The 56,864-nt window shown below is 63.0% G+C and carries 51 protein-coding genes (2 of these 51 running past the window's edge); 28 read left to right on the top strand and 23 right to left on the bottom strand.

What is annotated here, in order from left to right:
* From O9Z70_RS15015 to O9Z70_RS14950, 14 genes are all read left to right on the top strand, one after another.
* A protein-coding gene (locus O9Z70_RS15015) for a FadR/GntR family transcriptional regulator (RefSeq protein ID WP_286020247.1) crosses the window boundary here: on the top strand, positions 1-77 show its final stretch. Its footprint begins 700 nt before the window's first position; the window shows 77 of its 777 coding nt (coding positions 701-777); its start codon lies off the left edge, out of view; its stop codon occupies positions 75-77.
* A gap of 250 nt (positions 78-327) precedes the next feature.
* Positions 328-1,695 (top strand): NAD-dependent succinate-semialdehyde dehydrogenase, encoded by a 1,368-nt coding sequence (locus tag O9Z70_RS15010; RefSeq protein WP_286020246.1) that lies wholly within the window; start codon positions 328-330, stop codon positions 1,693-1,695.
* A 31-nt stretch (positions 1,696-1,726) separates the two neighbouring features.
* Entirely contained in the window at positions 1,727-3,787 is a 2,061-nt protein-coding gene (locus O9Z70_RS15005) for an ABC transporter substrate-binding protein (RefSeq protein WP_286020245.1), read from the top strand.
* A 62-nt stretch (positions 3,788-3,849) separates the two neighbouring features.
* Positions 3,850-4,842: an ABC transporter permease gene (locus O9Z70_RS15000; RefSeq protein WP_286020244.1), complete on the top strand. Its 993-nt coding sequence runs from the start codon at positions 3,850-3,852 to the stop codon at positions 4,840-4,842.
* Positions 4,839-5,999, top strand: coding sequence for an ABC transporter permease (locus O9Z70_RS14995; protein ID WP_286020243.1), 1,161 nt, complete (start codon positions 4,839-4,841; stop codon positions 5,997-5,999). Before O9Z70_RS15000 ends, O9Z70_RS14995 begins: the two co-directional genes overlap by 4 nt.
* Positions 6,000-6,003: 4 nt before the next feature.
* On the top strand, positions 6,004-7,008 hold the full coding sequence (locus tag O9Z70_RS14990) for an ABC transporter ATP-binding protein (RefSeq protein WP_286020242.1): 1,005 nt from the start codon (positions 6,004-6,006) through the stop codon (positions 7,006-7,008).
* Positions 7,005-8,015 (top strand): ABC transporter ATP-binding protein, encoded by a 1,011-nt coding sequence (locus tag O9Z70_RS14985; RefSeq protein ID WP_286020241.1) that lies wholly within the window; start codon positions 7,005-7,007, stop codon positions 8,013-8,015. Before O9Z70_RS14990 ends, O9Z70_RS14985 begins: the two co-directional genes overlap by 4 nt.
* Before the next feature lie 30 nt (positions 8,016-8,045).
* The gene (locus O9Z70_RS14980; RefSeq protein ID WP_286020240.1) at positions 8,046-8,873 is read left to right on the top strand and encodes an HpcH/HpaI aldolase family protein; all 828 of its coding nucleotides are present in this window, start codon (positions 8,046-8,048) and stop codon (positions 8,871-8,873) included.
* A gap of 26 nt (positions 8,874-8,899) precedes the next feature.
* Entirely contained in the window at positions 8,900-9,904 is a 1,005-nt protein-coding gene (locus tag O9Z70_RS14975; protein ID WP_286020239.1) for a dihydroxyacetone kinase subunit DhaK, read from the top strand.
* Positions 9,901-10,512: a DAK2 domain-containing protein gene (locus O9Z70_RS14970; protein WP_286020238.1), complete on the top strand. Its 612-nt coding sequence runs from the start codon at positions 9,901-9,903 to the stop codon at positions 10,510-10,512. The genes O9Z70_RS14975 and O9Z70_RS14970 overlap by 4 nt, the downstream gene beginning before the upstream one ends.
* Positions 10,513-10,541: 29 nt before the next feature.
* Positions 10,542-11,720, top strand: coding sequence for an iron-containing alcohol dehydrogenase (locus O9Z70_RS14965; protein WP_286020237.1), 1,179 nt, complete (start codon positions 10,542-10,544; stop codon positions 11,718-11,720).
* A 5-nt stretch (positions 11,721-11,725) separates the two neighbouring features.
* Complete coding sequence (locus O9Z70_RS14960) at positions 11,726-12,520, top strand: TIM barrel protein (protein WP_286020236.1); 795 nt, start codon at positions 11,726-11,728, stop codon at positions 12,518-12,520.
* Between the two features lie 40 nt (positions 12,521-12,560).
* Positions 12,561-12,986: a cupin domain-containing protein gene (locus O9Z70_RS14955; RefSeq protein ID WP_286020235.1), complete on the top strand. Its 426-nt coding sequence runs from the start codon at positions 12,561-12,563 to the stop codon at positions 12,984-12,986.
* A gap of 266 nt (positions 12,987-13,252) precedes the next feature.
* Positions 13,253-14,008, top strand: coding sequence for an IclR family transcriptional regulator (locus O9Z70_RS14950; protein ID WP_286020234.1), 756 nt, complete (start codon positions 13,253-13,255; stop codon positions 14,006-14,008).
* Positions 14,009-14,027: 19 nt separating this feature from the next.
* On the opposite strand, the gene O9Z70_RS14945 is transcribed toward O9Z70_RS14950, so the two are convergent.
* The 5 genes from O9Z70_RS14945 to O9Z70_RS14925 form a co-directional block, all read right to left on the bottom strand.
* The gene (locus O9Z70_RS14945) at positions 14,028-14,825 is read right to left on the bottom strand and encodes an SDR family NAD(P)-dependent oxidoreductase (RefSeq protein WP_286020233.1); all 798 of its coding nucleotides are present in this window, start codon (positions 14,823-14,825) and stop codon (positions 14,028-14,030) included.
* Between the two features lie 13 nt (positions 14,826-14,838).
* Complete coding sequence (locus O9Z70_RS14940; RefSeq protein ID WP_286020232.1) at positions 14,839-16,332, bottom strand: tripartite tricarboxylate transporter permease; 1,494 nt, start codon at positions 16,330-16,332, stop codon at positions 14,839-14,841.
* Between the two features lie 15 nt (positions 16,333-16,347).
* Positions 16,348-16,812, bottom strand: a complete 465-nt coding sequence (locus tag O9Z70_RS14935) for a tripartite tricarboxylate transporter TctB family protein (protein ID WP_286020231.1) — start codon at positions 16,810-16,812, stop codon at positions 16,348-16,350.
* A gap of 72 nt (positions 16,813-16,884) precedes the next feature.
* Positions 16,885-17,856 carry a Bug family tripartite tricarboxylate transporter substrate binding protein gene (locus O9Z70_RS14930; RefSeq protein WP_286020230.1) on the bottom strand — a complete coding sequence of 324 codons (972 nt, stop codon included), beginning with the start codon at positions 17,854-17,856 and terminating at the stop codon, positions 16,885-16,887.
* An 80-nt stretch (positions 17,857-17,936) separates the two neighbouring features.
* Complete coding sequence (locus O9Z70_RS14925) at positions 17,937-18,899, bottom strand: peptidyl-alpha-hydroxyglycine alpha-amidating lyase family protein (protein WP_286020229.1); 963 nt, start codon at positions 18,897-18,899, stop codon at positions 17,937-17,939.
* A 191-nt stretch (positions 18,900-19,090) separates the two neighbouring features.
* Between O9Z70_RS14925 and O9Z70_RS14920 the strand changes: the two genes are divergently transcribed.
* Entirely contained in the window at positions 19,091-19,861 is a 771-nt protein-coding gene (locus O9Z70_RS14920) for an IclR family transcriptional regulator (protein WP_286020228.1), read from the top strand.
* Between the two features lie 183 nt (positions 19,862-20,044).
* Here the strand turns inward: O9Z70_RS14920 and O9Z70_RS14915 are convergent, their stop codons facing one another.
* The 5 genes from O9Z70_RS14915 to O9Z70_RS14895 all read right to left on the bottom strand — a co-directional run bounded on the left by O9Z70_RS14915 (position 20,045) and on the right by O9Z70_RS14895 (position 26,586).
* Entirely contained in the window at positions 20,045-20,836 is a 792-nt protein-coding gene (locus O9Z70_RS14915) for a cyclase family protein (protein WP_286020227.1), read from the bottom strand.
* Between the two features lie 195 nt (positions 20,837-21,031).
* The gene (locus O9Z70_RS14910; protein ID WP_286020226.1) at positions 21,032-21,988 is read right to left on the bottom strand and encodes an ABC transporter permease; all 957 of its coding nucleotides are present in this window, start codon (positions 21,986-21,988) and stop codon (positions 21,032-21,034) included.
* Entirely contained in the window at positions 21,985-22,923 is a 939-nt protein-coding gene (locus O9Z70_RS14905; protein WP_286020225.1) for an ABC transporter permease, read from the bottom strand. Before O9Z70_RS14905 ends, O9Z70_RS14910 begins: the two co-directional genes overlap by 4 nt.
* Positions 22,920-24,758, bottom strand: coding sequence for a dipeptide ABC transporter ATP-binding protein (locus O9Z70_RS14900; protein ID WP_286020224.1), 1,839 nt, complete (start codon positions 24,756-24,758; stop codon positions 22,920-22,922). The genes O9Z70_RS14905 and O9Z70_RS14900 overlap by 4 nt, the downstream gene beginning before the upstream one ends.
* 88 nt (positions 24,759-24,846) lie before the next feature.
* Positions 24,847-26,586, bottom strand: coding sequence for an ABC transporter substrate-binding protein (locus O9Z70_RS14895; protein WP_286020223.1), 1,740 nt, complete (start codon positions 26,584-26,586; stop codon positions 24,847-24,849).
* Positions 26,587-26,890: 304 nt separating this feature from the next.
* Here O9Z70_RS14895 and O9Z70_RS14890 point away from each other — a divergent pair, with 304 nt between their 5' ends.
* Both O9Z70_RS14890 and O9Z70_RS14885 read left to right on the top strand, forming a co-directional pair.
* The gene (locus O9Z70_RS14890) at positions 26,891-28,132 is read left to right on the top strand and encodes a metal-dependent hydrolase family protein (RefSeq protein ID WP_286020222.1); all 1,242 of its coding nucleotides are present in this window, start codon (positions 26,891-26,893) and stop codon (positions 28,130-28,132) included.
* A 54-nt stretch (positions 28,133-28,186) separates the two neighbouring features.
* Positions 28,187-30,262, top strand: coding sequence for a S9 family peptidase (locus tag O9Z70_RS14885; protein ID WP_286020221.1), 2,076 nt, complete (start codon positions 28,187-28,189; stop codon positions 30,260-30,262).
* Positions 30,263-30,340: 78 nt separating this feature from the next.
* Here O9Z70_RS14885 and O9Z70_RS14880 read toward each other — a convergent pair whose 3' ends face one another.
* The 9 genes from O9Z70_RS14880 to O9Z70_RS14840 all read right to left on the bottom strand — a co-directional run bounded on the left by O9Z70_RS14880 (position 30,341) and on the right by O9Z70_RS14840 (position 39,999).
* The gene (locus O9Z70_RS14880; RefSeq protein ID WP_286020220.1) at positions 30,341-30,727 is read right to left on the bottom strand and encodes a Rid family hydrolase; all 387 of its coding nucleotides are present in this window, start codon (positions 30,725-30,727) and stop codon (positions 30,341-30,343) included.
* A gap of 96 nt (positions 30,728-30,823) precedes the next feature.
* Positions 30,824-31,696, bottom strand: a complete 873-nt coding sequence (locus tag O9Z70_RS14875) for an alpha/beta hydrolase (RefSeq protein ID WP_286020219.1) — start codon at positions 31,694-31,696, stop codon at positions 30,824-30,826.
* Positions 31,668-32,396 carry a GntR family transcriptional regulator gene (locus O9Z70_RS14870; protein WP_286020218.1) on the bottom strand — a complete coding sequence of 243 codons (729 nt, stop codon included), beginning with the start codon at positions 32,394-32,396 and terminating at the stop codon, positions 31,668-31,670. Before O9Z70_RS14870 ends, O9Z70_RS14875 begins: the two co-directional genes overlap by 29 nt.
* Positions 32,397-32,507: 111 nt before the next feature.
* On the bottom strand, positions 32,508-33,710 hold the full coding sequence (locus tag O9Z70_RS14865; RefSeq protein ID WP_286020217.1) for a pyridoxal phosphate-dependent aminotransferase: 1,203 nt from the start codon (positions 33,708-33,710) through the stop codon (positions 32,508-32,510).
* 14 nt (positions 33,711-33,724) lie between these two features.
* Complete coding sequence (locus tag O9Z70_RS14860; protein WP_286020216.1) at positions 33,725-35,740, bottom strand: alpha/beta hydrolase domain-containing protein; 2,016 nt, start codon at positions 35,738-35,740, stop codon at positions 33,725-33,727.
* On the bottom strand, positions 35,737-36,621 hold the full coding sequence (locus O9Z70_RS14855) for an NAD(P)-binding domain-containing protein (protein ID WP_286020215.1): 885 nt from the start codon (positions 36,619-36,621) through the stop codon (positions 35,737-35,739). Before O9Z70_RS14855 ends, O9Z70_RS14860 begins: the two co-directional genes overlap by 4 nt.
* Positions 36,618-37,886, bottom strand: coding sequence for an NAD(P)/FAD-dependent oxidoreductase (locus tag O9Z70_RS14850; protein WP_286020214.1), 1,269 nt, complete (start codon positions 37,884-37,886; stop codon positions 36,618-36,620). Before O9Z70_RS14850 ends, O9Z70_RS14855 begins: the two co-directional genes overlap by 4 nt.
* 86 nt (positions 37,887-37,972) lie before the next feature.
* Entirely contained in the window at positions 37,973-38,986 is a 1,014-nt protein-coding gene (locus O9Z70_RS14845; protein WP_286020213.1) for an ABC transporter ATP-binding protein, read from the bottom strand.
* The gene (locus O9Z70_RS14840) at positions 38,983-39,999 is read right to left on the bottom strand and encodes an ABC transporter ATP-binding protein (protein ID WP_286022026.1); all 1,017 of its coding nucleotides are present in this window, start codon (positions 39,997-39,999) and stop codon (positions 38,983-38,985) included. The genes O9Z70_RS14845 and O9Z70_RS14840 overlap by 4 nt, the downstream gene beginning before the upstream one ends.
* A 168-nt stretch (positions 40,000-40,167) precedes the next feature.
* Here O9Z70_RS14840 and O9Z70_RS14835 point away from each other — a divergent pair, with 168 nt between their 5' ends.
* A complete protein-coding gene (locus O9Z70_RS14835; RefSeq protein WP_502870204.1) occupies positions 40,168-41,118 on the top strand; it encodes an ABC transporter permease in 951 nt (316 codons plus the stop codon).
* A gap of 6 nt (positions 41,119-41,124) precedes the next feature.
* Positions 41,125-42,063: an ABC transporter permease gene (locus O9Z70_RS14830; RefSeq protein WP_286020211.1), complete on the top strand. Its 939-nt coding sequence runs from the start codon at positions 41,125-41,127 to the stop codon at positions 42,061-42,063.
* A gap of 189 nt (positions 42,064-42,252) precedes the next feature.
* On the opposite strand, the gene O9Z70_RS14825 is transcribed toward O9Z70_RS14830, so the two are convergent.
* The 3 genes from O9Z70_RS14825 to O9Z70_RS14815 are packed head-to-tail and all read right to left on the bottom strand — an operon-like array spanning position 42,253 to position 45,559.
* On the bottom strand, positions 42,253-43,461 hold the full coding sequence (locus O9Z70_RS14825; protein ID WP_286020210.1) for an MFS transporter: 1,209 nt from the start codon (positions 43,459-43,461) through the stop codon (positions 42,253-42,255).
* Positions 43,461-44,720, bottom strand: a complete 1,260-nt coding sequence (locus tag O9Z70_RS14820) for a metal-dependent hydrolase family protein (RefSeq protein WP_286020209.1) — start codon at positions 44,718-44,720, stop codon at positions 43,461-43,463. The genes O9Z70_RS14825 and O9Z70_RS14820 overlap by 1 nt, the downstream gene beginning before the upstream one ends.
* Positions 44,717-45,559 carry an alpha/beta hydrolase gene (locus tag O9Z70_RS14815; protein WP_286020208.1) on the bottom strand — a complete coding sequence of 281 codons (843 nt, stop codon included), beginning with the start codon at positions 45,557-45,559 and terminating at the stop codon, positions 44,717-44,719. The genes O9Z70_RS14820 and O9Z70_RS14815 overlap by 4 nt, the downstream gene beginning before the upstream one ends.
* Positions 45,560-45,664: 105 nt before the next feature.
* On the opposite strand from O9Z70_RS14815, the gene O9Z70_RS14810 reads away from it, so the two are divergent.
* The 5 genes from O9Z70_RS14810 (at position 45,665) to O9Z70_RS14790 (ending at position 51,413) form a co-directional block, all read left to right on the top strand.
* Positions 45,665-47,260, top strand: coding sequence for an ABC transporter substrate-binding protein (locus O9Z70_RS14810; RefSeq protein WP_286020207.1), 1,596 nt, complete (start codon positions 45,665-45,667; stop codon positions 47,258-47,260).
* Between the two features lie 241 nt (positions 47,261-47,501).
* On the top strand, positions 47,502-49,808 hold the full coding sequence (locus O9Z70_RS14805) for a bifunctional salicylyl-CoA 5-hydroxylase/oxidoreductase (protein WP_286020206.1): 2,307 nt from the start codon (positions 47,502-47,504) through the stop codon (positions 49,806-49,808).
* Positions 49,805-50,593: an SDR family NAD(P)-dependent oxidoreductase gene (locus tag O9Z70_RS14800; protein ID WP_286020205.1), complete on the top strand. Its 789-nt coding sequence runs from the start codon at positions 49,805-49,807 to the stop codon at positions 50,591-50,593. The genes O9Z70_RS14805 and O9Z70_RS14800 overlap by 4 nt, the downstream gene beginning before the upstream one ends.
* A gap of 11 nt (positions 50,594-50,604) precedes the next feature.
* Positions 50,605-51,018: an acyl-CoA thioesterase gene (locus tag O9Z70_RS14795; protein WP_286020204.1), complete on the top strand. Its 414-nt coding sequence runs from the start codon at positions 50,605-50,607 to the stop codon at positions 51,016-51,018.
* Positions 51,015-51,413: a RidA family protein gene (locus O9Z70_RS14790; protein WP_286020203.1), complete on the top strand. Its 399-nt coding sequence runs from the start codon at positions 51,015-51,017 to the stop codon at positions 51,411-51,413. Before O9Z70_RS14795 ends, O9Z70_RS14790 begins: the two co-directional genes overlap by 4 nt.
* Here O9Z70_RS14790 and O9Z70_RS14785 read toward each other — a convergent pair whose 3' ends face one another.
* Positions 51,414-51,917 carry a MarR family winged helix-turn-helix transcriptional regulator gene (locus O9Z70_RS14785; RefSeq protein WP_286020202.1) on the bottom strand — a complete coding sequence of 168 codons (504 nt, stop codon included), beginning with the start codon at positions 51,915-51,917 and terminating at the stop codon, positions 51,414-51,416. It lies immediately after the preceding gene.
* Positions 51,918-52,052: 135 nt separating this feature from the next.
* Here O9Z70_RS14785 and O9Z70_RS14780 point away from each other — a divergent pair, with 135 nt between their 5' ends.
* The 4 genes from O9Z70_RS14780 to O9Z70_RS14765 all read left to right on the top strand — a co-directional run.
* Positions 52,053-52,478 (top strand): cupin domain-containing protein, encoded by a 426-nt coding sequence (locus tag O9Z70_RS14780; protein ID WP_286020201.1) that lies wholly within the window; start codon positions 52,053-52,055, stop codon positions 52,476-52,478.
* Between the two features lie 26 nt (positions 52,479-52,504).
* Positions 52,505-53,287: an SDR family NAD(P)-dependent oxidoreductase gene (locus O9Z70_RS14775; protein ID WP_286020200.1), complete on the top strand. Its 783-nt coding sequence runs from the start codon at positions 52,505-52,507 to the stop codon at positions 53,285-53,287.
* Between the two features lie 182 nt (positions 53,288-53,469).
* Entirely contained in the window at positions 53,470-55,623 is a 2,154-nt protein-coding gene (locus O9Z70_RS14770; RefSeq protein WP_286020199.1) for a ferredoxin family protein, read from the top strand.
* Positions 55,620-56,864, top strand: partial view of an indolepyruvate oxidoreductase subunit beta family protein gene (locus tag O9Z70_RS14765; protein WP_286020198.1) — the 5' portion only. 291 nt of this gene lie beyond the right edge of the window; the window shows 1,245 of its 1,536 coding nt (coding positions 1-1,245); it begins with the start codon at positions 55,620-55,622; its stop codon lies off the right edge, out of view. The genes O9Z70_RS14770 and O9Z70_RS14765 overlap by 4 nt, the downstream gene beginning before the upstream one ends.

Below are 56,864 nucleotides of genomic sequence, written 5' to 3'. Positions count from 1 at the left end.
CGGCCATGCGCGACGCCATTTCCCAGGGATTCGAACGGGCCGCCGGGCGCATGGAAGACGGCGGCTCCGCGGCCTGAAGCCCCGATAGCGGGCATTGCCTGAGGGCGATAGCAGGCGCGCCGCCATGGCTTCGCCCAGGATCGTCAAGGCACCAATCTATCCACCAAATACACGCATGATTTCGTGACCGGCGCCGGCGCGCGCCCGGCCGCGCGCAGGTCGGCGTGCGGCGTTCGGGACCAGACGAGGGCAGGTCGAATTTTGTCCGTTGACATTTTTTACGTTCGTTCCATACACTGATGTTCGTTCAAGATATGGAACCGCTGAATGTTGTTATCGATCAATCCTGCGACCGGGGCGCTACGGAATCGATTCCCCGAACACACGCAGGAAGACGTTGATGCGGCGCTGGACGCGGCGCGAAATGCCCAGCTTGCCTGGCGGGAAACAGCGCTTGCCGATCGGTCCGCGCTGTTGAGGGCAATCGCCGCGGCGCTGAGATCGCGGGCGGATGTCCTGGCGCGGGTCGTCACCGAAGAAATGGGCAAACCCTATGCGGAAGCCCTTGCCGAGGTCGAGAAATGCGCCTGGTGCTGCACGTTCTATGCGGAGAAGGGCCCGGACTTTCTGGCGCCTGAACCGATCGCCACCGAGGCCGCCTATAGCGCGGCAACCTTCGATCCGCTCGGCGTGGTCTTTGCCATCATGCCGTGGAACTATCCCCTGTGGCAGTTTTTCCGCTTCTTTGCCCCGGCGCTGATGGCGGGCAATGGCGTCGTGCTCAAACATGCCAGCAATGTTCCCGAATGTGCGCTGCTGATCGCCGATGTCCTGCGCGAGGCGCAGGTGCCCGAGGGGCTTGCCGGGGTGCTGATGATCGGTCCCGATCCCGTGGGTGCGATCATCGCCGACGACCGTATCGCCGCGATAACGCTGACGGGCTCCACCGCTGTCGGCGCGGTGGTCGCGGCGCAGGCCGGCGCGGCGCTGAAAAAGCAGGTGCTGGAACTGGGCGGATCGGATCCGTTCATCGTGCTTGCCGATGCCGATATCGCCAAGGCGGCGGCGGCGGGCGTGCGATCGCGCTTCATCAATAACGGCCAGAGCTGCGTCAACGCCAAGCGGTTCATCGTCGAAGCCTCGGTTGCCGATGCCTTTGCCGATGCGTTCTGCGCCGAGGTCGAGCGCCTCAAGGTTGGCGATCCGATGGATGACGGCGTCAGCATCGGGCCGATGGCGCGGGATAACCTGCGGGCGGAATTGCACGCCCAGGTGCAAAAAAGCGTCGAGCGCGGCGCGGTCGCCCGGCTCGGCGGACGGCCCATCGACGGCGCGGGCAGCTTCTATGCGCCGACCGTGCTCGACCAGGTCGCCCCGGGCATGCCGGCATTCGACGAGGAATTGTTCGGTCCGGTTGCCGCGATCATTCGCGCCGACGATCGCGAGCACGCGATCGCCCTGGCCAACCGCTCCGAATACGGATTGGGCGCGGCCATCTGGACCGCCGACACGGAACGGGCCCGGGCCGTGGTTCCGCGCATCGAGGCCGGAGCGGTCTTTATCAACGCCATTGTTGCGTCGCACCCGCATCTGCCGTTCGGCGGCATCAAGAAATCCGGCTATGGCCGCGAGCTGGGTAGCTACGGCCTCAGGGAATTCGTCAACGTCAAGACCGTGTGGGTCGGGGGCGAATAGTTTTCGAAACGATCGAGGGAGGACAAGTTCGATGATCGTAATAAAGCAAGGCTACGGTGCCCTGCGCCGGGCATCCATGCACAGGCTTTCGGGAGTGGCTCTAGCCGCCATGCTGGCCATGAGCGGCCAGGCCGTCTTCGCGCAGGGGGCCCTTGAAGGGTCGTCACTGATCGGCCAGCTCGAGGGCGCCGAGGTGTACGCCGAGGAAATCGCGTTCTCCAACGGTTTTGGCGAGGCGCCCGAGCTTGCGGATCTGGTGGCGGCGGGCGAGCTTCCCCCGGTGGCCGAGCGTCTCCCAAGCCAGCCGCTGGTGCTGCAGACGCTTGAGGAAATCGGTCAATATGGCGGCACCTGGCGCACGGCCTTTACCGGCCCGGGCGACAGCGAGGCGGGTAACCGCGTCATGGCATCGGACCGTGTCCTCACCTGGGATTATTCGGGATCCACGCTCAAGCCCAGCGTGGCGCGCGACTGGGAAATCAGTGAGGATGGGTTCCAGACGACGCTGCATCTGCGCGAAGGCATGAAATGGTCGAACGGCGATCCCTTTACCGCCGACGATTTCGTCTTCTGGTATGAAGACGTCTACAAGAACAGCGATATCGGCGGACCCCGCATCCAGGAATTGCAGGTCGCCGGGTCGGAAGGCCGGGTGGTCAAGGTCGACGATTATACCGTCCGCTTCGAATTCGACGGCCCCAATTTCCTTCTGGTCGAGCAGTTCGCGGCGCAGGGTAATGTGGGCGGCCAGACCTGGGGCCAGAATAGCGGCCGCAGTCTCGGCCCCTATGCCCCGGCAGCCTATCTCAAGCAGTTCCATCCCGATTACACGCCGCTCGAGGAGGTCGAACAAACCGCCCAGGCGGCGGGATACGAGAACTGGGTGCAGTATTTCCACTTCCTCAAGGATTGGCGCCTCAACACCGAATTGCCGGTGCTGGGCCCGTGGAAGACCGTGCAGCCCATCAACACGTCGAACTGGGTTCTGGAGCGCAATCCCTATTACTGGATGGTCGACACCGAGGGTAATCAATTGCCCTATATCGACCGGGTGAATTTCGGTCTCGCCGAAGACCTCGAAGTGGTCAATCTGCGAGCCATTGCCGGCGAATATGATTATCAGCAGCGGCACCTGCAATTGGCCAAGCTGCCGGTCCTGCTCGAGAACCAGGAGCGTGGCGACTACACCGTCCATATCGACCTGGCGACCTATGGCGCCGATCTCGTTCTGCACATGAATATGAGCTACACGGCGGACGAGGAAATCGGCAAGTGGCTGCGCAATGTCGATTTCCGCCGGGCGCTGTCGCTGGGCATCGATCGCGAGCAGCTCAACGAAACGTTCTGGATCGGCTTGGGCACATCCGGCTCGCCGGTGGTCGCCGACGAATCGCCGGAAAACCCCGGACCGGAATGGCGCACGAAATGGTCGACCTATCAGCCCGACGAAGCCAATCGCATGCTCGATGCGATCGGTCTCGACCAGCGCGATGACGAAGGATATCGCGTGCGCACCGATAATGGCCAGCGCCTGGTCCTGCAGGCCGCCGCCGTGCAGTCCCTGCAGCCCTATCCGCAGCAGCTCGAAATGGTGGCGCAGCAGTGGAAGGATATCGGTATTGCGCTCGACGTGCGGGAAACCGAGAGGTCCCTGGCCTTTACGCGCCTGCTCAATAATGAATTGCAGATCTTCCCGTTCAGCAATTCGGGATCCGAGAAACTGTTCCTGGTTCCGCATTATGTCGTGCCCATCGATCCCAGCCAGTCCAATAACGGGCCTGAATTCGCCCGCTGGTACGTCTCGGGCGGCGAACAGGGCGTGGCGCCCGAAGACCCTTACATGATCGAGGTTTTTGATCTGTTCCGTCAGGCGCCATCAGTGGGCGAGGAAGAGCGCAACCGGCTGGCCCAGGAAATCTGGAAGATCGTTGTCGATCAGCAATGGTCCATCGGTGCCGTGGGCGTATCGCCGGGCAGTTTCGGAACGCGTGTCGTCAGCAACAAGCTGGGCAATACGCCCGAGCGCAGCTGCGTGGCCAATCAGTGCCGCACGCCGTCGGCGGCCTATCCGCAGCAATTCTTCTTCCGCTGATCTCTTGAACTTCGGGGCGGGCGCTCGGCGCCCGTCCTGCCAGCTGCTGAGAAAGGCACGCGATGCTGCGCTACATTGCCCATAGATTGCTGATGGCAGCCGTCACGATCTTTTTTATCACCATCATCACCTTCGTGATCATCCAGCTGCCGCCCGGAGATTTCGCCGATGCCTATATCGCGCAGCTGGCGGCCAGCGGCAGCGCCGTATCGGCGGCCGAGGCCGAGAATCTGCGGCGGGAATTCGGGCTCGATGATCCGATCTTCATCCAATACGTAAAATGGATCGGCAAAATCCTCGTGGGCAATTTCGGCTATTCGATGGAATGGCGGCGCCCGGTCTGGGACATCCTGTCGGACCGCCTGTGGCTGACGCTCGCCGTTTCGGTGTCGGCGCTCCTCATCACCTGGCTGATCGCCATTCCGGTCGGCATCTATTCCGCCGTGCGGAAATATTCGGTCGGCGACTACATCTTCACCTTCCTTGGATTTATCGGGCTGGCCGTGCCCAATTTCCTGCTGGCGCTGATCATGCTCTATATCGGCTTCCGCTATTTCGGCACCAGCGTCGGCGGGCTGTTCTCGCCCGAATACGAACAGGCGCCGTGGAGCCTGGCCAAGGTCCTCGACCTGCTGGCGCATCTCGTGCTGCCGGCCTTCATCCTGGCCATGGCGGGCACGGCCCAGCTCATCCGCCTGATGCGCGCCAACCTGCTGGACGAATTGCGTCAGCCCTATGTCGTCACCGCCCGCGCCAAGGGGCTGACGGCGATGCGCGTGCTGGTCAAATATCCGGTCCGGGCCTCGCTCAATCCCTTCGTGAGTTCGATGGCCTATGTCTTTCCTCAGCTGATCTCGGGCAGCATCATCGTGGCGCTGGTGCTCGGCCTGCCCACTGTGGGCCCGGTCCTGCTCAGGGCACTGGTGGCCCAGGACATGTATCTGGCGGGCGCCATCGTGCTTCTGCTCGGCGTCCTGACCGTCATCGGCACCTTCATTTCGGACCTTTTGTTGATGTGGCTCGATCCACGCATTCGTTTCCAGGTGACACAATGAGCCAGATCGCTGTCGGTGCACCCCAGTCCACCATAATCTCGACGGATCAGAGCGATATCGAGGCGCGCGTCGCGCAAGCCGGGCAGCTCCAGCTCACCTGGTGGCGCTTTCGCAAGCACAAGCTCGCATTGGCGGGAGGCATCGTCCTCATCGTCTTTTATACGATCGCCATCTTTGCCGACTTCCTCTCGATCAACAATCCGCACGCGACGGCCTCCGCCCGGAGCTTCATCCCGCCGCAGGCGATCCATTTATTCGATGAAAGCGGCTTCAATCCCCATGTCTATGGCCTGTCGGGCAAGCGCGACTTGCGCACTTTCCGTATCGTCTACGAGCCCGACCCGGATCGGAAAATTCCCGTGAGCCTGTTTGCCGAGGGCTATAGCTATCACCTGTTCGGGCTTTTCGAGACCAATCGGCACCTGATCGGGCTGGCCGAGCCGGCCGCCGCCAACAGCGCCGACGGCATCTATCTTCTGGGGACCGACCAGCTCGGGCGTGACCTGCTGTCGCGGCTGGCCCATGCGACGCGCATATCGCTGTTCATCGGATTGGCCGGTGTCGCCGTCAGTCTCGTGCTCGGCGTCGTTCTCGGCGGCATATCGGGGCTGTTCGGCGGGATCATCGACAATTTCATCCAGCGCACTATCGAAATCCTGCATTCCATACCGACCATACCGCTGTGGATGGGGCTTGCGGCGGCGTTGCCGCCGACCTGGAGCACGATGCAGGTCTATTTCGCCATCACCGTGATCATCTCGCTGATCGGATGGACGGATCTGGCGCGGGTGGTGCGTGGACGGTTCATGTCGCTACGCGGCGAGGACTTCGTGCTGGCGGCCGAATTGGCCGGGGCCAGCCGGACGCGGATCATTTTCCGCCATCTCCTGCCATCCTTTGTCAGCCATCTCATCGCCTCGGTAACGCTGGCGCTCCCGGCCATGATCATCAGCGAGACGGCTCTGAGCTTTCTCGGGCTGGGCCTGCGTCCGCCGGCCATCAGTTGGGGCATCCTCCTGCAGGACGTGCAGAACGTCCAGTCGCTGGTGCTGGCACCCTGGCTGCTCAGTGCCGCCATCCCGGTGATCGTCGTGATCCTCGCCTTCAATTTCTTTGGCGACGGCTTGCGCGACGCCGCTGACCCCTATGGAGGCTGACGCCATGCAGACGCCGATTTTGCGGATCACCGATCTCGAGACCTCATTTCATCAGGACGAAGGTGTCATCAAGGCGCTCGATGGCGTCAATCTGGAAGTCTATGCCGGCAAGACACTCGGCATCGTCGGAGAAAGCGGCTGCGGCAAAAGCGTTACCGCCCGCTCGATCCTGCGCATCCTCGACAAATCCGCGAGCATCGATAACGGCCAGATCTGGCTCGATGACGGCGTGGACGCGGCGGCCGTGGATCTCGTCGGCCTGCCGGCGGAGGGGTCGCAGATCCGTTCGATCCGCGGTGGCCGCATCGCGCTGATCTTCCAGGAGCCGATGACCTCGCTCAGCCCCTTATATACGATCGGCAGCCAGATCATCGAGGTGATCCTCAAGCATCGCAACGTGACCAAGCGCGAGGCGCGGGAAATGGCGATCCATTACATGAACGAGGTGGGCATTCCCCAGCCGAGCAGCCGGATCGACAGCTATTCCTTCCAGCTCAGCGGCGGCCTGCGCCAGCGCGTGGTGATCGCCATGGCGCTGGCCGGGGATCCGCGGGTGCTCATCGCCGACGAGCCCACCACGGCGCTGGACGTGACGACGCAAGCGCAGATTCTCGACCTGTTGCAGCGCATCCAGCAGGAAAACAACCTGGCGCTGATCCTGATCACCCACGATATGGGGGTGGTTGCGGAAATGTGCGACGACGTGGCGGTGATGTATCTGGGGCGCGTGGTCGAACATGCGCCGGTGCGCACGATATTCCAGTCGCCCCAGCATCCCTATACACGGCTGCTGCTGCGTTCAATTCCCGATATCCGGGCCGCGCCCAAGTCGAAACTGCCAACGATCGAGGGCTCGGTTCCCCATCCCTATATGCGCCCCCAAGGCTGTCTGTTCCATCCGCGCTGCCCGATCGCCGAATCCGGCCTTTGCGACGTCGAGGTGCCGAAGGAGGTCCATCTGCCCATGGGCAGCAGGGTGAGCTGTTTTCGTACGGGTATTCCACTATGAATTTGCTCGAGGTCAAAAACCTCTCCAAGAGGTTTCCCATCCGTCGCGGGCTGCTCCAGCGCGAAGTCGGCCAGGTCCAGGCCGTCGACAATGTCAGCTTTGCCATCCGCAAGGGGGAAACCTTGTCGCTGGTTGGCGAAAGCGGCTGCGGCAAGACCACTGTGTCGCGCTGCGTCCTGCGGGCGCACACGCCTTCGGCGGGGGAGATGTTGTTCGATGCCGATGCCGGCCAGGTCGACCTCGCGCGGCTTGACCGCAATGGCCTAAAGCCGATCCGGCGACAGATCCAGATGATTTTCCAGGACCCCAATTCATCGCTCAATGCGCGCATGACCGTGGGCGACATCATCGACGAACCCATGCTGATCAACAGGTCCGGAACGCCCGAAGAGCGGCGCAAGCGGGTTCTCGAATTGCTGGACCTGGTGCGGATGCCCAAAAGCTCGGTTTCCCGCTTTCCCCATGCTTTCAGCGGCGGCCAACGCCAGCGCATCGGCATCGCGCGGGCGCTGGCGCTTAATCCCAAGCTGATCGTCGCCGACGAGCCGGTGTCGGCGCTCGACGTGTCGGTCCAGGCCCAAGTGGTCAATCTGCTGCTCGAATTGCAACAGGAACTGGGCCTGTCTTACCTGTTCGTCGCCCATGATTTGGGCGTGGTCAAGCATATGAGCGACCGCGTCGCCGTCATGTATGTCGGACGCATCGTGGAAACGGGTCCGACCGAAGACCTCTATTTGCGTCCGCTCCATCCCTATACGGCGGCGCTGCTGTCCTCGGCCCCGGTGGCCGATCCGGAAAAGCGCGGTGCGCGCACGGTGCTGCGCGGCGAGATCGCCGACCCGGCCAACCCGCCCAGCGGCTGCGCCTTCCATCCCAGATGCCCGTTCGCCATCGAGCGCTGCAAACAGGAGGTCCCCGATGAACGCACCCTATCGCCGGGCCGCACCGTGCGATGCCATCGCGCGGAAGAGCTTTCGCTTCAAGGGACGGCGACGCAAGCCGCCTGAACCCGTCATTTTAGTTACAGGAGATTTCGAATGAGCCTTGCCACAGACATCCTTCCCGAAGCCGCCGACACCAATCCCGTCCTTGAGCGGATGCGGGCCGACGAACCAGCCATGGGCATGGTCGTGCGGCTGGCGCGGTCGGGCGAAATCGCCCGCCTGGCCAAGCTGACAGGCCATGATTTCATCTTCATCGACGGCCAGCACGGCATTTTTTCGGCCGAGACCATCGCGCATATCGCCCAGACGGCGCTCGGATGCGGCATCGCGCCCATCGCCCGCGTCCGCGGCGTCGACGATCCCAATGTGCAGGTTCTGCTGGATGGCGGGGTGACGGGCATTATCTATCCCGACGTGAATACGGCCGAGGAGGCCCGGCGCTGCGTCCAGGCCTGCAAATTCGCCCCGCTCGGGCGGCGCTCCTATGCCGGCGTCTATCCCAATTTCAACTATGCGCCGCTGCCCATGACCGACATTATCGCGCGGCTCGACCGCACGACGGCGGTGATCTGCATGATCGAAACCCGCCAGGCCCTGGAAAATGTCGAGGAGATCGCGGCGGTGCCGGGCATCGACGTCCTGCATGTGGGACTTTCCGACCTGCTCATCGATATGGGCATGGCCGGCGAATTCGGCAGCGCGGCAGCCAACGATGCGATGGAGCGCGTGATCGCGGCATGCACGCGCCATGGCATATTCGCGGGCATGGGCGGGGATCGCGACCCCGACCGGCAGGCAGGCTATATCAAGCGCGGCGTCCGCTTCCTCTCCACCCATGCCGATTCCGCTTTCCTCGTCGAGGCCGCGACCGCGCGCGTAGAGGGATTGCGCAAGGCCATCGCCGCTTCCCGGAACGCGTGATTGCTCCCAGATAGCAGGCTCGATAGATGAAAAAGCTAATCAACCACCCCGAGCGCTACGTCGATGAGGTTCTCGACGGCCTGGTCATGGCGCATAAAAGCCTCGCGCGTATCGGTACGGGCGGACGGGTCATCAGGCGGTCCAAGCCCAATATCGCGGGCAAGGTGGGTATCGTCAGCGGCGGCGGTTCGGGACATCTGCCGCTGTTCTGCGGCTATGTCGGGGACGGACTGCTCGATGCCTGCTCGGTCGGCAATGTCTTTGAAGGCCCGAACATGGCATCATGCCAGGAGGCGATCGAAACGGCGAATGAAGGCGCAGGGGTCCTTTGCCTCTATGGCAATTACGGCGGCGACAGGATGAATTTCGACATGGCCTCGGAGATGGTCGAGCTCGATGGCATCTCGGTCCGCACCGTTCTGGGCACCGACGACATCGCGGGCGCCCCGCCGGCCGAAGCGCATAAGCGCCGCGGCGTGGCGGGCATCGTCTTCGCGTATAAGGCGGCGGGCGCCTGCGCGAGTGCCGGCGGCACGCTCGACGAGGTCGCCGAACTGGCCCAGCGCACGGTGGCGCGCACCAAGACGATCGGCGCGGCCACCTCGCCCTGCATCATTCCCGGTTCGAAGGCGCCGGTCTTCCAGATCGGCGACGATGAAATCGAAATGGGCATGGGCATTCACGGCGAGCCCGGTATCTGGCGCGCCGCCCGGCCGCCGGCCGATGTGCTGGTCGACGAAATGATCGAAAGGCTGCTGGCCGAAGCGCCGGACGATAGCAATGGGCGGGTGGCCGTTCTGGTCAATGGCTTCGGTTCGACCCCGCTCGAAGAATTGTTCCTCATGTATCGGCGCGCGGCGGAGCGGCTCGCACAGGAGAAGTTCGAGATCAGCAGCCAGATGGTGGGCGAATATGTGACCTCGATGGAAATGGCCGGCCTGTCGATCTCACTGTGCTTTCTCGACGAGGAGATCGAGCGCCAGCTCGCGGCGCCGGCCACTTGTCCCTTCTGGACGGTGGGTGCGAAATGAACGTCACGAGCCAATCGATCGCAGCGGCGATCGCCAGGATCAATGTCCGTATGCCGGCGATTTCGGCCGAACTGGACGCGGCCGATGCGAAACTGGGAGACGGCGATACCGGCACCATGCTGGCCAGGCTCGTCCAGGGCCTCGCCGAGGTCGATCTGTCGGGGTCGGAGAGCCTGCAATCGAGCTTCAGCCGGTTGGCGAAAGCCGCCAGCGCCACGACCGGTTCGAGCCTGGGAACCCTGGTGGTCGTCGCCTTGATGGTCATGGCAAAAGCCAGTAGCGGCAAAACGGAGCTATCGTTCGTCGAGTTCGGCGAGCTCCTGGTTCTGGTCCGCGACGGGATCATGAGCCGGGGACAGGCCAATCTGGGGGACAAGAGCGTCGTCGACGCGCTCGACTATCTGGCGCGCGCGCTGGCCACGGCCCCCGGCGGTCAGCCGCCGGCATCGACGGCGATCGCGGCCCTTGAACAGGCGATCGCGGATTTCCGGGACCGCCCCTCCAAACTCGGCCGCGCCCGCCTCTATGGGGCGGAATCGGTCGGCCTCACCGACCCGGGCATGCTGGCGCTCCATCTTATGGTTTCCGCCATTGCCGGCCAGCCCTGAACAGCATCGGATCGCCAAGGAACTATGCCATGATCTCGTTTAATCTCTCCAACCCGACCAGCATCGCCTTCGGCAAGGGCGCGATAGCGTCGCTCTCGGAACTGGTCCCGGCCCGAACCCGCGTCATGCTCGTCTATGGCGGCGGCAGCATCAAGCGCAACGGCGTCTATGAGCAGGTGATGCGGGCGCTCGCCGCATGCAGCGTGATCGAGTTCGGCGGCATCGAGGTCAATCCCCATTACGAAACGATCCAGAAGGCCGCCGCGCTCGCCAAGGTGGAAAAAGCCGAACTGATTCTGGCCGTGGGGGGCGGCTCGGTCGTCGACGCCGCCAAATTCCTCGCCAGTGTCGCCGCCGTCGAGGAAACGGACCCATGGGATGCTTTCCTAAAGGGCGAATATCCCGCCTCGCCCCTGCCGGTCGGCGTCGTACTCACGCTTCCCGCCACGGGTTCGGAAAGCAATCCGGTCTCGGTGATCACCAGCGTGACGCGTCATCTCAAATTGCCGTTCAGCTATGAGAAGGCCCGCCCCCGGTTCGCCATTCTCGACAGCGACACCATGGCGAGCCTCGACCGGCGGCAACTCAGCAATGGCGTCGTCGATGCCTTCACCCATGTGCTGGAGCAATATGCGACGGTAAAGGACAATACCCCGATCCAGCAGGGATTCAGCGAAACCTTGCTCAAGGTACTGCTGGCATGGGGGCCGGTCTTGCTCGAAGACAATTCCGACGAGGCGCGCGAAAACGTCCTCTGGGCCGCCAATCAAGCGCTTAACGGGCTGATCGGGGCCGGCGTCAGGCAGGATTGGTCGACCCATATGATCGGCCATGCGATCACCGAACTGCATGGCCTCGACCATGCGCGGACGCTGTCGCTGGTCATGGCCTCGGTCTTCAGGAGCCGGATCGCGGCCAAGCAGGACATGCTGGCCCAGTGCGCGCGCGAGGTCTGGGATTTCGGCGCGGGCAGCGACGAGGAAGCCGCCCGGTTCGCCATCGATCGCATCGAGGCTTTCTTCATGGCCATGGGGGCGCCGGTCTCGCTGGCGGATATCGCCCCGACCGAAATCGCCGTGGATGCCATTGTCGATCACATCGCGCGGGCCGGGCAACTGCCGCTTGGCGAGGGCCGCGATATCGGCGCCGAAGAGGTGCGCGCTATCCTCAACGCGATTCCGGCCACGCCTCCGATGCAGGCGGCATAAGCGCCATGACAGCAAGAAGCGGGCTCTCGGCCCATATCGGCTACATGTTCGGTGAATACCGTCTCGAAGAGCGGTTCGCAGCGGCGGCGCGGGCCGGCTTCGATGCCGTTGAGCATCCGCATCCCTTCGCGCTGGCGGCGCCGGCCGTCAAGGCGCTGCTCGAGGAGAGCGGGCTGAAATTCTCCCAGCTTGCCGTCGGCGCGGAAGTGGCCGACGGACCCGGCAAGGGGCTTGCCGCGCTGCCCGGGCAGGAACGCGCCTTCCGCGATGCCCTGCTGCACGCCCTCGATTACGCGGAGGCCATTGGCTGTCCCTATATCCATCCGATGGCGGGCATGCCGCCGGCGGCTACGCCAGAGGTCGAGCAGACATATCGCGACAATATCGCCTTTGCCGTCGAGAGCTGCCAGGGGCGCGGCCCTTCGGTGCTGATCGAGGCAATCAGCCGCAAAGTGGTGCCGGGCTATCATCTGCATAGGCTGGAGCAGGCTGCGGGCATTGCCGGAGAATTCGCGCCCGGCGCCGTCTCGATCCTTGTCGATACCTATCATGCGGCGGTGGATGGCGTGGACGGCGTTGCGGCCATCGGCACATATGCGCCGCTGCTCGGGCATATTCACATTGCCGATTGCCCGGGACGCCATGAGCCAGGCAGCGGCACGCTGGATTTCCCGGCGATCCTTGGGGCGCTTCATACCGCCGGCTATAAAGGCGCGATCGGCTTCGAATATATCCCGGCTGGCGATACCGAGCGCGGGCTTGGATGGCTTTCCGAGTGGAAACGGCAGATCGCCGCATAAGCCGCGTGTAAGCATTGAACATCGAACTGGAGCGCTTGTCATGACGGCACAAGACCTTACCGGGAAGGGCATTATCCTCTCCCCCAAGACGCTGCCCTTTCACGATCGCGGCGGCGGCGCGAGAACGACCCCCCTGGTCACGCCCAAGATCGGGGCGAAGAATTTTATCAGCGGCATCACCGCCTTCGAGCCCGGTGCCGCCATCCCGGTGCATTTTCACAATTGCGATGAAAGCGTGATGGTGCTGTCCGGCAATGCAATTGCAGAGCTTGACGGCGAAGCGCATGCGCTCTCGGTCCAGGATACGACCTTCGTTCCGGCCGGCGTGCCGCATCGCTTCATCAACGCATCGCAGACCGAGCCGATGTCGATCCTGTGGATCTATGCCTCGATCGAGGCCAACCGCACCATTGTTGCAACAGGAGATACCCGGCCCATCGCCATGGAAAGCGCCGGGCCCCGCTAACGCTTCCAGCAGGACAGGCCGCAATTCCGGCGGTTTGGAAGTGTGCTAAAACCAGGATTGCGGCGGTTCGGCCGCGCATCGGAAACGGCGGGGGCTCAAGATGGCTTGCGCCCGAAAGAGAGGACATCGATGGTGGTTTGAAATTTTGACTATGACGCCGTATGAGGCGCTGGAATAAGGCTGCCTGGCGGCCTTCTCGGCGTGTGCGGCCAAACGTAGTGGCAATCGGGGGTATCACTGCCATGCAAAAAAGCCGGCAAACGACGATGCAGGCACATGTTCCCGCGCTGAGCAGCGCCAAGAAGATCATCGACTATATCTGTGCCAGCGCCGAGCCGCGCGGCATTTCCGACATCGCTCAGCATGTGCATCTGCCCAAAAGTTCGGTGCATCGAATATGCTGGGCGCTGGTGGACCTCGATATCCTTTCCGATGCGGGCAATGCCTTTCAGCTGGGCTATACGGTGCGCGAATGGGCCAATGCCTTCGACCGGCAGACCTCGCTCACCGCCGAGTTCAACGCGCTCGACATCGACATGGCCGCGCTGGGGCATGGCACGCTCAATCTGAGCGTTCTCAACGGCGATCAGGTCGTCTACGTCGCCAGCCGGCAGGGCGCCGAATCGCTGGGCATCACGTTCAGGGTCGGCATGTCGCTGCCGGCGGTCTTTACCGCCACCGGCAAAGCCATGCTGAGCAGTTTTCCCGAGGCCGATATTGCGGCGATCGCCCGCGACTGGCCCGAGGCGCGCACACGCCGCAGCGTTGCGGATGTGGACGGGCTCAATGCGGAGCTGGCCGCCTGCCGGGAGCGCGGCTTTTCCATCGAGGACGGGCAGTTGCGGGAAGGCATGCTGTGCCTGGGGGTGCCGATATTCGGACCGGACACCCGCGCCATTGCCGGCCTGGCGCTCGGCATGCTCAGCGCCGAAGTGCGGGGCAATATCGAGCGATACGGGACCGAATTGCGCAAGATCGGCGACGCGCTGTCGCGCCGGATGGGCGGACGGCGGCAAAACTAACAACGCATTCCGGCCGGCGTCAGACGACAAGGCACGCTCCTCCGTCGATATTGATGGCGACGCCGGTGATGTAGCTGGCGCGTTCGGAGGCGAGGAAGGCGATGACGTCGCCGGCCTCGGCACCCTCGCCGACGCGCCCCAGAGGGACGCCGCGCTTGTCGGCCTCCCGGGCATAATGCTCATCGAGGGTGCGGGGAGCATCGGGACCGCTGGCGCTTTCGAAGCGCCGTTCGTGCTGGCCGCTCTTGATGAAGCCGATGCAGACGGTGTTGACGAGGATATTGTCGGCGGCCAGGTCGTGAGACAGCCCCTTGGTGAAGGCGATCCCGGCGGCCCGCGAAATGCTGGTCGGCATCTTGCCGGCGCGCGGGGTGCGGCCATCCAGATTGGTGACGTTGATGATGCGTCCGCCGCCCGCCTGGCGCATCGGCGGCAAGGCGGCCCGCACCAGATGGATCGCCGCCCAGAGCTTGAGGTCGAAATCGGCTTCCCACTCATCCTGTGAGACGGCGTCGAAAGGCTTGGCCAGCGATATTCCGGCATTGTTGACCAGGATGTCCACGCCGCCAAAGGCGCTCACCGCCGCATCGACAATGCGCCCGGCCGCGCCCTTGGCGGTGATGTCCTGGTCAAAGGCCAGCACCCGGCCCCGATGGGCGGCGGTGATCCGCTGCGCCGCCTTTTCGAGCACGTCCTTGCGCCGGCCCACGATGACGACATTGCCGCCCTCCTGGGCAATCCGCGCGGCGGCGGCAAATCCTATACCTTCGCCGCCGCCGGTGATGATTGCCGTCTTTCCGTCCAGTCCGAGTTCCATCACTTGGCTCCAATCAGATTTCGCTGTCGGCCTGAACCTTGCGGAAGACCCGCAGCGACGACAGCAGCAAGGCCGCCAGGGCAACCGAAAGCAGGGTGAGGGCGAGCGGGCGTTCGAAGAATATCCCGAAATTCCCGTTCGACATTTCGAGCGACTGGCGCAGGGCGCGTTCGATCATCGGCGTGAGCACGAGAGTGAGAACGAGCGGCGCGACGGGAATGTCGAGCTTGCGTAGCAGATAACCCGCCACGCCGAAGGCCAGGGCGACCCAGATGTCGAAGACGCTGTTATTGAGCGAATAGACCCCGATGATGCAGAAGACGACGATGATCGTCACGAGTATCGGATAGGGCACTTTGAGCAGTTGGACCCAGAGCGGGATCAGCGGCAGGTTGAGCACCAGCAGGATGGCATTGCCGACCACGAGGCTGGCGATGACCGCCCAGACGAATTCGGAATGCTCGATGAACAGGCTCGGTCCGGGGATCAGCCCGTTGATCATGAAGGCGCCCATCAGGACGGCGATGGTCGGGGAGCTGGGGATGCCGAGGGTAAAGAGCGGGATCATGGCCGCATTGGCATAGGCATTATTGGCGGTTTCCGGGCCGGCGACACCTTCGATCATCCCGGTGCCGAATTTTTCCGGGGTCTTCGAAAGGCGCTTTTCGACGGCATAGGAGAGGAATGTGGGGATCATCGAGCCGAGGCCGGGGATCAGTCCCAGCGGAAAGCCGATCAGCGTGCCGCGCGCGATCGGCGCCGCCGAAGCCTTCATGTCCTCGCGCGAGAGATAGACCGAGGAAACCTTGTGGGCGAAGACGCCGCGCGCGCGGGCCTCGGCATTGGTGAGGATTTCTCCCAGTCCGAACAGGCCCATGATCACCGCCACGATGTCGAAGCCATCGTAAAGTTCGGGCGTGCCGAAGGTATAGCGTCCGGTGCCCATGATGGGATCGATGCCCACTTGCGCGATGAGCATGCCCAGAACGGCGGCGATCATGGCCCGCACCATGGACTGGTTGGCCAGGGCGGTAACGAAAGCCAGCCCGACGATGAGCAGGGCGAAGATTTCCGGTGGGCCGAAGGTCAGTGCCAGCTTGGTGAGCGGCAAAGCGAGGACGACGAGGCCGATAGTGGCGATCATGCCACCGATGAACGAGCCGATCGCCGCGACGGCGAGGGCCGGTCCGGCCCGGCCTTGCTTGGCCATCTGGTAGCCGTCCAGGCAGGTCACCGCCGAGGCGGCTTCGCCCGGCGTATTGATCAGGACAGAGGTGATCGTGCCGCCATACATGGCGCCGTAATAGATGGCGGCGAGCATGATGATCGATCCGGTCGGATCCATCACCGCGGTGATGGGGATCAGGATGGCGGTGCCGGCGGCCGGGCCGATGCCGGGCAGCACGCCGACCATTGTTCCGAGAATGCACCCGATTAGCGCGAAGCCGAGATAGCTGGGCTGAAGAACGGTGGCAAAACCGCCCAAGAACAGGGAAAGCGTTTCCATGAAAACCGCTCCTGGCTAGATCGGAAAGGAACCGGCAGGCAGGGTGACCTTGAGCCAGTGCGAGAAAACGAAATAGACGCCGAAACTGCCGGCGAGCGCCACCGTGATCAGCGGCAGGGGCTTGCGCAGGCCCAGCGTGATGAGAACCAGCAGATTGACCGCGAGCATGGTGATGGGAAAACCGATGGTTTCCAGCCCCAGCGCCGCCATGGCCAGGGCCGCCAGAATGGCGAGAAGGCGCCAGATGCCGCCTTCCTGGGGCCAGAAATCGGCGGGCAGGTCGCGAACCGGCTCGCGCCAGGCTCCGAAAGCGGCCAGCAGGCCGAGAACGGTCAGCAGCAGCGACAGCCAGAAGGGGAAGAATCCCGGCCCCGGGCCGATCGAGGTGTAATAGGGCATGCGGGAGGCGCCATAAAACAGGGCCAGTCCACCGGCGGCGATCGTCAGGCCGCCAATCGTGAATAGCTGCCGATTGGTCATAGGCTCCTCCTCAGAAGGCCGTAGCGTCCGAAGTCCGCCTCCGCCCGAATTTCGGGCGGAGGCGGGGGGCCATTACTGGCTCTGGGTCTTGGCTTGCGCGATCAGGGGCGCGAAGCGGGCGTCGACCGCGTCCCAGAAGGTCGTGTAATCGGCGGCGTCGAGATAGGTTATGCTATTGCCGAGTTCCAGCATGCGCTGCTGCAGCGTTTCATCCTGGGTGATCTTGGCCATGGCGTCGCTCAGGCGGTCGATGACCTCCTGGGGGGTGCCGGCGGGCACGGCGAGGCCGATATTGGAGCCGATCGGCTCCACGCTCAGCCCGGCCTCGGCAAGAGTGGGCACGTCCGGCACCAGTTCGGAGCGCACCTCGTCCATGACGCCCAGGATGCGGATCGTGCCGGCATTATGATGGGTGAGCAATTCGCCGATCGAATTGAAGCTGACATCGATATGGTTGCCGAGCAATGCCGTGACCTGCGGTCCGCCGCCCTGGAAGTTGACGGTGGCCATATCTGTCTCGGTGCCCATCTGGAAGGCGATATTGGCGAAATGGCCCGTCGACATATAACCCGTCGTACCGCTGCGAAGCCCGCCCGGATTTGCCTTGGCGGCCTCCACGATCTCGGTGACCGATGTGTAAGGACTGTCGGCGTTGACGGCAACGCCGAAGGGCGCGCCGTAATAAAGCGCGACCGGAACGAGGCTGTCGCGCGTGAAGTTGGACTCGCGGTCTTCGTCGAGATAAATGCTCGTGGCGGTGGGCAGCACCGCCCAGGTCAGGGTGTAGCCGTCGGGCCGGGCATTGGCGCCTTCGGTCAGGCCGATCTGCATCGAGGCGCCCGGACGATTGACGACTTCGATGGTCACGCCCAGCTCGTTTTCCAGAAGCGGCGCCGCGATGCGCGCGGCCATGTCGGTGCCGCCGCCGGCGGTGGAGGGCACGATGGTCGTTACCACCCGCCCTTGGACCGGATAGTCCTGCGCGACAGCGCCGGACGCCATGGCCAGCACGGTCAGTGCCGATGCAGTGAATCTGAGTATCATTTTCCTCGCCTTTTCAGTTCAACAGGATCTAGCAAGCCCTCTCTCCTCTTGGGAGGGTGCATCCATCGCTTCGCGGACGATTACTCCAGTCTGCGAAATTTCTTCAATGCATTGAGATGGCCGGGTAGTTCACGGCCGGGGAACAGCGATGGCCAGGCCGATGCCGTGACTTCCCCGACATAGAGATCGCCTCGCGAATCCACGGCGAGGCCGTGGGGGGAGGTGAATTGATGGGCAGCCGTCCCCGGACCGTCCTTGCTGTCGAGACGCCCGACCAGTTCGCCCTCGCCGGACAAAACCGATACCCGCGGTCCGAGATTGGGAGCGTCCCTGTTCACCGCCATATAGGGCGCGATCTCGCCGACATAGCAGCACGGGCAATCGCCATGGGTCATGCACAGGCCGCTCGGGCGGTGCAGATTGTTCCACTGCCCCTGATAGGTGCCCTGATCGTCGAAAATCTGGATGCGGTGGTTTTCACGGTCGGCCACATAGAGCAGGCCGTCCGCATCGGCGACAATATTATGCGGGAGATTGAATTCACCCGGTCCCGAGCCCGATTTGCCCCAGCTTTTGATATGCTCGCCCTGGGGCGAAAACACGTGTACCGCGGCATTGCCATAGCCATCGGTCACGAAGATTTCCCCGTTCCGGCCGAGCGCGGTATGGGTGCAGCGGTTAAAGGGACGCCCGCTCATATAGGGGGCCTGGTCTCCGGGTACGCCGATGCGCAGCAGCAGCTTGCCCTCAAGCGTACATTTGAGGACCGTGTGGCTGCCCTCATCGGTGCAGTAGATCGCGCCATCGGGCGCGATATGGACGCCATGCGGTTTCTGGAACAGATCCTGGCCCCAGCTCGCGCAGAAATTGCCGTCCCGGTCCAGAACCACCATGGGATGCGGGCCGCGATTGAAGACATAGACGCGATCGCGCTCGTCGACAGCGACGCCCGCAACTTCGCCAAGCACGATGTCGTCGGGAAGACGAATCCAATCCTGCTGAGCCTCGTAGCGAAAGCGCCCAGAGCCAAGAATTTCCGCCATATACCCTATTCTCCCGTCGCCGACGCCTTTTTGATCCGAAAGCGTCGGTAGCTGTATCACTTCATGAGAACGTATTATCATTGAGTGATAATAGTCAAGTGTGGGTTTTATCGTTAGAGACGATATTGTTTCTGGCGGCCGGCCGGGGCAGATAACGAGGATTGCTGTGAAAACACGCTGGAGGGGAGAAGATGAGCGATAGAAGTGACATCGGAGCCATCGCGCGCGTTCTGCGGCTGGTCAGCCTTCTTGCCGATCAGCCGAACGTTTCGGCCAAGGACGCCGCCGAAATCCTGGGATGGCCCCTAAGCACCACGCATAGGCTGTTGCGCCGGCTGATCGAGGCCGAATATGCGAGCCAGACCCGCAAGGGGGCCTTCGCGCCCGGGCCGGAGCTTTTCCGGCTGGCGGGACGGCTGGGCGGGCAGCAGCCGGCGGTGAGGATCGTCCAGCCGCTGCTCGATTCCCTGGCCGACAGGTTCCGGGAGACGGCGCTGGTGACGATTTTGCAGCGGCGCAATCTCCAGATGTATGTGGCGGCCTCGGCGGCCCCGCCCGATCCGATGCGCTATTTCATCGAGCTCAACCGGACCGCCGCGCTGGTCTGGGGCGCGCTGGGACGGGCAATGCTGGCGCAACTGAGCGCCGAGGAGATCGAAAGGGCCATACTCGGCCCGAACGTGCCCGATGCGCGCGGCAATCCGCTCGATCCCGACGAATTACGCAAACACCTTGCCGAGATCCGCGAGAACAAGTTCGCGATAACCTATTCCCATCGCACCATGACCTCGGTCGGCGTGGCGGTGCCCTTTCTCGATCATTCGGGCGAGCCCACCGGCAGCATCGGCTTCCAGATCCCCGAATTCCGCTATTCCGAAGAGCAGGCTTCCGACATGGTCGCCGCTCTCAAGGAAGCCGCCGCGGTCATTTCGCAGCAGATCGGTGCGCGGGTCGATCTATGATGGGTTAGAACGTGTCGGCGAGGAACCGAGCCCGTCCTCCTTGGCCGTGCTGATGCGCTGGCCTGCATCGACCGCGAGGCCAAGGCGGCGGCGCTACTCGGCCGGCCGCAGGCGCCAACGAGCACCGGCTGCACAAAGCGCCGGCAAGGGTTCCCGCGCGAACGCGGGAACCCTGCGCTTGGATCAGTCGCGCGGCACGATGGCCAGGGCGCGGACCGGGCTACCGGTGCCACCGATGATCTTGAGCGGAGCCACTACCAGCATGGCGCCGGTTGGCGGCAGCTTGTCCAGATTGGTCAGGCTGGCCAGGCCGTAGCGGCCGATGCCCAGGAGCAGGCTGTGGGCCGGGAAGGGAGGCGTGAAACCGGCGGCATTGCCGGCATCGGTGCCGACGCACTCGCTGCCAAAGCCCATCACGTTCTTTTCGACCAGGTACTGGACGCAGTCGACGCTGGGGCCGGGAGTATGGGAGCCGTTCTCATCGGCATTGAGGAAGGCTTCGGTGCTGGTATTGCGGTGATACCAGTCGGACCGCAGCAAAACCCAGGTGCCCGGCTGGATGTCGCCATGCTTGGCTTCCCAGGCTTGGACATGCTCCTTGGTCAGCAGGAAGTCCGGATCGGCCGCCACTTCGGCCGCGCAATCGATAACCGCGCAGGGGGCGACGAAATTCTTGACCGGCACGGTATCGGTGGTGTTTTCCGGCACGTCCTTGCCCGAAATCCAGTGCGAGGGTGCATCGAAATGGGTGCCGGTATGTTCGCCCAACTCCATCCAGCCCCAGGCCCACCAGGGGCCGTTCTGGTCGTATGCCGAGATTTCGTGCATTTTGAACTTCGGGGTGTTCTTGGCGAAATCCGGCGGCAGGTGGAGGATCGGGGTGTCTGGGCCAAGCGGCGCGGTCAGGTCCACGATCTCGATCTTGCCGCTCACCAGGGCGGTGGCCATATCGGCCAGAATTTGCTGCGAAGTCATGTTTTCTCCCTCGACTATTGGCGCCTGTTCGGCCTCGCGCCAGATGCGCCACTATGCTGACGTTACGGCAATTGCATGCATATGCAAGGCTGAATAACCCAGCAGACGCATGGCTTAGCAAATTATTTTAAGTGTATAATTTCAATGTTCGCATATTCATGAAAAGGCGGATTGGGGTCCAGCTGGATTGCACGCTCAGGTGCGGATGCGCGGATCGAGCAGGATATAGAGGAAGTCGACGATCAGGTTGGCGATGACGATGAAAAAGCCCGCCAGCATGACGACCCCGATGATCACCGGACGGTCCTGCGTCTGCACCGACTGGACGGCCAGCGAGCCGATGCCCTGAAGCCCGAATACCTGCTCGGTCACCAATGCGCCACCGAGCAGGGCGGCTATGTCGGCGCCCAATTGGGTGGTCAGGGGCGAGAAGATCGACCTTACGCCATGCTTGTAGATCACCTTGCGTTCCGACAGGCCCTTGGCGCGCGCCGTGCGGATATAATCCTCGCCCAGAACTTCGAGCAATTGTCCGCGCGTAAGGCGCGCATAGATCGCGGCCGAGGTCAACGCCAGGGTGAACCAGGGCAGGAGCAGATGCCAGGCCCAAATTCCAGGATTGGGCAGGAAGGGCCGGTAGCCGCCGGGAGGGAATAGGGTGAAGCCGGCCTGCCGCGGCAGGAAATAGAGGAAATAGAGCGCCGCCATGCCCAGCACGAAGGAGGGAAAGCTGACCCCGACCAGGACGAAGCCTTGTCCCAGCCGGTCGCGCAGACTGCCGGGATGGCGCGCCGACATGATGCCGATGGGTATGCCGAGGCAGAGCCACATCACCACCGCGCCGATACACAGGGAAATGGTCGCCGGCATGCGGTTCTTGATCAGTTCGATGACGGGCTGCTGGTTGCGGTAGGAATAGCCCAGATCGCCGCTGAGGCTACGGCCCAGAAAGCTCACATATTGCTCGATCACCGGCCGATCGAGGCCCAGATTCTCGCGCACCATGGCCACCTGCGCCTCGGTGGCGCGTTCGCCGGCCACCAGCCGCGCCGGATCGCCCGGTGCGACGAAGAACAGGGTGAAGACGAAGCCGCTGAGCATGAGCAGCACCAGCGCGGCAAAGCCGATGCGGCTGAGAATGAACCTGATCATGGGGTCGCACCAGACGTGAATTTGCGGGCCTTGCGGACCTTCAGCTTCGCGCTGTTGGGGTCGAGTGCATCGCGCAGGGCATCCCCGAGAATATTGAAGGACAGCGTGGTCAGCAGCAGCGCCAGGCCGGGGAACAGCACCAGCCACCAGGCGAACATATAGATGGAATTGTTGGCCGCCTCCGCCAGCATGCCGCCCCAGCTTGGCGCCGGCGGCACGATGCCCAGGCCAAGGAAGGACAAGGTTGCCTCGAAGATGATCGAGGTCGGCACCATCATGGTGGTGTAGATGATGATCGGCGCCGCCAGATTGGGCAGAATGTCGGTGAACATGATCGAGAGATTTCCGGCGCCCATCGACCGCGACGCCAGGACGAATTCACGCTCCTTGAGCGACAGCACCTGGCCCCTGATGACGCGGCCCATCGTGGTCCAGGAGAAGAACACGATCACGGCGACGCTGAGCGATACGCTGGGACCGAACACAGCCACCAGCGACAACATGCAGAGCAGCACCGGGATGCTCATCACCAGATCCATCAACCGGCCCAGAATTGTGTCGATCCAGCCACCGAAATAACCCGACACGATCCCGACCGTGATGCCGATCAGCGCCGCCAGCAGCGAGGCGACGACGCCGATTGCCAGCGAGATGCGGGCGCCATGGGCCAGCCGGACCAGGACGTCGCGGCCCAGTTGATCGGTGCCGAACAGGAACTCGCCGCTGGGCGCCACCGGCAGGCCGGTAGGGGTGAGGCCGGTATCACGGAACTGCGCGGTCGCCGCATGCCCGGTCAGCGCCGCAATGGCGTCCGCCCCGATCGCGGTCGCGATCAGCAGGAGGATGAAGGCGAGCGAGATCAGCCCGGCCCGGTCCGCGAGCAGCCGGCGCATGGTGAGTTCGAACGAACTGCGTTGCTTGATCTCGGCGCTCATCGGACGAAGGCCTCACTCTTGCCGGTCTCGCCAGCCCGGCGGTAATCGGGGTCGGCAGCGGCCAGCAATTCCTGCGTATAGGGGTGCTGAGGCGCGTGGTAGAGCGTTTCGGTATCGCCCCTCTCGACCACCTGGCCGTCCTTCATCACGATGATCTGCGAGCTGACATGGCGGACCACGGCGAGGTCATGCGAGATGAACAGGTAGGACAGCCCCAGCTCGCGCTGCAGCTTGGCGATCAGGTTGAGAATCTGCGCCTGGATGGAGACGTCGAGCGCCGAGACCGGCTCATCGAAAATGATGATTGACGGATTGAGCGCGAGCGCCCGGGCAATGCCGATGCGCTGGCGCTGGCCGCCGGAAAACTCGGATGGAAAGCGATTATAGTGCTCTGGATTGAGCCCGACGATTTCCATCAAGTCGCGCACCCGGTTCTTGCGGTCGGCGCCATGGGCGACATTCTGGATCCGGAACGGGTCGCCGATGATCGAACCTACCCGGCGCTTGGGATTGAGCGACCCGAACGGGTCCTGGAACACCATCTGGATGCGCTTGCGCATCTCGACCCATTGGGCCCGGTCGAGGTCGACAATGCTCTGCCCCTCGATCCGCACCTCGCCCGATGTGGGCGGCAGGAGGCCGGCAATGATGCGGGCGAGCGTGGACTTGCCGCAGCCGCTTTCCCCGACAATGCCGAGCGTCGAACCGCGCGGCAATTCGAGACTGACGCCCTTGAGCACCTCGATGCCGGGCTTGCTGGAAAAGATCGAGCGACCGCCATAGGTCAGGCGGACATCGGCAACGCTGACCACGTTTTCGGCCTGGAGCGCGGCTTCCGCAGGGGCGTCGGGGACGGAAGCGGCCGCGGCCGGAACGCTCGACGCCTTGTTCTCCAGCCAGCAGAGCGATTGCGTACCGTCCTCGAAAGTGCGGAGCGGCGGCCGTTCGGCGTGACAGATATCCATGGCGGCGGGACAGCGGGGCGCAAAGGCGCATGCCTTCTGATCCAGCAGCAGGCTCGGCGGCTGGCCCGGAATGGAGGGCAGGAGCCCGCGGGCATTATGCGAGGGCGAGGAATTGAGCAGGCCCAGCGTATAGGGATGGGCCGGCTGGCGCAGCACCGCGTCGCCCCGCCCGAATTCCATGCGATTGCCGGCATACATGACCATGGCATGGTCGGCCACCGACGAAAGCAGTTCGAGATCGTGCGTGACCATGATGACGGCGGTGCCCAATTCGCGACGCATCTCGTTGAGCAGGCCGATGATCTGGGCTTGAACGGTGACGTCGAGCGCGGTCGTCGGCTCGTCGGCGATCAGCAGGGCCGGGCGCAGCACGATGGCCATGGCGATCATGACGCGCTGGCGCATGCCGCCGGAAAACTGGTGCGGGTAGTCGTGAACGCGCTTCTCGGCATCGTGAATGCCGACCCGCGCCAGCATGTCGACGGTTTCCTTGAGCGCCGCTTCCTTGCTGATGGTGCGGTGGGTGCGGATGGCCTCGGTGATCTGGTCACCGATAGTATAGAAGGGATGCAGGCTCGATAGCGGGTCCTGCGAGATCATCGCGATGCGGTTGCCGCGCAGATGCTGCATCTCGCGCTGCGAAAGCTCCAGCAGGTTGCGCCCTTCAAAGAGGATTTCGCCGGAAATCTCGGCGCCCGGCAGCAGGCCCATAATGGCCTGGGACAACACGCTTTTGCCCGAACCCGATTCCCCGGCAATGCCGAACAATTCCTCGGCCTCGACCGTAAAGGAGACATCGCGCGCCGCATGGACCGCGCCGTCCCCGGTCGGGATATCGATGTTCAGATTTCGGACGGAAAGCACGGACATATTGGGGGAGCCGATAGCAGAGAATAGCAGGGGCCGGGCATGGCAAATACCGATGCCCGACCCCCCGCGATCAAATCAGGCGAACCGATCAGCGGTTCAGCCAAACATTGGTCCAGTCGCCGTCACCGCCAGCCGCGAAGGGCAGGAAGTTTTCGACGGCCACGCCGTGATAGAGCACGGTGGTCTGGGAGATCAGCGGCACGGTCGGGGGATCGGCCATGACGATCCGGTCGACCTCGTTCCAGAGCTCCTCGGCCTCGGCCATGTCGGTCGTGGTCAAAGCGCGTTCCGCGATCGGATTGGCTTCTTCATTGTTGTAGTCGGAGAAGTTGAAGGTGCCGTGGGTGCCGTCATAGGTATATTGCGGCTGGAAGATCGAACGCGCAGCGCCGCCCGGCCAATCCGGCGACCAACCCGAGGGCACCAGGTCCCAGACGCCATTGAGCGCATTGTCGAAATTGGTGATCAGGCGCGGATAAAAATCCGATGCCGGGGTCGGGACCAACTCGATCTTGAAGCCGGCTTCCTCAAGGCTTGCCTGCAGCACCTGGGCTTCGGCAGCGCCATTGCCGGCATTGCGGAACGGCATCTTGAGCGAGAGACCATCGGGATAGCCCGCCTCGGCCAGCAATTCGCGGGCCTTTTCCGGATCGCCTTCATTGTTCGGCGTCGGATAGGGATCGAAATCGTGGTGGCCCAGAATGCCCAAGGGGAAGATGCCGTTGAGCGGGGTGGCGAATTCGGGGCCGCCGAGCTGCTGCACGATCGCCGCCTTGTTGACGGCATAGTTCAGAGCCTGGCGCACCTTGAGGTCGCGCAGCGCGCCGTCATTGTTTTCCGAAACGGTGTTGATCCAGATCATCCGCGAGCTGCCTTCGGCCAGCTTGGAGATCTTGTCGTCCCCCTGGGCATTCAGCATCTGCACGGTCACCGGCGGAACGGTGATGTCAAAGAGCATATCGCCATCGCCCGACTGCAGCTGCTGCATGGCAGCGTCGGGCTGGACGCCGGCGATCACCTCGATCTCGTCGACATAGGCCTTGCGCAGCGGATCGCTTTCCGGCGTCCAGGCCGGGTTGCGAACCAGGCGGACAATGGTGTCCGGGACATAGGATTCGATGGTGTAAGGGCCGCTGGAAATATAATTGTCGCGATATTCCGGGCTGTCGGGCAGATAGTCCAGGGCCTCGATCGGCGCGGGCGTCGTGACCGGCAGGGTCAGCAGATAGACAAAGTCGTTCGCCGCATAATTGAGGTTGAAGACGATAGTGTCGTCAGACGGCGTTTCGATGCCGGAAATGTCGTTGCCTTCGATATAATCCTTCATGGCCTCGGCCGTCGGGTCCACTTCGGCGAAGCCGGCGCAGAACTCGGCGAAGCCGACGACCATGTCTTCGAAATAGGAGACAGCCGGCGCCGGGATGAAGGGATTGCAGAGGCGCTTGAAGCCGCGCTCGATATCGCCGGCAACGATCTGGCGCGGGCCATCCGGCGCGTCCCAATTGGCGCCCTGACGCAAGGTGAATGTATAGGTCAGCCCGTCATTGGTCGCCGTCGGCACGCTCTCGGCCAGATCGGCCTGCGGCGCGATCTGCTCTTCCGGATCGGTGGAGGCGGCGAAGCTGATCAACTGGCGCGTGGTGGCGCGGAAGAACTTGCCCACATTGGCCGTTGCCGGCGGCGCCGTGTCGAAGCGATCAACTTCCGCAGTGCCCAGGACACGCAGCGTACCGCCCGTGCGCGCTTCCTGCGCGTAGCCGGATGCCGAACCCAAAAGTGCCAGTGTCATGGCCCCGAGGAGCAGACTGGCTGAAACGCGATTTCTCATTTTAGCTCCCTTGTCTGCCATATTCCGGCAGCCGATTGCTCGCTTTCAACCTTCGGGCACGCAGCCCCTCGCATGTGATCCGCAGGATGAGCATTTGATCAAAACCTTGATATTGTAAGTGGCACTTTGCTGCGATGTCAACGCCAGGACAGCAAGAAAACCATCGCCGATATTCTAGTTTGAGCAGCCTTGCGTGTCTTGTGATTTTTTGATCAAACTTCTTTACAGGCGGATGGCGGATGGACAGATTGCGCCGGCTGACCTTGACCAGCGCTGATACCGGCCGCAGCCTTTGGAGGATCACATGACGGCAACGATTTTCACCAATGCAAGTGTGTTCGACGGGTTGGGTGACGAGGCCGTTCCCGGCATGAACGTGCTGGTCGTGGATGGACGCATCGAGGCCGTCAGCGAGCAGCCGATCACCTCCAGCGAAGCGGTCACCTATGATGTGGGCGGTCGCACCCTCTTGCCGGGCCTCATCGATGCCCATGCCCATGTCTTCGCCATCAATCTGGTCGAAGAACACAATCGGGAAATTCCGCTGACGGAAATGACCGCCCAGGCCGTGCCGCGCATCCGCAAAATGCTCGATCGCGGTTTCACCAGCGTTCGCGATGTTGCCGGGGGCGATGTGGGCATCCGCCGCGCTATCGCCCAAGGCTATATCCCCGGCCCGCGCCTTTTCGTGGGCGGTCCCGCGCTCAGCCAGATCGGCGGCCATGGCGACCACCGCAGCACCACCGATGAGCGGCTGAATATCGACATCAATGCCAGCGCCTTCAATTTCATTTGCCGCATCGTGGAGGGCGAGGCCAATCTGCGCAGCGTCGTGCGCAACGAGCTTCGCAAGGGCGCCGATCACATCAAGGTGCTCGCCTCGGGCGGTGTCGGCTCGCCCAATGATGCCATCGAGGCCACCCAGTTCACCGAGGGCGAGATTCGCGCCGTCGTCGAAGAAGCGCGCATACGCGGCAAATATGTCTGCGCCCACGCCTATGAAAGCGCCGCCATCGCACATTCGATCCGCGCCGGCGTGCGCTGCATTGAGCATGGCAACCTGATCAATTCGGAAGTGGCCGCCATGGTCGCCGGCGCCGGGGCCTATATCGTGCCCACGCTGGTCGCCTATGAGGTGACCGCCCAGCATGGCGAACGCCTCGGCCTTTCCGAATATGTCATGCAGAAGCTCAACATGGTCAACGATGCCGGTATCGCGATGCTCGGCCTCTGCGAGGATGCCGGCGTCAAACTCGGCTTCGGCACCGACCTCATGGGCGAAATGGAATTCGCCCAGCTCCAGGAATTCACCATCCGTGGCCGTGTGCAGCGGCCGGTCGACATCTTGAAGTCCGCCACCTCGGTCAATGCGGAGATCGTCCAGCGTCCGGACCTCGGCGTCATTTCCCCCGGCGCCATCGCCGACGTCATCATCGTCGATGGCGATCCGCTCAAGGACATCTCGATCCTGACCGAGCCGGAGAAAAATCTGCGTCTCATCATGAAGGACGGCCAGGTCTACAAGACCGATCTGACGCCGAACTGAGGACGATCACTCGAGCGCCGCCCGCCTTTTATCCATAAATTCCAAGGTGAATCCATGTCGTCACCCGCTTCCATCGCCCCGGAACTGAGCTTCGAGACCCTTTATAGCGAGCCCAGCATCATCGGCAATTTGCCGATCGGCAGCCGCTGGTCAGTCGATGGCCAAAGCGTCGCCTTTCTCTGGAACGAGGCGGGGCACACGTTTCGAGACATCTGGGTCTGGGATCGCCAGGCGGAAAAGCTCACCCGCCGCACCTTTCTGGGCCAGGATCAGATCAGTGGCGAACCGCCGGGCATCGTCGAACTGGCCTGGCTGGCCGATGGCAGGATCGCCTTCGTCATGGATGGTCAGCTCTATGGTGCAAGCGCTGATGGCAGCGTGGCGCCACTGGCCATGGGTGCGGGCGGCGTCAGCGCGCTTGCGACCTCCCGCGACGGGCGCCAGCTCGCTTTTCTCAGCGGCAATTCCCTGATGGTGAGCGATGCCGCCGCTCCCACTGCCGCCCGCCGGATCGTGTCGGGCGCCGGTTTTGTGGGTGTCGAGTCATTCCACTGGGCCAAGGATGGCGCGAGCATCGTCTTTGTCGAAGCCGATGACACCAATACCCGCAAGATCGAGATCGCCTATGATGCGCGCTCGGAGGCGCGCAAGGATCGCTTCACCCGCGCCTTCCCGGGAGACCTGCTCACCCGCCGTCGCGTCGGGCTCGTTTCCCTCGGTACCGGCGCCATCAGCTGGTTCGAACGCCCCGATGGCGAGGACGCGATCTGGGGCTATGGCCTTTCCCCCGATGGCTCTTCGCTGTTCATCAGCAGCAGCGACCTGTCGATCAAGAATTATACGATCTTTCTGTTCGACACGCGGACCGGGGAGCGGGCGGTGCATTTCTCCGCCCATGACCCGCTCAAGATCCGCCCGGACTGGCAGGTGGATTTTGCGCCCGATGGCAAGAGCCTGATCGTCCTCACCGATCGCGACGGTTTCAATCACCTGCACCTATTGCCTGCGGCCGGTGCGGACCTCGTGCCACTGACCTCAGGTCCTTGGGAAATCGCCGAGTTCACCCTGGATGCCGCCAATGGCAAGATCTATTTCATCGCCAATGAGGCGCATCCCGCCGAACGCCATGTCTATAGCGTGGCGATCGATGGCGGCATGGTGCAAAGGCTGACCGGTCCCGCCGGCATCCACGTCCCCACTTATGCACCGGATTTCAGCGCTTTCGTCGATCTGTTCAGCGATGACAGGACCCCGCCGGAGCTGTTTGTGCAGCCAATGACCGCTGATGCGCCGGCGGTGCAATTGACCCGCTCGCCACTGCCCGCCTTTGCCGAGCGGCAATGGGCGGAGGTCCGGTATATTGCCTTCACCAGCAGCGTGGATGGCGCGGAATTGCTGGCCCGCGTCATGATCCCGCCGGGCTTCCGTCAGGATGGCAGCAATGCCATGGTCGTCGGCTCCGTCTATTCGGATGGCCTGCTCAATCAATGGGGCGGCCGCGCCGCCCATCCGAGCTGGGGTATCGACCAATATCTGGCCGCGCGCGGCTTCGTGGTCGTCAGCCCGGAAATCCGCGGCAGCTTTGGCCGCGGTCGGGAATGGAACAAGGCGCAGCTCAACAGCTATGGCACCCAGGATATCGAGGACATTGCCGATTGCGTGAAGACGCTGACCGGTCTCGGCTACGCGGATGCCAAGCGCGTCGGTATCTGGGGTTCGAGCTATGGCGGCCTGATGACCCTGATGTCGTTGTTCAAGAAACCGGGTCTCTACGCCGCCGGCGTTGCCGGGGCTCCGGCCACCAATGTCTGGCACGCCTATCCCGAACAGGGCTGGATCATGGGCCTGACCGAGGGCGAAGACTATATCGAGCGCTATCGCGCCCAGTCCGCCTTGTTCCATACTGCCGGGCTCGAAGACGAATTGATGATCATCCACGGCACCAAGGACGAGGTGGTGCTTTATGCCGACACGATGGCGCTGGTGGAAAAGATGATTTCGCAGGGCAAGCATTTCGAGCTCGTGACCCTGCCGGGCACCGGCCATGCCTGGTCCAAACAGGATTGGCCACTGACCCGTTTTGCCTATGGCAAGCTCGCCGCCTTTTTCGAACGCAGTCTCAAGGGCTGAGCGCGAGGCGCCATTGCCGAGGCTTGTTGCGGCGCCGCTCTATCCGGAGTGGCGCCGCAACCATTTCGGGAAAACCGCTTAGCGGCGCTTGAGCGCCGTCGCCTCGATTTCCATCTTGATTTCGTCCACGGCAAAGCCGCAGGTAATGGTGGTATTGGCCGGGCGGGGATCGGTGAAGGTTTCGCCCAGCACCTGCGATACGGCCATGATGTCATTGCGGTCGGCGACATAGACGACGACGCGGACCACATCGGCCAGCGTGGCCCCTGCCTGTTCCAGCGCTGCCGAAATCGTGCGCAGGGACTGGCGGGTCTGTTCGACCACATCGGTGGACATGCTGCCATCCGGCGCATAGCCGGACGTGCCGGAGACGAAGACCCATTCATTGTCGACCACGGCCCGCGAATAGCCGGCCAGCTTTTCAAACTTCGAACCCGACGAGATGGTCCAGCGATCTGACGACATGATATTTCCTTCCAGGATTTTTGTGATCATATGATCAGAACCGGTTGAGGGTTGCAATGTCGAACCGGCGAATCCTTGCCATTGTCCATCGGCGGGCTAGGCCATGAGCCCCATCTGCTGGCGCACTTTGCGGTTCAGCTCGGCCGCAGGATCGGCCAGGGCGTCGAGGACGATCGTAATATGGTCGGCCTCCGGAACGATCATGGCCTTTGTGCCGATCTGTTCGGCCAGTCGCGCGGACTGGTCGATGAACGTCTCGGTCTCGCGGCCGCCAACAGCGACCAGCAGCGGAGCAGAAATCCTGAGGGCACGGTTGAGAGGGCTGTAGCGTTCGATCTCGGCCGGGGTCAGCTGAAGGCTGTCATTCTGGAACGAGCGGCTGACCGGTTCGAGGTCAAATACCCCACTGAGCGCCGCGCCGCCCTTGATCCTTTGCCCGGCGCCATCCATCAGTTCGGCCACCAATTGGCCGCCTGCCGAATTGCCCGACATGAACACCCGATCCGGATCGCCGCCATATCTGCCGATATTGCCCGCGATCCAGTCCAGCGACATTTGACAGGCTTGGACGACGTCGCTCATCCGCGCCACCGGCATGAGCGGATAGTCGATCACTACCAGCGTTGCGCCGAAAGGCACAAAACCCGGAGCCAGGAAGCTGAACAGGTTGGCGTCGAGAGAGCGCCAGAAGCCGCCATGAATGAAAACCTGAACCGGGCCCGGTTCGCCCGCAGCGGGGAAGATGTTGAGCCTATGGTCTGGATGGGGCCCATAGGAGATGGCTGGCACCATCTCGAAACGGGCACGCGCCTGCTCGGCGGCCTGGGCGCGTCGGGCAAAAAGCGCGTCGAGATTTTTGACGCGGTCTAGGGAAAATTGTTCGTCCAGGGCGGCCTGGGTCGGAAATTCAACTATCTCTCGGTCTCCCCAGCCGATTCGGTCAGCCGATGTTTGGATCGGTTTCGCCATCTGCCTCGATGGCTTCGAGCAGCAGGTCCTGCGAGGACCGGATATCGGCTTCGCAGGCTGCTCCCAGTGCGGCCCAGTCCTTGGCGCGAATGGCATCGACCATGGCGGCGTGATAATCGGTGAAGCCCGCCTTGTGCTCGGTCTTGAGCAGCTCGCTCATGCGATCCGAGAGAAAACGAACATAGGGGCCCGACCGCAGCCAGAGATTTTCTATCTGGCTGAGCAGGACAGGGCTCTGCGCAGCGCGATAGATATGGAAGTGGAAGGCGCGGTTCGCGGCGGTCATTTCGGAAATGTCGCCGGCGCTGGCGCTCTTGCGGTGGTGATCGAGAATGCGCTGCAATTCCGCGACATCCTCGGGGCTCAGCTTCTCGCCGGCAAGCCGGGCCGTCGCTCCTTCGACGATGATGCGGGCGCGGCTGATATCCTTCAATTCCTCGGCGGTGATCGCTGGCACATAGGCCGTGCCGGTCGCCGAGATCTTGAGCGCGTTCTCCGATGCCAGGCGGCGCAGCGCTTCGCGAACCGGCATATGCGAGGTCTGGAATCGCTCTGAGAGCGAGGAGATCGTGAACGGTTTGCGCGCCTCGAAGGCCCCAGACATCAGCGCGTCACGCAATTGCTCATAGACCAGGTCATGAACGGTTTTGCGCGACGATACAGGCTTGAAGTCACCCGCTGAGAATTTCATACTGGCCATGAGGTTGTCCCCTCGTTCCTCGCGTTCGTCTCCAAAAACACCATTCAAAGACGACCCTTATTACTTCAGACAACGCTAGTATGATCAATCAGGGCCTTTCGCAACACGCGGCTATGGAAAGATTTCGTCCTGATCGAAAGTTATCTGATCGGTTATGCCTCGCGTGAAATCGGCGATGCGATCCAAGGCCAGATCGATTTCTTCCATCGACAGCGAACCGAAGCAGATGCGAATCTTACCCTCGCCGGCCGCGCCGTAGAAACTGCCCGATTCCACGACGACGCCCGCTTCGTCCATCAACCGCTCCGAGAGGACCTGCGAAGGCAGACCCAGCGCCGACACATCGGCGAAGGCGTAGATCGTGCCTTCGGGCCAGGGGCAGGTAATGCCGGGCAGCTGGTTGAGGCGGGTCACTACGCGGTCGCGCTTGCTGCGGTCGTCGTCGACGAGCTGTGCCAGCACTTCCGGATCGCCGGTCAGCGCCGCAAGCGCCCCTTCCTGGATGAAGGTATTGACGTGGGTGACGTCATTGGCAGTGATCTTGAGGATGGCGCCGATGGCGGCCTTGGGGGCCGTCAGATAGCCGATGCGCCAGCCGTCCATCGCGAAGCTCTTGGTGAAGGCAAAGAGCGAAATGGTGCGATCGGCCATGCCGGGCAGGGACGCGATAGAGATGTGGCGGGCATCGTCATAGACGATTTCCTCATAGACCTCGTCCGAGAGGATGAGCAGGTCGTGCTTGATGGCGAGGTCCGCGAGAGCCGTCAGTTCCTCGCGGCTATAGACGCGGCCGGTCGGATTGCACGGATTGATCAGGATGATCATCTTGGTGCGCGGCGTGATCTTGCTTTCGATCGCGGCGGCGTCGATGGCGTAATTGTTCTTCGCATCGAGCTTGGCCAGGACCGGAACGCCACCGGCGAGTTCCACCTTGCCGACATGCTGCGGATAATACGGATCGAGCAGGATGACTTCGTCGCCGTCATCGATGAAAGCCATGATCGCCGCATAGGAACCGTGGGTCAGCCCATTGGTGACCACCACCTGGTCGGCGCCGACATCGATTTCGTTCTGGCGCTGCAGCTTTTCGGCAATCGCCTCGCGCAGATGCCGCACGCCGGGCAGGTCGGAATAGTGCACATTGCCAGCCTGGATCGCGGCGATAGTCGCATCCTTGATGTGCTGGGGCGTGTCCGCATAGGGCTTGCCCAGTTCCATATGGATGAGATCGTCACGCCCGCTGGCCGCGGCGCGCGCATACATCCCGAAGGATTTCTTCGAGGTCTCGGTAATTCTGCGGGCGAGATGCCTCATGTCGTCTTCCTACTTTAGATCCAACCGAGCGAATGCGAATGATTCACCCGGCCGAAGTGTTTGGCTGTATCGACAGCCGTGATGACGTCCTCTTCGAGCAGAAAGCCGTCGGCCAGCAGCGCACGGGCTGCGGTTTCGATGGCCAGGCTATACGCTGAGGCGTCGGTGTAACGTGATGCGATCGACGGGCGAGGGTCGTCCGTCAATTCTGCCTCCTCCGGCGTTTCCGCGAAAGGAATGTAGCTCCCGGAGAAACCGTGCAACATGCCGGCGCCATGGCCCTGGGCGCGCAGGTTCCAGCCCGTATAGGATCCAAGCGGCGCCTCCACCATGGGCGCGCGCAGACCCGCGAGATCATTGCCATCGCTATCCGCCTGCGGCACCAGCACAGCATAGCTTTGCGACCGGTCGACCTGCGGATGGGCCGGAGCGGCATGCCCGGCGTCAAAGTCCGGGCCATAATCGACGAGATGGAGCGGGTTCGCCTGCTTGGGCAAGGCCAGGCCGCGCGGTGCGGGGAAGCGATAATCCGCGACCTCGACCAGGCTGCTATCGCTGCGCCGCGGAATCCGGCTGGCCGGCGGCGTGCGGCCTTCGGCGAGCCAGTGATGCATCAGCATCAGCGTGCTGCGGAAGAAGGCGACCGTCTGCACGATATTCTGATAGTTCAGGCACATGCCTTTAGGGGGCAAAGAGGGCTTGGGATCCGACCAGTGCTGCGAGGACGACCAGAGATAGATCCGGACATTGTCCGGCTGCTCGAGATCGTTGCCGCGTGTGTCGGTATGCACCAGCGAGCCGCGGCGGTGCCAATATTCAGAGGCGCTCTGCGTATGGATGAGCTTGGGATCGGTGTCCGGACGCTTGAGGATCGCGTCGGTGTTGCCGGTCAGGTGATCGGTCGAGCGCGCATAGCTGAACGGGAAGCGGTCCGATGGATGGAGGTTGTCCTCATATTCGCGCGACGCCGCGATCACGAGGTTCTGAAACCGGTTCATCGTCGTCTTACCGCCGCCCGAAATATGGGGCAGCATGCCGTCGAAAATCCGGCGCCCGGCATGGTCGCGATTGAAGCCGCGATGGAGGAAATCACGAATAGCGCGGCCCGATTGCGAGCGTCCCCAGCCGATCGTATGCCGGAGGCGGCCGGCCAGCGGGTTGGCCGCGTCTGTGCAATGCCGCAGATAACTCACCAGCTCGCCCACGGCGACGAAGCCGATATCGAAGGCCAAGGGCTGCGAGGCCTTATAGGTCAGCTGATAGATCCAGCCGGGCTGGAAGCCTTCCGGCAGCCAGATATGGCGCTCCGAAGGCAGGATGGCCTGTTCGGCGCCCTGCACGTCGCCCGCCCCAAGTCCGCCGCCAGCGCCCTCGAGGAAGGAGAAAGACCAGCGGTCCCGGCCGATCTCTTCTGCCCGACTATGCGGGTAGCGCCGGCGCACCAGCACAGCCGTCTCGGGATCGGCGACGGGATAGGAGCGGGTGCCGGTCTTGCCGGAAAGCGGCAAACAGGTCGCGACCGGGCCGCCTTCATGGATCAATTCGGCGGTAATGGTCGCCGTCATCCGCTCATCCGGGCCGGAAAAGCCGGGAAGATCGATGACGACGCGATGGTCGCCGGGCAGAACGTCGCCCTGCCAGGCGGCGATCAGCAGCGAAAAGCCCTGCCGCATGAGGAAGCCATTGCCGGCATCGCTGGCCGAGGACGGATGATTGCTCGCCGCCCCCGAATTGAAGAATTGCAGCATCCGCTTATTGCCGCGGTTGACGAATTCGAACAGCAGGCTGCCATTGCCCCGGTCGGCATCGGTCGGCACCAGCATCCAGATATCGGTCGTGGCACGAATGCGGCCCTGATCGTCCTTCGAGATGAAATCAGCCTCATAGACCCCGTCGGCACCGATCTGGTCCGGACGCAAGGCAAGCTCCGCACGGCCCACGATCAGCTCGTAGCTTCCCGTTTCGCCGAAGGTCGCGCCACCCGCAAAGGGGCGCCGGTCGCGGATATCGAGGCTGATCACCTGGGTCATGCCGAAGCGCTGTCCGAATTGAGCTCTTCCAGGCGGGATGGCAGCGCCGTGGCCATGATCCGGTCGCCCTGGTCTCCGGCGGCCAAGGCGTAGAAGTCGCGGAATGTCGCGGCCATCAGGTCCGCGCCTTCCACGCTCGGGAAAGCGTCCTGCATCTTCTGATATTCGCCGCTTATATAGTCGAGAGAGAGCGGGCGGTGCGGGATCGTCTTGTCGATCGCGGAGGCCAGCAGCGTCTGGAATGTCCCGCTGTCGAGCCCCATGCCGAAGGCGCCGTCGCGCAGCACTGTTGGGGTGATGCCCACGGCCGAGGCCGTTGCAATCGTGCCGGCGGAAAGGGCTACGAGCCCATAACCCATGAAGTTGAGCAATTGACGCAGCATGTGACCCTGGCCTGGCCCGCCCGCATGAACCAGGTCCTTGTAATAGGGAAGATTGAGCTCTTTCAGCCGGGCCAGGCTATCGTCGCTGGCGCCGACCAGGAGGCGGGCTCTGCCGCTGTCCAGGCTTTCCGGCGGCCCGAGCATCGGCGCATCGGCGAATAGCTGGCCCCGTTCTGCCCAGCTTTTGGCGCAGTCACGCGCCACCTCGGGCGCGCCATTGCCCTGGTCGATATGGATGAAATTGTCCTTGCCTGCTGCACCGGCCAGCAATTGCGGCAGCAATGCCGCCGTTTCGGCGCCGGTGCGCAGGGCGCTGATCACCACGTCCGAACCTTTGGCGAGTGCCTCGGCATCGGCGACGATCTCGAAGCCTTCATGCCTCGCCGAGATGCCGCTGGTCGGGGCCAGCAGCAATACGGGCACACCGGCCTTCTGCAGGCTGCGGGCAATGGCCGTACCCATGTTTCCGGCGCCGGCTATTCCGATCGTAGTCGTCATTTTGAAAACCTGTCTTTGAGACGCGCCTGCAGCAAGGCAGCCGAGGCGACGATGGGCGTGAAGCTGTGGAAGGGCAGGGGACGCAGGGTGCGCAGCGGGATCGGCAGGCTCTCCGGCGCTTCGCCTATGGCGGCGCGAGCCAGGACACGGCCAAGCTGGGCCGTCATGGCGACGCCGCGGCCATTGCAGCCAATGCCGCCAAAATAGCCGTCGCCCATCTGATAGATGCGGGGCAGGAAGTCGGGCGTCATCGCTGCCGTGCCGGTCCACACGACTTCCGGACGCACCGGCTCGGCAAGCCCGAGTTCGGTGGATAGGCGTTCGGCGACGCTGCGGCCAAGCCGGGCAAAGGCGCCGAGCGGAATGGCCGCCATGCCGCCGGAGATCAGGCGATTATCGCGATCGAGACGGTAGGTGAACAGGTTCTGGCGCGTATCGCCGACCGGGCGGGCATCAGGGGCAATGCGCTGGACGATGGCCGGATCGGTGGGCGTGGTAGCGATCTGGTAGACGCGCAGCGGCACGACCGAACGCCCCATCTTGTTGGCCGCGCCGGTGGTGAAGGCATTGGTGCAGAGCAGAACCTTTCCGGCCCGCATCGTGGCGCCCGAGCGCATGATCAGCCGCCAGCCGCCATTGTCGCGCTGCACCTCGTCGACGCGCTGACCCTCATGGACAGTGCCGCCGCGGCTTTGGACGCTGATGGCCAGGCCCCGGACATAGTCGAGCGGGTGAATCGTGCCACCCTCGGCATCGAGCAAGGCACCGCTATAGATGTCCATGCCGGTCTGCTCGCGAACCTCGTCCGCGCTGAGAAAGGTTACCGGGCGACCCAGATCGCGCCACATCGCGGCGCGCGCCTTGAGCATTTCGGCGCCAGCGGCGCCGAAGGCCGGGTTGAGCCAGCCGGTCTGGCGCGCATCGCAGACGATCCCGTCTTCCTCGACGGTGCGATAGACGGCATTGGCCGCGTCACCCACGAGGCGCAGCAAAATATCGCCGCGCTCCGAGCCGAGCTTGTTGCGCACGGCGATCGGGTCGGCCTTGGCGAAATTCGGTACGACGAAACCGGCATTCATGCCGCTGGCACCGGCACCGATATGGCTGGCTTCCAGCACGGCGACGCTGCGGCCGGCCCCGGCCAGTTCGCGGGCTGCCGTGAGGCCGGTAAAGCCGCCGCCAATGATGGCCACGTCGACCTGCCCGGGCAGGGCCGTGTCGGGCACAATCTTATTGCGGGCCGTGCGGGTCCAAAGCGTTTCCAAGCCTGATTCTCCCAGCCGCAAAACTGCGCGGCATGATCAGCATACAGCTTTTGATCGTATGATCAAGCGCTGTAGATAATGTGTTTTTAGCTGATTTCTTCGGCGCGGTGACAGGCCACCAGAGTGCCATCGAGCGGGCGAAGCATCGGTTGCTCCTCGGCGCAGCGGGCGATGACATGCGGACAGCGTGTCCGGAACGGGCAGCCCGATGGCGGGTTCGCCGGGTCCGGCAATTCGCCCTGCGGCGGCCGCAATTCCGATCCATCGGCCGTGATCTGCGGGATGGCCCCAAGCAGTGCCTGCGTATAGGGATGGCGCGGCCGGGCGAAGAGATCGTCGCGGCTGGCGCGCTCCACCACCTGGCCGAGATACATGACGCCGATATCGTCGGCCATGTGATCGACGACGCCAAGATCGTGGGTGATGAAAAGGAAGGTGAGCGACAGCTCTTCCTGCAGGTCCCGCATCTTGTTGAGGATCTGCGCCTGCACCGAAACGTCAAGAGCCGAGGTCGGCTCGTCGCAGATGATCAGCTGCGGCCGCGTCGAGAGCGCGCGGGCAATGGCAATGCGCTGCCGCTGGCCGCCCGAAAATTCGTGCGGAAACTTGTCAGCATCGGCGGGCGACAGGCCCACCTGGGTCAGCAATTCCCCAACCATTTCACGGATCTTGGCGCGATTGGTCTCGATGCCGAGCGACAGGATCGGATCGCCGATCGAGCGACCGACCTTCCAGCGCGGATTGAGCGAGGAATAGGGGTCCTGGAATATCATCTGGACCTGAGCGCGCTCCGGCGTGGCCTTGCTCGCGATCTCCGTCATGTCCACACCGCGGAACTTTACCGTGCCGGCGCTGGGGGAGGTCAGTCCGGAAACACATCCGGCGATTGTCGACTTGCCGCAACCGCTCTCACCCACCAGCGCCAGGGTCTGGCCCTTGTGCAGGTCGAAATCGACGCCGCGCACCGCCTGGACCCGGCGGGGGCCGGGGCGCCTGAACACCCAGTCGAGCAGGCCCGGGCCGGAGCCAAAGGTTTTGACGAGGCCGCGCACTTCCAGAAGGGGAGCGTCTTGGTCAATCTGGCGATCAGATCCGGTCATGGTGCGGTAGTCTCGTGAGCAGTTTCGACCAGCCAGCATGCCGCGCGGTGCTGCTGTGGGCCCAGAAGTTCGGGGCGGTCGGCAGTGCAGCGGTCAAAGGCATGGGCGCATCGGGGATGAAAGGAACAGCCTGAGGGCAGGTTGACCGGCCGCGGCATGGCGCCGGGCAATTGCGGCAGGCGCGGCAAGCGGCGCCCGATCTCGGGGATCGAAGCCATCAGCGCGCGGGTATAGGGATGTTGCGCATCGCTCATCACCCGCCTCACCGGGCCGATCTCGACGATACGGCCCGCATACATCACCGCAACACGGTCAGCCGAATTGGCAATGACACCCATGTCGTGCGTGATGAGAACGACGGCGGTGCCGCGCTCCTTGCAGAGCTTTTTGAGCAGCAGGATGATCTGCGCCTGGATCGAGACGTCGAGGGCCGTGGTCGGCTCGTCGGCAATGATCACTTTGGGGCGGCTGGCCAGAGCCAGCGCGATCACCACGCGCTGCCGCATGCCGCCCGAAAATTCGAGGGGAAAACTATCGAGCCGCTCGGCGGCAGCCGGAATGCCCACCTGCTGCAGCAGCGAAATCGCTTCCTCGATGGCGGCGCCTTTGCGCAGCTCGGTATGGCGCTCGATGGTTTCGACCAATTGGCGGCCAATGGTAAAGACCGGGTTCAGCGCGGTCAGCGGATCCTGGAAGATCATGCCGATGCCGCTGCCGCGATGCTCGACCATCTGGCGCTCCTTGAGCAGGTCCAGACGCAGATCGCCCAGCCGGATTTCGCCCGAAATCCGGCGCAGAGGTGGCGGGATCAGGCCGATGATCGCCGATCCCAGCATGGATTTTCCGGCGCCTGATTCTCCCACCATCCCCAGAATTTCGCCAGGGGCGAGATCGAAGCTGGCATCGCGCACCAGGGGAATGCGTCGGCCCATCATCGTGAGCTCGACATTGAGATTGCGCACACTGAGCACAGGCGCAGCGCTTGGCACGATCTCTGCCGAAGTGGCGTCCATGATTGTCAAAAGGTGCTCCTGTGCCCGTGATCCCGATGCCGCTAAAATCTGAACTATGTGCCGGACAATGTAAACACTCTTGATCTAATGATCGAATGATGAGTTTATATCTTAACACACGCTGTTCTCGGAGGTGGCTTTGTGACGCCGCAATTTCTCGTCAGGCGAATGGGGCACGCCCTATTGGTCGTGTTCATTGTCAGTCTCATCGCCTTTTCGCTTGGCGAAGCCATCGGCGACCCCATCACCAGCATGCTGGGCATTGAAGCGACCGCCGCTGATCGGGCGGCGCTGATCGCCCGGCTCGGGCTCGATCAGCCGTTTCACGTGCGCTATATGGACTTTATGGGCCGCTTCCTGAGCGGTGAGATGGGCATGAGCTATCGGGCGCAGCGGCCAGTCTATGACGTGATCGTCGAGCGCCTTCCGGCCACGTTCGAACTGGCCTTTGCCGGTCTGTTCCTTTCGCTCGCCCTGGGCGTTCCGCTCGGCGTTGTCGCTGCAATCTGGCGCGACAAGTGGTGGGCGAATCTGCTGATGACGACTTCGGTGGTCGGCGTTTCGCTCCCGACATTCGTGGTCGGCATCCTCCTGATTTTCTTCTTTTCCGTGCATATGGGCTGGCTGCCGTCCTTCGGTCGCGGCGAGACCGTCAATGTCGGTGGCTGGAATACGGGCCTGCTGACCCGAACAGGTCTTCTTGCACTGATCATGCCGGCGCTATCGCTGGCGATCAGCCAGATGGCGCTTGTCGGCCGCCTAGTGCGGGCCGAGATGGTCGAAGTGCTCCGCGCCGACTATATCCGGTTCGCCCGCGCCCGCGGCATTCGCAGCGCCCCGGTCAACTTCGTCCATGCCCTGCGCAATACGCTAATCCCCATCATCACCATCAGCGGCATCCAGATCGGCTATCTGGTCGCCTTCGCCGTGGTGGTCGAGCAGGTCTTCCAGTGGCCCGGCATTGGCACGCTCTTTCTTGGATCGTTGACGCAGGCCGACGTGCCGGTGATCACCTCGATCCTGATCTTCGTCGCGTTCTTCTTCGCCATGATCAACCTGATCGTGGACGTCCTCTATGCCGTCGCGGATCCGCGTGTGCGCCTGGGCGAGAAAGGTTAGTCCAAGATGCTCGCTGATACGTCCCCGCAAAAGGCCAAGCCGCAATCCCAGTTCGTGAATTTCTGGGTGCGCGGCCTGCTCGATCGTCCCGGTGCCGCAGTGGCGCTGGTGATTCTGCTCGTGATCATCGGTGCGGCGGTATTCGCGCCGTTGCTCGCTCCCTTCAATCCCTATGACCTGTCGCAGATGGATCTCTTCGACAGCCATCTGCCGCCTGCCTTCATCGAAGGCGGCTCGCCCCGCTACCTGCTGGGCACGGACAGCCAGGGCGCCGACCTCTATTCCCTGCTTCTTTATGGCCTGCGGACATCGTTCCTGGTCGGCATCCTTGCCGTCTGCGTGTCGGTGTCCATCGGGCTGACCCTGGGCCTGATCAGCGGCTATGCCCGCGGCTGGGTCGAAACGCTGATCATGCGCATGGCCGACATCCAGTTCACCTTCCCGGCGATGCTGCTCGCCTTGCTGATCGGCGGGGTTGGGCGCCAGTTCCTCTCCGCTGCCGGACAGGAACGGATGGCGATGCTCATCGTCGTCATCGCCCTGGGTATTTCGCACTGGCCGCATTTTGCGCGCCTCGTCCGTGCAGCGGTGATTGCCGAGGCCGGCAAGAACTATGTCGCAGCCGCCCGTCTCGCCGGGCGCGGCCACGGCAATATCCTGTTCAAGCAGGTGCTGCCCAATGTGCTGAACCCGGTCTTCGTGCTGGCGACGCTCGACATCGCTTTCGCCATCATGACCGAGGCGACGCTGTCCTTTCTCGGCTTTGGAATGCCGGCCAGCCAGCCTTCCCTGGGGACGCTGATCCGCATCGGCTACAGTTACCTGTTTTCCGGCGAGTGGTGGATCGTGCTGTTCCCGGCGCTGCTGCTCATCCTGCTCCTGGTCAGCCTCACGGTGGTGGGCGACTGGCTGCGCGACAAGCTGGACCCCAAGCTGCGAAACTGACAGGAATTCCGCCTCGCTGCGGAATGCGAGCGGTCTGCCCCTGGGCAGGCCGCTTTTTTGTCGGCCATATCGGGGCGGAGCGGGAGACTGCCGGTGCCTGGGGAAGCCTTCGGAAAAGGGGCTGCATTTGCCCAGACCGACCCTCAAATGAAAACGCCCGGGGATGACCCGGGCGCGTATCGTTTTGTCTCAGGCCGCTACCAGGCTGGTTTCCCGCCCGACATCCGCCGGCGGTGGATAGAGTAGCCAGGTGCCGACCGCCAGCAGCGTCACGATGCCGATCCATAATCCATATCCGAGCACCGAGCCCTCGCTGAACAGCCCATAGAGCCAGATCATCACCACGCCGCTCAGCGTCACCGCCAGCATGGAGAGCCCGACGACGGAACCGGTCATTTCCGGATAGGGGTCGAGCATTCGCACGTGGTTGCCCGGGACGATGGGTCCCATGCTGCAGATCATGACGAAGAGCCCAAGCGCGATCATCCAGTCGACGTTGGCGGCAGCGCCGCCCATCGTGGCAAGGGCACCCAGGACCATGCCCGGCAGGCCGAATTTCATGATGCGACGAATGCCATGGCGAGGAAATGCCCGACCCGAGATGATGGACATGACCGCGAAGGAACTGAGGATCACCCCGAACAGCAGCGAATAGGACAGCTGGCTCCAGCCGAAAGTCTCGACGAATATGAAGGGACTGCCTGCCATCATTACCATGAACGTGCCGTTATGGAGCGAACCGAGGAGAAAGCCGGCACGGGTTTCGGGATGCGCGAGAACCTTGCGCAAAGCACTGCCGGCCTTACCCACCGGAGCGGGCAGATGCGCGCCTTTCGGGAACAGTTTCAGCGACAGCAGCAGCGACATCGCCCCCAATACGGCCACGGAAACAAAGGTCATGCGCCAGTCGGCGACCAGCAGCACGATGGCACCGATGACGGGACTGGCGGCCGGCGCCAGGCCGCCCATGGCCGAGAGCACGGCCATGCCGCCCGAGCCGCCATTGGGAAAGGTCCGCCGGACGATGGAGCGTGCGGTGATGACGCCGATGGAGGCGCCGATACCTTGGAAGAACCGGGCGACAACCAGCCAGGTGAGGCTGGGAGAGACCGCGACCATGAGGCTCGCGAAGATGAACAGCGCCATCACCGACACATAGGATCGGCGTTGTCCGAACCTGTCGTTCAATCGTCCCAGCAGGGCGAAGCCGAGGCAGTTGCCGATGAGGAACGATGTCAGCGTTCCCTGGGCGCCTGCCTCGGTGGTATTGAAAAGCCGCGCCACCTCGGGCAGCGCGGGGAGATAAAGAAACGTCGTCAGCGGTCCGATAACGGAGATAAAGCACAGGGCCGCAAGTAGACGCCGATAGCGCCGGTCATCCGACCCTGTGATTGGCATCAGATGTTTCCTGCGCTCTCGGCGGCGAGACGGTTGCGGAAGACACGGCCCTCCTGCAGGATGACCGGGATATTCTCGCCCTGGCCGTCGAGCAGCGCGATATTGTCCAGCGGGTTGCCGTCGACCAGGATGATGTCGGCGATCGCCCCCTCGCGGATGACGCCCAGCTTGCCTTCCATCTGCACGATTTTGGCATTGATCGAGGTCGCCGAACGAAGCACATCCACCGGCTTCTGCACCCGGGCGCGGATCACGAATTCCATCGACTGAGCATATTCCATTTCGCCCATCAGATCGGTGCCGAAGCCCATTATCGTGCCTTCGGCTTCGCAATGCTCGAGCAGACGAATGCCGCCTTCGTTCACGAAAGCCAGCTTCTCCATCACATAGGGGGAGAGCCCCAGCGAGTCGCCATGCTGCTCGGTGACCTCGTAGCACACCAAGGTCGGCACCACGAAGGCATTGTGGTCGCGGACTATGGCCGCGGTCTCGCGGTCGATCAGGTTGCAGTGCTCGACGGTGCGGACACCATATTTGACCGCGCGCTGCACGGCGGAGCTGGCATAGGTATGGGCGACGACATATTTGCCCTTGGCCGCGGCTTCGCGGCAGGCCATGCGGATTTCTTCTTCCGAGAACTGCCAGTCCTCGATCGCATCATTGGGGGAACCGACGCCGCCGGAAGCCATGAGCTTGATGTGGTCCGCACCTTTGCGCAATTCGTCGCGCACCACCTGGCGCATCTGCTCCGGGCCGTCGACGATGCGGGACTGGAAATCGACGCCATCGGCTTCGCGGTTGCGGTCGAGGCTGGAATCGGTGCGGCGGCGATGATCGCCATGGCCACCGGTCTGGGTCAGGCCGGGACCGCCGACAAAAGCGCGCGGGCCGACGATCAGCCCCTCCGCCAGGGCCTGACGGATGCCGAAATCGGCGCCGGAAACGTCACGCACGCTGGTAAAGCCGCGTTCCAGCATATTGCGGATGCGCGGCAGGGCCTTGGCCGTCAGCAGCGTCAGGGGATAGTGCAGGTTCTTCGAGGCCACCAGATGGACGGCGAAGAGGTGGACGTGGGCGTCGATCAGGCCCGGCAGCAGAGTGCGGCCGCCGGCATCGATCTCGAGATCGGCCGAAACCTTCGAGCGGCCCTGGGCGACTTCGCGGATCGTGCCGTTTTCGACGATGACGTCGCTGTCATGCGCCAATTCTTCATTGACGCCATCGAAGACGGAGGCATTCCGGATGATTGTAATGCTCATGCTTGGTGGTCCTGGTTGGTCTTGGTGTTCATCCAGCGCGCGACCGTGGACGTCCATGTGTCCTGCGGGTTGCCGGTATTGAGGTGAATGGTGAAATGATCGTCGCCGGGATAGGCCGCAGCCTCGACCTCGGTGCCGACTGCTTGCAGCGCGGCGGCCATTTCCCGACCCCAGCGCTGGATTTTCTCGTCTTCCCGGTCGCCCCAGGCAATGTAGAACGGCCCGCTCCTGTCCTTCACCAGCGATAAAGGCGGAATGATCGGCACGGTGCTGATGATTTCGCCGGCTGCATTCTTGGGCATGACATTGTCCTTGCCAAAGGTGCCACTGATCGGGAAACACCCCTGCACTTGCCCGGCCTGCGGGTCGGATGACGGATCAAGCGTCAAGATTGCCGCGATCTGGCCGCCGGCCGAGTGGCCTCCGACCCAGATACGCCCCGGATCGCCGCCAAACTTGCCGATATTCTGGTGTATCCAGGCCAGAGCGGCGCGGGAATCGGCCATGAGGCCGTCGTAATCGGCATGCGGGATGAGACGGTAGGAGGCCGAGACGAAGATTGCCGGTGTCGTCGTTACGGCTGGCGCCATGAAGGTGCACCATTCCTTGTAGCCGTGGGTCGAGCCGCCGCCGTGGAAAAACAGCAGCACGGGCAGGTTGCTGCCTCCCCCCTTAGGCCCAAACACGTCCAGTTTCTGCCAGTAATCGTCGCCAAAGGCGATGTCCTGAGTCGCATTGACCTGCGCCAATGCGTCCCGGCCGCGCTGCAAGGCAGTCTGGCCATATTCGTCCGCCAGCGGGAACATGGATGGCTGCGCCGGTAGGTCCTCGAAGCTCATCGTCACTCCCTCCAGTGATATCGCTTTCAGAAACTCTTGATCAAATGAGCATTAGATGTCAACCTAATCGGCGAACTCGGAAGTTCACGCAAAGGGAGTTTTTGGATGCGTAATACTTTTTTGGTTGCCGGCCTGCTGGCAACCGCCCTGCTCACGACGAGCGTCTCCGCCGAGACGCTGCGCTATGCCGCCGCGACTCCGGCATTGACGCTTGATCCCCATTCGACGAGCGATTTCACCACCACGGCGCTTTACCGCCAGATGTATGAGAGCCTCATCAATCTCGACCCAGAAATGGCCGCTACGCCGGGCATCGCCCATGGCTGGGAGCATGATGGCGACAAGACCTGGCGCTTCAGCCTGCGCGATGACGTCAAGTTCCACGATGGCTCCACGCTGACCGCCGACGACGTGGCCTTCTCGATCATGCGCCAGGCCTCCAGCCCGCAATATAAGGGCCTTTTCGGCGGCATCCAGTCGGCCGTGGCCGTTGACGCAACCACCGTGGACGTCACCTCCGATGTCGGCGATCCTATTCTGCCGCAGCGCATGACGCGCCTGTTCATCATGAACAAGGCCTGGTCCGAAGCCAATGGCGTGGCCGAAGTGCCGCAGCTGGGCGCTACGGGTTCGGAAGCGTTCTCGCTGCGCAATGCCAATGGCACCGGGGCCCTGAAGCTGGTCAGCCACGACCCCTCGACCCGCACGGTGCTCGAGCGCAATGCCGATTATTGGGGCGAAGTGACCGGCAATGTCGAGGAATTCATCTTCATGCCGATCGGCTCGGCGCCGACTCGCCTTGCCAGCCTGCTGTCCGGCGAAGTCGACATGATCATGGACCTGCCGCTGCAGGACATCGAGCGCGTCAAGACCACGACCGGCTTCAAGGCCGACCAGATCCCGCAGCTCTCCTGGATGCAGCTGGAAATGGACGGCACGCGCGACGTTGCGATTGAGGTCTATGACAAGGCCGGCAACCCGATCGAGGCCAATCCGCTCAAGGACGTCCGCGTCCGCCAGGCATTCGCCCATGCCATCGACGCCCAGCTCATTGTTGACCGCGTCATGCGCGGCAATGCCCGGGTTGTCGGCATTCCGTCCGTTCCCGGCCTTGCCGGCCACCAGCCGCAGGTGGATCAGCGTCTCGAAACCGACCTCGACAAGGCCAAGCAGCTGCTCGCCGATGCCGGTTATCCCGATGGCTTCCAGATTCAGCTGAACTGCCCGCTTGAGCGCTACGTCAATACCGACGAAATCTGCCGCGCCGCCGCCAGCATGCTGGCCCGCATCGGCGTCGATGTCCGCGTCAAGGGCATGCTCTGGCCCGACTTCGCCGCCATGCTGGTGAACGGTCCGGATTCGAGCTTCCACCTGATCGGTGCCGGGCCGAATTCGTGGGACGGGCAGGACACCTTCTCGACCATCATCTCCACCCGCGACATCGAGAACAATACCGGCAATTTCAACTGGGCCCTGTGGAGCAATGCGCGCGTCGACGAGATCAATCTCGAACTCGCCCAGACCTTCGACCAGGACCAGCGCGATGCCTTGTTCGAGGAAGGCTTCACCATTGCGCGCGACGAAGTGCATGCCGTCTATCTTCATCAGGCCATGCTATCCTGGGCGACATCGGATCGCTTCGACTCCCAGATGCGCGGCGACGGCTTCCCGCTGCTGGCCGATGTGACGGTCACCGAATAAGCATATCTACGAAGAGGGCGCTCCTGGGCGCCCTCTCACCGCGAGGCACGCGCCCCGGGCTTCGCCTCAGCCATCCTCCACGCATCTGCCCGAAAACGCCGCTATATCGCGGGTCTCGGGGCGCTGCCGGATAGCTCAACACCCAAATCGATCCTGTAAAAATTAGTTTAGGCCTTGACTAATTGGCGCGATCTAACGTTTTATATCTAAACTAATTTTGCCTAGGACGCGGAGACTGAGCGTGAAGATCGTCTGCATTGGTGGCGGCCCGGCGGGGCTGTATTTCGCCCTCCTGATGAAGAAGAATCATCCCGAGCATTCGATCGCGGTCGTCGAGCGCAATCGTGCCTATGACACCTTCGGCTGGGGCGTGGTCTTTTCCGATGCGACGATGGAATCCATGATCGAGTGGGATCCCGAAAGCGCCGACGAAATCCGCGACGCCTTCAATCATTGGGACGACATCGAAATCCTGTTCAAGGGCACGCGCCAGCGCACGAGCGGCCATGGCTTTGTCGGCATTGGCCGCAAGAAGCTGCTCAACATCCTGCAGCGCCGCTGCGAGGAGCTGGGCGTCGAGCTGATCTTCGAAACCGAAGTCGGCAGCGACCTCGATTTCCCCGATGCCGACCTGGTCATCGCCTCCGACGGCTTCAATTCCCGCGTCCGCAACGCCTATCCCGAAGTCTTCCAGCCCGACCTGCTGGTGCGCCCCAACCGCTATATCTGGCTGGGCACCAACAAGCTTTTCGACGCCTTCACCTTCGATTTCCGCAAGACCGACCATGGCTGGTTCCAGGCGCATATCTACAAGTTCGATGAAAACACCTCGACCTTCATCGTCGAGACCACCGAGGAAGCCTATCTGGCCCACGGTCTCGACAAGATGGAGCAGCAGGCATCGATCGAGTTCTGCCAGGATCTGTTCAGCGAAGTGCTCGAAGGCGCGCCGCTGATGACCAATGCCCGCCACCTGCGCGGCTCGGCCTGGCTCAATTTCAACCGCCTGATCTGCGGCAAGTGGAGCCATTTCAATGGCCAGTCCCACGTTGTCCTGATGGGCGATGCCGCCCATACAGCCCACTTTGCCATCGGCTCCGGCACCAAACTCGCCATCGAAGACGCCATCGAACTGACCCGTCAGTTCAACCGGTTCGGTCACGAAAAAGCGCAGATTCCGGCGGTGCTGCACGAATATGAGGAAGTGCGCCGCGTCGACGTCGCGCGTATCCAGAATGCCGCCCGCAATGCCATGGAATGGTTCGAAGTGGTGGGGACGCGCTATGCCGACCAGCTCGAGCCGGAACAATTCATGTATTCCATGCTGACCCGCTCGCAGCGCATCAGCCACGAAAACCTGCGCCTGCGTGACGCGAAATGGCTGGAAGGCTACGAGCGCTGGCTGGCGCAAAAGACCGGACTTCCGGTCGAAGACGACAAGCGGGCGCTGCCTCCCATGCTGACGCCGTTCACCATACGCGGCGTCACCCTCAAAAACCGCATCATCGTTTCCCCCATGGCCATGTATTCGGCCACGGACGGGTTGATCGACGATTTCCACCTGGTGCATCTGGGCGCTCGCGCCATGGGCGGCGCCGCCCTGGTCTTCGCCGAAATGACCTGCGTTTCCCCGGAAGCCCGGATCACGCCCGGTTGTCTCGGCCTCTGGAACGACGAGCAGACCGAAGGCTGGAAACGGCTGGCCAATTTCGTTCACACCAATAGCGATGCCAAGCTGGGCGTCCAGCTCGGCCATGCCGGGCGCAAGGCGTCGACGCACCGCGCCTGGGATGGCATTGACCAGCCGCTCGACACCGGGGCCTGGCCGATCGTGTCGGCATCGGCGCTGCCCTATCTCCAGCACAGTGCCGTCCCCGCCGAGCTCGATCGCGCCGGCATGGACAAGGTGCGCGACGACCATGTCGCCGCTGCCCGCCGCGCGGCCGAGGCTGGCGTCGACTGGCTGGAACTGCACTGTGCCCACGGCTATCTGCTCTCGAGCTTCCTCTCGCCGCTGACCAATCAGCGCCAAGATGAATATGGCGGGGATCACGCGAGCCGTGCCCGCTTCCCGCTCGAAGTCTTCCGCGCCATTCGCGAAGTCTGGCCGGCGGACAAGCCGATCTCGGTGCGCCTGTCCTGTCACGATTGGTATGAGGGCGGGAATACGCCCGAGGATGCCAAGATCTTCGCCCAGCTGTTCAAAGAGGCGGGCGCCGACGTCATCGACTGCTCGTCGGGGCAGGTGTGGAAGGAAGAAAAGCCGGTCTATGGCCGCCTTTTCCAGACGCCGTTCTCCGACAAGATCCGCAATGAAGTGGGCATTCCCACCATTGCTGTCGGCGCCATTTCCGAGGCCGACCACGCCAATTCGATCATTGCCGCCGGGCGCGCCGATCTCTGCGCCGTGGCCCGGCCGCATCTGGCCGATCCGAGCTGGCTCTTGCATGAGACCGCCAAGATCGGCATCAAATCCGTGGCCTGGCCCAAGCAATATCATTCGGCCAAGGCCCAGTTCGAAAACAATCTGGAGCGTGCCGCGCGATGACGGGAACCTCTCTGGCGGGTCGACACGCCCTGGTAACCGGCGCCTCGGGCGGCATCGGCCAGGCCATCGTTCGGCGCCTGGTTGCGGCCGGCGCCAATGTCACGCTGGCCGGACGGAACGGCGAGCGTCTTGAGGCGCTCAAGGCGAGTCTGCCGCCGGCCCAGGTCCGAACAATCGCCGGTTTCGATGTCACCGATGCCCAAGCCATCGCCCGCGGTGCCGAGGCGGCCCGCGCCGGCTTCGGCCCGGTCAGCATCCTGGTCAATAATGCCGGTGAGGCGCCCAGCGCTCCCTTTGATCGGATGACGCCGGATTTCTGGAACCAGGTTCTGGCCGTCGATCTCACCAGCGTCTTTCTCGTCACCCAGGCGTTCCTGGCTGACATCAAGGCGCATGGGCAGGGCGGGCGCATCATCAATGTCGCCTCGACGGCGGGCCTTGCCGGCTACCGCTATGTCAGCGCCTATGCGGCCGCCAAGCATGGCGTGGTCGGGCTGACGCGTTCGCTGGCGCTGGAACTGGCGCGCAGCGGCGTGACCGTCAACGCCGTCTGCCCCGGCTTCACCGACACCCCGCTGATCGCCCGGGCGGTCGACGCCATCGTCGCCAAGACCGGGCGGAGCGACGACGACACACGGGCGGAACTGGCCAAGGCCAACCCCCAGGGCCGGCTCGTCGAGCCGGACGAAGTCGCCGATACGGTTCTGTGGCTGTCGCAGCCCGGAGCGTCGGCAATCACCGGCCAGGCCATTGCGGTGGCTGGCGGCGAAGTAATGACTGGCTAAGAGGAGTCTTCATGGCCTTCCACCAATCCAAGCCTCTCCGTTTCGGGGACTGCGACCTGACCGGGATTGCCTATCACCCGGCCTATCTGTCGATGCTGGTCGATGTCAACGAAGCCATGTTCGCCTCCTTCGGCGTCACATGGAAGGAACTGATGTTCGAGCGCAAGATCGGCCTGCCGAGCGTGACCATGAATATCGAGTTCAAGCGCCCCTCGACCTATGGCGACGTGCTCGACTTCGCCGTGCATGTGCGCGCCATCGGCCGCGCCTCACTGGATCTCGAAACCATCGTCACCGTGCGTGGCGAGGTGATCTGGACCATCAAACAGCGGATCGTCGCGACGTCGCTGGACAACCACAAATCCCATCCCTGGCCCGACGATGTGCGTGAGGGCCTGACGCGTTACCTGGAGCCTGCAGCATGAGCAATCAGATCATTCAGCCCGAAGGTTGGGCCAAGCCCATCGGTTATTCCAACGGCATTTCCACCAGGGGCCGCATCGTGCAGGTCGGCGGCCAGGTCGGCTGGGACGAGAATTGCGAATTCCAGTCGGATGACTTTATCGATCAGGTGCATCAGACCCTCAAGAATATCGTCACGGTACTCGAAACGGCCGATGCCAAGCCGGAACATATCATCCAGATGACGTGGTACTTCACCGATCGGCATGCCTATAAGTCGCGCATGAAGGAAGTGGGCGCCGCCTATCGCGACACGATCGGCCGGCATTTCCCGCCCATGGCCGCCGTTCAGGTGGTGGCGCTGATGGAAGATCGCGCCAAGATCGAGATCGTCGCCCTGGCCGTCGTGCCGGACTGATCAGAGATCGATCGCCCGCCGCACCGATGTCTTCATCTTCTGCAGCAAGGACAGCAGGGTGCGGACATCGGCGGCGGAGAGGTCCTTGGTGAGGTCGCGGATCCATTCCTCGTTGGCCGCGGCCATCCGGGCGAACTTCTCGCGACCCATCGGGGTCATCCGCACGATGTTCTCGCGGCGGTCATCCGGGTTTTGCGTCCGGATGATGAAGCCGTCATCCATCAACCGCTTGATGACCGAGGTGATGTTCCCGGGCGACACCATCAGCCGCTTGGAGAGCTCGCCCAGATTCAGGCCATCGGGGACCCGGTAAAGCTGCGACAGGATATCGAAGCGAGGAAGCGTGACATCGAATTGCTGTTGCATGCGGCTGCGGACGTCATTTTCCATCAGCCGGCCGACGCTGAACAGGCGCAGCCAGAGCCGAAGCTGATCATGATGGTCCTCGGGCGCATCGGCGATCTTGGTTTCGGCGTCGATCCAGATCTTGGACATTTCAGTCATCGCGTTTCCCTCTGTCTCATCCCGTAATGCAGCCGCCCTGAGAGAGCAAGCGCGTACCGGGCAATTACTTGACACCTAAACTAATTATCCGATACCAATCCTGAAGATCGGATATTCGAACTCTGGAGGATCAACATGGCCGAGCAGGTCAAGGCAGTCGTCACCCCCAAGGGTGCCGAATTCAGCACGGCTCTGTCGGGCGGCTGCATCCGCGTCACCGGCGTCGGGCCGGGCGCAACGGCCGGCACCACCAAGATCTGGTTCGGCAAGGTCAGCAATGAGCCGGGTTACCGTTCCCTGCCGCATCACCATGGCGACGCCGAAACCGGCGGCTATGTGCTCAAGGGCAAGGGTCGCATCTATTTCGGCGAGACCTACAGCGAGTTCCTGGACATGGAAGAAGGCGATTTCGTTTTCGTGCCGCCCAATTGGCCGCATATCGAAGTCAATATGTCCACCACCGAAGAGCTGATCTGGCTGACCACCCGTACGCCGGACAATATCGTCGTCAACCTCCCCGATGTCGATGATTCCACCCTGGTCGGCTATCGCAAAGCCTGACCGGCGACCAAAAGCGAGGGAACGAGATGAACAGACTTGAAGGCAAGCTCGCCATCGTCACTGGCGGCGCCCGCGGTCAGGGCGAGGCGGAGGCGCGGCTTTTGGCCCGCTCCGGCGCTGCGATCATCATTGCCGACGTGCTGGAAGATGAGGGCAGGGCGCTCGAAGCCGCGCTCCGCCAGGAGGGTCTCGAAGCCCGCTTCATTCGGCTCGACGTCACCAGCGAAGCCAGTTGGGCGGCAACAATCGCCCTGGCCCAGGAATGGAAGGGTCGTCTCGACATCCTGGTCAATAATGCCGGCATCATCAATCGCAGCACCGTCGAAAAGACCGGGCTCGACGCCTGGGAACGCGTCCTCAAGGTCAATCTGACCGGCGCCTTTCTCGGCATCCAGGCGGTGAGCGAGCTGATGATCGAAGGCGGCGGCGGCGCCATCGTCAATATCTCGTCCAATAGCGGCTATTCCGGCCATTACGATCCGGCCTATACCGCGAGCAAATGGGGTCTGCGCGGCCTCACCAAGAGCGCCGCCATGGAGCTTGCGGGCAAGAATATCCGCGTCAATGCGGTTTGCCCGGGCCTCGTCGTGACCGGGCTCAATGCCAATAGCCCGCATCTGCAACCGATGATCGGCATGACCCCGATGCGCCGCAGCGGCAAGCCCGAGGAAATCGCCGAACTGGTCTTGTTCCTCGTTTCCGATGCCTCGAGCTTCATCACCGGCGAGGATTTCGTTATCGATGGCGGTTTCACCGCCGGAGCCGCCTATCGCCGGGTCGCCAGCGAGACCGGCATCTATCTGGACTGACCTTTCCTGCGGCGCTTCGGCGCCGTACTGGCTTGAGTCACTGCCGCAGGCGCCCTTTCCCGCCACCAGCGTAAATTTCATTCATACGCATATAGTTATCTGCACGCTATAAGTCATTGACAGCCAATCCAACTTGGATCAGCATGCAAATGCATATATTATAAGGTTCGGAGGATAGCCCCATGGCCGAACGTTCATTCGCTCGCGAAGTCGAGGACCTCAAGCTCGGCGAAGGTGAGGTTTTCCGCGGCGAGGGAATCCTTGCCATCACCAAAGCCCTGCTGCAATCCGGCGTGGCCTATGTCGGCGGCTATCAGGGTTCACCCATTTCCCATCTGATGGACGTTCTGGCCGATGCCAAGCCGGTTCTCGACGAACTCGGCGTCCATTTTGAATCTTCTGCCTCCGAAGCCACCGCCGCCGCCATGCTGGCGGCCTCGATCAACTATCCGTTGCGCGGCGCCGTCACCTGGAAATCCACAGCTGGAACCAATGTCGCGTCGGACGCTCTGACCAATCTGGCCTCGAGCGGCGTTAAAGGCGGAGCGCTGATCATCCTCGGCGAGGATTACGGCGAAGGCTCCTCCATCCCGCAGGAACGCAGCCATGCTTTTGCGATGAAATCGCAGATGTGGCTCCTCGATCCACGCCCCAATCTGGAATCCATCGTCAAGGCGGTAGAGGACGGGTTCGAGCTCTCCGAGGCCTCCAATACGCCGGTCATGCTGACGGTGCGCATCCGCGCCTGCCATGTCCATGGCCAGTTCGTGGCCAAGGCCAATAGACGGCCAGCCTATACGATGAAGGAAGCGCTGGAATCCCCGGTGCGTGACGTCAATCGCATCGTGCTGCCGCCGGCTTCGATCACCGTCCACGACAAGGAAAAGCTGTCCCAGCGATGGCCCGCGGCGCAGGAATTCATCAAGGCGCGCCAGCTCAACGAATTCTTCGGCCCGGAAACCGGCCCGGTCGGCATCGTGCTGCAGGGCGGCATGTACAATTCGGTGATCCGGGCGCTGCAATTCCTCGGCCTCGCCGACAGTTATGGCGAGACCGCGATCCCCCTCTATGTCCTGAACGTCACCTATCCGCTGGTCGATGACGAATTGGCGCGCTTCTGCCAGGGCAAGAGCGCCGTGCTCATGGTAGAAGAGGGCCATCCCGACTATCTGGAACAGGCCGTCAATACCGCGCTGCGCCGCCGCGACATCCAGACTCGCATTGCCGGCAAGGATCGGCTCCCGCTCGGCGGCGATTACACCGCCGGCGTTCTCACCAAAGGCATCGAATCCTTCCTGGCCGAGTTTGCTCCGCCGCTGCTCGGCAACAAGCCGCCGCTCCCCAATGCCGACGCCGTCCTCGCCAGTCCTGAAGTCAAGGCCCTGGCCGATGTGGTCCCCGCGCGCCCGGCCGGCTTCTGCACCGGCTGCCCCGAGCGCCCGATCTTCGCGGCCATGAAACTGGTCGAAAAGGAACTCGGCCAGCATCACATCTCGGCCGATATCGGCTGTCACCTCTTTTCCATCCTGCCGCCTTTTAATATCGGCGGCAGCACCATGGGTTACGGGCTGGGCCCCGCCTCCGCCTCCGCCTTCAATGTCGAGGCCGACAAGCGGCCGATTTCGGTTATGGGCGATGGCGGCTTCTGGCACAACGGCCTGTCCTCCAGCGTCGGCAATGCCGTCTACAACAAGCATGACGGCGTGATCATGATCGTCGACAACCACTATTCTGCCGCCACCGGCGGGCAGGATGTCCTGTCGTCCCGCGCCATCAATCCGCTTCGCTCCACCAATAATTCCATCAGCAAGGCGGTGAAGGGGATCGGGGCGAAATGGGTGCGTCAGATCGATCGTACCTATGATGTCGGCAAGATGCGCGACACGCTCAAGGCAGCGCTGACCTCGGACGAGGAAGGCCCAAAGATCATTGTCGCCTCGTCCGAATGCATGCTCAACAAGCAGCGCCGGGAAAAGCCGCTATTCTCGAAATCGGTCAAGGACGGCAAGCGCATGGTGCGCGAGCGCTTCGGCGTCGACGAGGATACCTGCACCGGCGACCATGCCTGCATTCGCCTGTCCGGCTGTCCGTCGCTGTCGCTCAAGCATCTCGACGATCCGCTGCGCGACGACCCGGTTGCCGCCATCGACAATACCTGTGTCGGCTGCGGCAATTGCGGCGAGGTTTCGGAAGCGGCGGTGCTCTGCCCCTCCTTCTACCGCGCCGACATCATCTATAATCCGTCACGTCTCGACAAATTGGCGATGGCCGTTCGAACCGCTGTGATCGGCTTTTTCCAGAAGCGCCGCGCCGCGCGCCATGTGAGCTTCGTATGATGAGCCCGAAAGTGTTCGAAAAGCCGATCACCATGGCGATCCTGGCCATGGGCGGGCAAGGGGGCGGCGTCCTGGCCGACTGGGTGGTTTCTCTCGCCGAATCGCAGGGCTGGGTCGCGCAATCGACCTCCGTTCCGGGCGTCGCGCAGCGCACCGGCGCGACGATCTATTATGTCGAAATGCTGCGCCCGCAAGATGGCAAGGCTCCGGTCCTGTCGCTGATGCCGACGCCGGGCGATGTCGATATCGTCCTGGCCGCCGAATTCATGGAAGCCGGCCGCTCCATGCTGCGCGGATTGGTGACGCCCGATCGCACGACGCTGATCGCCTCGACCCACCGCTCCTATGCCGTAGGGGAAAAGGAAGTGCCGGGCGACGGCATCGCCGACCCGCAAAAGGTCGTTGACGCTTCCGGCCTGGCCGCCAAACGGAGCATCGCCTTCGACATGCAGAACCTCGCCGAAAAGAACGGCAGCGTCATCTCCTCGGCCATCTTTGGCGCTCTCGCCGGCGCCGAGGTGCTGCCTTTCGAGCGGACCCAGTTCGAAGCTGCCATTCGCGCCGGCGGCAAGGGCGTCGAGGCCAGCCTTCGTGCCTTTGGCGCCGCGTTCGAGCGGACCCAGAAGGGCGGCTCCGATCCGGTTGCCCGCCGCGCCGAACCGCGCAGCGACATGCCGCCGGCCTCGGTGGGGCAGCCCAAGCTTGATGCGCTCCTGGCCCGCCTTCATAGCGAACTGCCCGAAGCCCTGCGGCCCATGGCCTTTGCCGGCCTCAAGAAGGTCGTCGACTGGCAGGATGTGCGCTATGGCGGCGAATATCTCGATTGCCTCGCAACGCTCCATGCCCGTGACGTCGCTGCCGGCGGCGCGGCCCACGGCTTTGCTTTCACCGATATGGCGGCGAAATATGTCGCCAATGCCATGACCTATGACGATGTCGTCCGCGTCGCCGATCTCAAGACCCGCGGCAGCCGCTTCGAGCGGGTGCGCAAGGAAGTCGGCGCCCGGGAAGACCAGATCGTCTATACGACCGAATATATGCATCCCCGCATGGAAGAGGTCACCGGCACCATGCCGGCCGGGCTGGGACGCTGGCTCGCGGCCAATAAGCCGCTCTACAATGCGCTGGATCGCCTGGTGAACAAGGGGCGCCGCGTCCGCACCGGCACCATTTTCTGGTTCATGGGCCTCTACATGCTCTCGGCCATGAAGCCCATGCGCCGCGGGATGCTGCGGCACAAG

Origin of the sequence: Devosia sp. YIM 151766 (assembly GCF_030285925.1) — a bacterium.
Lineage (GTDB): Bacteria > Pseudomonadota > Alphaproteobacteria > Rhizobiales > Devosiaceae > Devosia.
This window is presented reverse-complemented; position numbering and strand designations above follow the sequence as displayed.

Excerpts from the sequence above, each read along its gene's own strand:
- O9Z70_RS15010 (WP_286020246.1), top strand. The coding sequence starts at position 328 with ATGTTGTTATCGATCAATCCTGCGACCGGGGCGCTACGGAATCGATTC.
- O9Z70_RS15005 (WP_286020245.1), top strand. The coding sequence starts at position 1,727 with ATGATCGTAATAAAGCAAGGCTACGGTGCCCTGCGCCGGGCATCCATG.
- O9Z70_RS15000 (WP_286020244.1), top strand. The coding sequence starts at position 3,850 with ATGCTGCGCTACATTGCCCATAGATTGCTGATGGCAGCCGTCACGATC.
- O9Z70_RS14995 (WP_286020243.1), top strand. The coding sequence starts at position 4,839 with ATGAGCCAGATCGCTGTCGGTGCACCCCAGTCCACCATAATCTCGACG.
- O9Z70_RS14990 (WP_286020242.1), top strand. The coding sequence starts at position 6,004 with ATGCAGACGCCGATTTTGCGGATCACCGATCTCGAGACCTCATTTCAT.
- O9Z70_RS14985 (WP_286020241.1), top strand. The coding sequence starts at position 7,005 with ATGAATTTGCTCGAGGTCAAAAACCTCTCCAAGAGGTTTCCCATCCGT.
- O9Z70_RS14980 (WP_286020240.1), top strand. The coding sequence starts at position 8,046 with ATGAGCCTTGCCACAGACATCCTTCCCGAAGCCGCCGACACCAATCCC.
- O9Z70_RS14975 (WP_286020239.1), top strand. The coding sequence starts at position 8,900 with ATGAAAAAGCTAATCAACCACCCCGAGCGCTACGTCGATGAGGTTCTC.
- O9Z70_RS14970 (WP_286020238.1), top strand. The coding sequence starts at position 9,901 with ATGAACGTCACGAGCCAATCGATCGCAGCGGCGATCGCCAGGATCAAT.
- O9Z70_RS14965 (WP_286020237.1), top strand. The coding sequence starts at position 10,542 with ATGATCTCGTTTAATCTCTCCAACCCGACCAGCATCGCCTTCGGCAAG.
- O9Z70_RS14960 (WP_286020236.1), top strand. The coding sequence starts at position 11,726 with ATGACAGCAAGAAGCGGGCTCTCGGCCCATATCGGCTACATGTTCGGT.
- O9Z70_RS14955 (WP_286020235.1), top strand. The coding sequence starts at position 12,561 with ATGACGGCACAAGACCTTACCGGGAAGGGCATTATCCTCTCCCCCAAG.
- O9Z70_RS14950 (WP_286020234.1), top strand. The coding sequence starts at position 13,253 with ATGCAGGCACATGTTCCCGCGCTGAGCAGCGCCAAGAAGATCATCGAC.
- O9Z70_RS14945 (WP_286020233.1), bottom strand. The coding sequence starts at position 14,825 with ATGGAACTCGGACTGGACGGAAAGACGGCAATCATCACCGGCGGCGGC.
- O9Z70_RS14940 (WP_286020232.1), bottom strand. The coding sequence starts at position 16,332 with ATGGAAACGCTTTCCCTGTTCTTGGGCGGTTTTGCCACCGTTCTTCAG.
- O9Z70_RS14935 (WP_286020231.1), bottom strand. The coding sequence starts at position 16,812 with ATGACCAATCGGCAGCTATTCACGATTGGCGGCCTGACGATCGCCGCC.
- O9Z70_RS14930 (WP_286020230.1), bottom strand. The coding sequence starts at position 17,856 with ATGATACTCAGATTCACTGCATCGGCACTGACCGTGCTGGCCATGGCG.
- O9Z70_RS14925 (WP_286020229.1), bottom strand. The coding sequence starts at position 18,899 with ATGGCGGAAATTCTTGGCTCTGGGCGCTTTCGCTACGAGGCTCAGCAG.
- O9Z70_RS14920 (WP_286020228.1), top strand. The coding sequence starts at position 19,091 with ATGAGCGATAGAAGTGACATCGGAGCCATCGCGCGCGTTCTGCGGCTG.
- O9Z70_RS14915 (WP_286020227.1), bottom strand. The coding sequence starts at position 20,836 with ATGACTTCGCAGCAAATTCTGGCCGATATGGCCACCGCCCTGGTGAGC.
- O9Z70_RS14910 (WP_286020226.1), bottom strand. The coding sequence starts at position 21,988 with ATGATCAGGTTCATTCTCAGCCGCATCGGCTTTGCCGCGCTGGTGCTG.
- O9Z70_RS14905 (WP_286020225.1), bottom strand. The coding sequence starts at position 22,923 with ATGAGCGCCGAGATCAAGCAACGCAGTTCGTTCGAACTCACCATGCGC.
- O9Z70_RS14900 (WP_286020224.1), bottom strand. The coding sequence starts at position 24,758 with ATGTCCGTGCTTTCCGTCCGAAATCTGAACATCGATATCCCGACCGGG.
- O9Z70_RS14895 (WP_286020223.1), bottom strand. The coding sequence starts at position 26,586 with ATGAGAAATCGCGTTTCAGCCAGTCTGCTCCTCGGGGCCATGACACTG.
- O9Z70_RS14890 (WP_286020222.1), top strand. The coding sequence starts at position 26,891 with ATGACGGCAACGATTTTCACCAATGCAAGTGTGTTCGACGGGTTGGGT.
- O9Z70_RS14885 (WP_286020221.1), top strand. The coding sequence starts at position 28,187 with ATGTCGTCACCCGCTTCCATCGCCCCGGAACTGAGCTTCGAGACCCTT.
- O9Z70_RS14880 (WP_286020220.1), bottom strand. The coding sequence starts at position 30,727 with ATGTCGTCAGATCGCTGGACCATCTCGTCGGGTTCGAAGTTTGAAAAG.
- O9Z70_RS14875 (WP_286020219.1), bottom strand. The coding sequence starts at position 31,696 with ATGGCGAAACCGATCCAAACATCGGCTGACCGAATCGGCTGGGGAGAC.
- O9Z70_RS14870 (WP_286020218.1), bottom strand. The coding sequence starts at position 32,396 with ATGGCCAGTATGAAATTCTCAGCGGGTGACTTCAAGCCTGTATCGTCG.
- O9Z70_RS14865 (WP_286020217.1), bottom strand. The coding sequence starts at position 33,710 with ATGAGGCATCTCGCCCGCAGAATTACCGAGACCTCGAAGAAATCCTTC.
- O9Z70_RS14860 (WP_286020216.1), bottom strand. The coding sequence starts at position 35,740 with ATGACCCAGGTGATCAGCCTCGATATCCGCGACCGGCGCCCCTTTGCG.
- O9Z70_RS14855 (WP_286020215.1), bottom strand. The coding sequence starts at position 36,621 with ATGACGACTACGATCGGAATAGCCGGCGCCGGAAACATGGGTACGGCC.
- O9Z70_RS14845 (WP_286020213.1), bottom strand. The coding sequence starts at position 38,986 with ATGACCGGATCTGATCGCCAGATTGACCAAGACGCTCCCCTTCTGGAA.
- O9Z70_RS14840 (WP_286022026.1), bottom strand. The coding sequence starts at position 39,999 with ATGGACGCCACTTCGGCAGAGATCGTGCCAAGCGCTGCGCCTGTGCTC.
- O9Z70_RS14835 (WP_502870204.1), top strand. The coding sequence starts at position 40,168 with ATGGGGCACGCCCTATTGGTCGTGTTCATTGTCAGTCTCATCGCCTTT.
- O9Z70_RS14830 (WP_286020211.1), top strand. The coding sequence starts at position 41,125 with ATGCTCGCTGATACGTCCCCGCAAAAGGCCAAGCCGCAATCCCAGTTC.
- O9Z70_RS14825 (WP_286020210.1), bottom strand. The coding sequence starts at position 43,461 with ATGCCAATCACAGGGTCGGATGACCGGCGCTATCGGCGTCTACTTGCG.
- O9Z70_RS14820 (WP_286020209.1), bottom strand. The coding sequence starts at position 44,720 with ATGAGCATTACAATCATCCGGAATGCCTCCGTCTTCGATGGCGTCAAT.
- O9Z70_RS14815 (WP_286020208.1), bottom strand. The coding sequence starts at position 45,559 with ATGAGCTTCGAGGACCTACCGGCGCAGCCATCCATGTTCCCGCTGGCG.
- O9Z70_RS14810 (WP_286020207.1), top strand. The coding sequence starts at position 45,665 with ATGCGTAATACTTTTTTGGTTGCCGGCCTGCTGGCAACCGCCCTGCTC.
- O9Z70_RS14800 (WP_286020205.1), top strand. The coding sequence starts at position 49,805 with ATGACGGGAACCTCTCTGGCGGGTCGACACGCCCTGGTAACCGGCGCC.
- O9Z70_RS14795 (WP_286020204.1), top strand. The coding sequence starts at position 50,605 with ATGGCCTTCCACCAATCCAAGCCTCTCCGTTTCGGGGACTGCGACCTG.
- O9Z70_RS14790 (WP_286020203.1), top strand. The coding sequence starts at position 51,015 with ATGAGCAATCAGATCATTCAGCCCGAAGGTTGGGCCAAGCCCATCGGT.
- O9Z70_RS14785 (WP_286020202.1), bottom strand. The coding sequence starts at position 51,917 with ATGACTGAAATGTCCAAGATCTGGATCGACGCCGAAACCAAGATCGCC.
- O9Z70_RS14780 (WP_286020201.1), top strand. The coding sequence starts at position 52,053 with ATGGCCGAGCAGGTCAAGGCAGTCGTCACCCCCAAGGGTGCCGAATTC.
- O9Z70_RS14775 (WP_286020200.1), top strand. The coding sequence starts at position 52,505 with ATGAACAGACTTGAAGGCAAGCTCGCCATCGTCACTGGCGGCGCCCGC.
- O9Z70_RS14770 (WP_286020199.1), top strand. The coding sequence starts at position 53,470 with ATGGCCGAACGTTCATTCGCTCGCGAAGTCGAGGACCTCAAGCTCGGC.